This is a genomic window from Streptomyces sp. NBC_00572, assembly GCF_026341815.1.
Lineage (GTDB): Bacteria > Actinomycetota > Actinomycetes > Streptomycetales > Streptomycetaceae > Streptomyces.
Map to the genome: position 1 here is coordinate 281,894 of NZ_JAPENX010000003.1, position 54,832 is coordinate 336,725.

A 54,832-nucleotide genomic window follows, 5' to 3' on the forward strand; every position below is an offset into this window, starting at 1 on the left:
CACCCCCTTCGGTTCCCGCCGACCCGAATGGGCCGGGCGCAACTACGTCCTCCTCACCGCCGCCACCGTCGTGACCAACCTCGGCACGCACGGCGCGCTGATCGCCACGACCTGGGCGGTGTTCGAGGCCAAGGGCGACGCGGGCGACGTGGGACTCGTGGCGATGGCACGCTTCCTGCCGCTGGTCCTCTTCCTGCTGATCGGCGGCGCGGTCGCCGACCGGGTGCCCCGGCACCGGGTCATGGTCGCCGCCAACACCCTCAACTGCCTCTCACAGGCAGTCTTCGCCGCCCTCGTGCTCTCCGGTGAGGCCCAGATCTGGCAGATGATGGTCCTCACGGGCCTCTGCGGAACCGGCCAGGCCTTCTTCAACCCGGCGGCCGAGGGCATGCTGATGTCCAGCGTCACCGGGGAGCAGGCGAGCCGCGCCTTCGCCGTCTACCGGATGGCCATGCACGGCGCGTCCATCGGCGGCGCGGCGCTCGGCGGTGCGCTCGTCGCCTTCGTCGGACCCGGCTGGGTCCTCCTGATCGACGCGATCGCCTTCGCCGTCGCGGGCGGACTGCGCGCGTTCCTGGACGTGAGCGGCATCCCCGAGCGCGCTCCCAGCGGCGGTCTCTTCGCCGATCTGCGGGAGGGTTGGCACGAGTTCGTCGGCCGGCCGTGGCTCTGGTCGATCGTCGCCCAGTTCTCCGTGGTGGTGGGACTGATCGGGGCGGTCGAGTCGGTGTACGGACCGCTGGTCGCCAAGGCCGAACTGGGCGGCGCGCGCCCCTGGGGCATCGCGCTCGCCGCGTACGGCGTGGGGACGCTCGCGGGCGCCGTCCTGATGGCCCGGTGGAAGCCGCGCCGACTGCTGTTCATCGGAACGCTCGGCGTCTTCCCCATCGCGCTGCCCTCGGCGGCGCTGGCGGTGCCGCTCGACGCGGTGGGGCTCACGGCCGCGATGTTCGTGAGCGGCGTGGCCATCGAGGTCTTCGGCGTCTCGTGGATGACAGCCCTGCACCAGGAGATCCCGGAGGAGAAGCTGTCCCGGGTCTCGGCCTACGACTGGTTCGGCTCGACGGCCCTGCTGCCGCTGACGACGGCGCTCGCGGGCCCGGCGGAGACCGCGTTCGGGCGGAGTGCGGCGCTGTGGGGCGCGGCGGGGCTGATGGTGCTGGTCACTGCCATCGTCCTGCTCGTACCGGACGTACGGAATCTGACCCGGCGTCCGCACACGAAGGAGATCAAGGGGCCTGAGCCGTCGGCCGCGCCCGAGTCGGCCGCGTCCGCCTCAGCCGATGCCGAAGGCGCCCTCCGGCGGAACGGGTGAGGGTACGGCCCCGGCGTCGAGGACCGGTTCCGCGGCGCCGGTGAACCGGTCGAGCGTGTCCCCGTGCTCCACGCGCGCGGGGAAGGCGTCCGCCGCGGCCCGCCGCACGAGGTGGGCGGTGTCGATCTCGCGGCCGGAGGCGACCAGGACCGCGTTCCCGAAGCGCCGACCGCGCAGGACGGCCGGTTCGGCGACCAGCGCGAGCTCGGGGAAGACGGCGGCGAAGGTGGCGAGCTGGGAGCGGAGGAAGGCGAACGGCGCACCGTCCGCGAGGTTGGCGGCGTAGACGCCGTCGGGTCGCAGGACGCGCCTGACCTCGCGCGCGTACTCCACGGAAGTGAGGTGGGCGGGCACGCGCGAGCCGCCGAAGACGTCACCGACGACGAGATCGGCCGAAGCGTCGGGGGCCGCCTCCAGCCAGCGCCGGGCGTCGGCGCCGTGCACGGTGATCCCGGAGTCCTCGGGCAGCGGCAGGTGTTCGGCGACGAGCGCGAGCAGCCCCCGGTCCGCCTCGACCACGTCCTGGCGCGAGCCGGGGCGGGTGACGGCGACGTACCGGGGCAGGGAGAGCGCGCCGCCGCCCAGGTGCAGGACGTCCAGCGGTTCGCCGTCGTCGGCGGCGCCGTCGACGACATGGGCGAGCCGGCGCGCGTACTCGAACTCCAGGTACGCCGGGTCGTCGAGGTCGACGTACGACTGGGGTGCACCGTCGACCGTCAGGAGCCATGCCCGCTCCCGGTCCACATCGGGCATGAGGCGCGCGGTGCCCTGGTCGACCTCGCGGAGGACGGGAATGTGCTCGTTCACGCTCTCATTGTGCCGGGGGCGGTGCGACGGAAGGTCGGCCGGTCCCGGGCAGGGCTACGGAAGGCCGGTCGGCCGGTCAGAGGTGCTTGAGGGCCTCGCGGACCGAGAGCGGGGAGAGGCGGGCGGTGTTCGCGGTGACGAAGGCGCGGACCTCGGCCGGGGCCGTCTTGGCGTACTCGCGCAGGCTCCAGCCGATGGCCTTGCGGAGGAAGAAGTCGGTGTCGGCGGCGCGGCGCAGGCAGTGGGCGAAGAGCCGGTCCGCGTCGGTGGACTCCTTGAAGCGCAGCTGGTGGAGGATCGCCGTACGGGCCACCCACAGGTCCTCGTCCTCGATCCACTCGTCCATGCGGTCACCGAGGGAGGGGTCGGCCGCGACCAGACCGCCGACGACATGGGCGGCGAGGTGGTCGACCGTGTCCCACCAGGAGACGGTGGTGACGAGCCGGCGGGCGACGGGCAGGAACCCGGACGAGCAGCGCTTCACATGGCGGCGCAGGTAGTCCACGGCGAAGTAGTGGTACTCGCGCTCGGGCAGGGCGAAGCAGCGCAGGGCGACGGCGGCGCAGTCCCGTTCGTCGGGGCGCGGAGTGCCGTCGAGGACGGTACGGGACAGGGTCCGGCGCTCGGGGGTGCGAAGCCCGAGGAAGGGGGCGACACCCTTCATGTACGCGACCATCTCCTGCGCCCGGAAGGGGTTCCCTGCAGCCGGGTAGACGGTGGTGAGCCGCTCCAGGACGGTGTCGGCGAGGGCGCTGTCGGGGATGTCGACGAGGGTGTCGGCAGCGAGGCCGGCGGGGCCGCCGGCCGGTCGTGCGGTGTCGGTCATGGGACCCTCCCTGTCGTGCCCTGTCATGGGTGCTCCGGGATCCGGCCCCGACGGACATGACGCACATTACGGCGATCATACGGACGCGTCCGTTACTCTCCCCGAATGCTCGCTCCCGTGCCCCGGCCGCCGGGCTCCGTCGCCCTCCGCTGCTCCCGGGCCCTGCTCGCGCCCCGCGCACGGCTCTCGGTGCTCGCGCTGCTGCTGCTCTCGGCGGCGGCCCTCGTCGTGCTGTACGAGCCACAGCGGCTGCTCTCCTCGGGCTGGCCGCAGCAGACGAGCGGCGCCGACGCGGTGATGCTGTTCGGGCTGGCGTACGGGGTGTGCACGGCGGCGTTCGTACCGCGCCCGGTGCTCAATCTGGCGGCGGGCGCGCTCTTCGGCTCGGCCTTCGGTCTGACGGCCGCGATCGCGGGGACGGTGCTGGGCGCCGGGATCTCCTTCACCCTCGGCCGCTACCTGGGGCAGGACGCGCTGCGGCCGATGCTGCGGGGCCGCTGGCTGATGGCGGCCGACGGGCAACTCAGCCGGCACGGGTTCCGTTCGATGCTGGCGATCCGGCTGTTCCCCGGGGTGCCGTTCGCGGCGGCCAACTACTGTGCCGCCGTCTCCAGGATGGGGTACGTACCGTTCCTGGTGGCGACGGCACTCGGCTCGGTGCCCAACACGGCGGCGTACGTCGTGGCGGGCGCGCAGGCGGGCGAACCGGGCTCCCCGGCCTTCCTCTTCTCGGCGGGCTTCATCGCACTGTCCGGCCTGGCGGCCGCCGTGGTCGCCTGGCGCAAGCGGCACCACCTGCGGGCCCCGGCTCCGGCCGTGGCGCCGGATCCGGAGCCCGAGACCGTGGGCAGCCCCCGCTAGCGGCCGGGGTCAGAGTGCCTCGACGATCATCGCGTTGGCCAGGCCGCCCGCCTCGCACATCGCCTGGAGTCCGTAGCGCGTTCCCCTGGCCCGTAGCGCGTGGACCAGTGTCGTGGTGAGGCGGGTGCCGCTGGCGCCGAGGGGGTGCCCGAGGGCGATCGCGCCGCCGTGGACGTTGACCTTGGCCGGGTCCGCGCCGGTCTCCTGCTGCCAGGCGAGGACGACGCTCGCGAAGGCCTCGTTGATCTCGAAGAGGTCGATGTCGGCGAGGGAGAGGCCCGACCTCCGCAGCACCTTCTCCGTGGCGGGGAGGACGCCGGTGAGCATGAGCAGCGGGTCGGAGCCGGTGACGGCGAAGCTGTGCAGTCGGGCGAGGGGACGCAGGCCGAGGCTGCGGGCCGTGTCGGCGGCCATGACGAGGACGGCGGAGGCACCGTCGTTGATCGGGCTGCTGTTCCCGGCGGTGACGGACCAGTCGATCTGCGGGAAGCGGTCGGCGAAGCCGGGGTCCTCGAAGGAGGGCCGCAGTCCGGCGAGGATCTCGGGGGTGGTCGTGGGGCGCACCGACTCGTCGCGGCGGACGTCCTCGTAAGGCGCGACCTCGGCGTCGAAGAGGCCGGCCGCCCAGGCGCGGGCCGCCTTGGTGTGCGACGCGGTGGCGAACGCGTCCATGGCCTCGCGGCCGATCGACCACTTCGCGGCGATGAGTTCGGCGCTGATGCCCTGCGGGACGAGGCCCTCGGGGTAGCGCTCGGCGACCCCGGGGCCGAAGGGGTCGGCGCCGGGCGGCACGTTGGACCACATGGGGACCCGGCTCATGGACTCGACTCCGCAGGCGACGGCGATGTCGTACGCCCCAGAGAGCACGCCCTGGGCGGCGAAGTGGACGGCCTGCTGGGAGGAGCCGCACTGCCGGTCGACGGTGGTGGCGGGCACGGACTCGGGGAATCCGGCACCCAGCCAGGCGTAGCGGGTGGTGTTCATGGCCTGCTCGCCGACCTGGTCGACGGTGCCGCCGATCACGTCGTCGACGAGGGCCGGATCGATGCCGCTGCGTTCGATCAGGGCGCGCAGGGTGTGGGAGAGCAGGGCGACGGGGTGGACGTGGGCCAGGGCTCCGCCCGGCTTGCCCTTTCCTATCGGGGTCCGGACGGCTTCGACGATGACGGCGTCGCGCATGACAGGCTCCTGAGTTGGATAAGTGGACCAACACTCATCGGTAACATAACCCAGTGAGTTGGCTTTTCAAACCTACAAGAAGGAGTGAGTCGGGTTTCCAAACTCACCACGCTCGCGCTGCCCTACTCTTGACCCCATGAAGGCCGCCCCCCGCCCCTGCTCGATCGCCGACACCCTGGCGCTCGTCGGGGAGAAGTACTCGCTGCTCGTGCTCCGCGAGGTCTCCCTCGGTGTGCGCCGCTTCGACCGGATCGCGCGCAACACCGGCGCCCCCCGCGACATCCTCACCACCCGCCTCAAGCGGCTCGTGGAGGCGGGAATCCTGGAGAAGGTGCAGTACAGCGAACGCCCGCAGCGCTTCGAGTACCGGGCCACGGCCGCCGGCGAGGAGCTCCAGCCGGTCCTGGTGACCCTGATGGCCTGGGGCGACCGCCACCTCAACGCCGACGACCGGCCGATCGTCCTGGAGCACCGGTGCGGCGAGATCCTCAGCCCCCGCGTCGTGTGCGCCCACTGCGGGGAAGAGGCCGACCGCAAGAGCCTCAGCGCCCATGTCAGGGCGCCCGGCTGGACGACGGCGGGCCCGGCGGGCCCTCAGGAGGCCTGACCACAGGCCCGTCACTTTGGGACGGTACGCTGCGCACGACCTTCTGACCGCACACGTACATAACGGGACGGCCCTAGCCCCATGAGTTGGTTCGAATCGTTCATCCTCGGACTCGTCCAGGGGCTGACGGAGTTCCTTCCCATCTCCTCCAGCGCACACCTCCGTCTCACCGCGGCATTCGCCGGCTGGGAGGATCCGGGCGCGGCCTTCACCGCGATCACCCAGATCGGCACGGAGACCGCGGTCCTGATCTACTTCCGCAAGGACATCGCGCGGATCGTCACGGCCTGGTTCCGCTCCCTCACCGACAAGGCGATGCGCTCCGACCACGACGCCCAGATGGGCTGGCTGGTGATCGTCGGCTCCATCCCGATCGGTGTCCTCGGCATCACGCTCAAGGACCAGATCGAGGGCCCCTTCCGCGACCTGCGGCTCATCGCCACCACCCTGATCGTCATGGGCATCGTCCTCGGCGTCGCGGACCGGCTCGCCGCCCGCGACGAGATCGGCGGCCGCCACCGGGCGATCCGCGAGCGCAAGTCGCTCAAGGACCTCAGCGTGAAGGACGGCCTGATCTTCGGCATCTGCCAGGCGATGGCCCTGATCCCGGGCGTCTCACGCTCGGGCGCGACGATCTCCGGCGGTCTCCTCATGGGCTACACCCGCGAGGCGGCCGCGCGCTACTCCTTCCTCCTCGCGATCCCGGCGGTGCTCGCCTCGGGCGCGTACGAGCTGAAGGACGCGGGCGAGGGGCACGTCTCCTGGGGCCCGACGATCTTCGCCACGATCATCGCCTTCGCCGTCGGTTACGCGGTGATCGCCTGGTTCATGAAGTTCATCACCACCAAGAGCTTCATGCCGTTCGTGATCTACCGGATCCTGCTCGGCATCCTGCTGTTCATCCTGGTCGGCACCGACGCCCTGAGCCCGCACGCGGGCGAATCCGCCAACTAGCGAAGTGCACATATGTAGCGCCATCTAGCACTTCCTAGTGCCCAACTACATCGGTGCGCCATGATCATCTCCCACCCCTCTCCCACCAATCTCCCACTTGGGAGACGGGAGACGCCCAACTGAGGGGTGTGCTTCCGCAAACTGAGGGGTGACGCAGAAGGGCCCGCACGGCACCAGCCGTGCGGGCCCTTCTGTACGGAGGGCGGTGCGGGTCAGCTCAGGTCGAGGCGGTCCAGCAGGCCCTGGACCCGGGCGTCGAGGACCTTCTCCGCCTCCGGGGTGATCGTGGCGAGGGCCACCATGGCGGTCACGATGACGTCGCTCAACTCCTTCTCGACGTCCTGCCAGGTGTGGCTGTTGCCCTTGCGCGGGTTGGCTCCGAGCACCCCGGTGATGGCCTCGGCGGCCTCCCCGAGCTCCTCCCCGATCTTGAGCACCCGCAGCAGCTTCACGTCACCGGCCGCGGCCTGGTTCTCCTTGTCCAGCCAGCCGCGCAGCTTCTGCACGCCGTCCCACGTCGTGTCCATGTGGCTCGTCTCCTCGTCGTCAGTGGTCAGAACAGCGCCGGTACCGGGTCCTTCACCGGTACCGGGTCCTTCACGTCGAGCGGCTCCGGGGCGTGGACGGCCAGGGCCACCGTCAGCGCGGAGTGGTCCGTCAGCCGCTCCTCGCCGGTGCGCGTCTCGTGCACGTACCGGCAGGCCGTCACGTCGCCGGCGAGCGGCGCCGAGACGTGAGCGTGGTCGTAGCGGTAGCCGTCCCCGGTGCGCCCCACCCAGGAGTACGCGCGCTCGTCCGGGGCGAGGAGGCGGAAGGCGTCCCGGTACCCGGCTGCGGCAAGCCCGGTGTAGAACCCGTACTCCCACATCTGGAACGTGCGGTACCGGGGCACGTGGGTGGGCTCCAGGATGTTGAAGTCCCCGAGCACCAGCCGACGCCCCGTCGCCCCGGAGGGCAGGACCTGAGCCAGGCCCTCCAGGAACGACCGCTTACGGAGGACCTTGGTCTCTGTGGCGTCCCGAGAGGGCACGTACACCCCCACCACGTCGAGCGGCCCCGTGTCCGTCTGGACGGTCACCCCGGCCACCCGGTGCGGCAGGTAGACCACGGACAGCGGCAGAGGGCGCGTGGCGAGGCGGGACACGATCATCACGCCCCGCTCCCTGGTCCCGAGCAGCGGCCGGGGGAAGGTCACGGAGTACCCGGCCCCCTCGAACTGCTCGGCCAGGAACTCACACCCCGCGCTGCGCGCCGTCTCCGTCAGCACCAGCACCGACTCCGGCCGGGCTGCCAGATACCGGAGCTGCCTCTCTGCGCGCTCCCGGGACGGGTTGTTGAGGTTGTACGTCAACACGTCCACCATCGGCATTGTCAGGGCGGTCCTTCCACACTCGGATGATCGCGGCCACGATCGACAGGGCGACTTCTTCGGCCGGCACATGGGAGGCGTCCACGTTGAGCACGCGGTGCCCCATCCTGCGAAGGAACTTAGCGGCCTCGGCGAAGTACGCACATTCCACGTGGCTGGAGCCGTCCGCGCGTTCGTATCGGGAGTGCGCGCCGCGCGCGGCGAGCCGGGCCTCGATCACGTCAGGCTGCCCGCTCACCATCACAGTCAGGTCCGGCTGGACCACCCGCTCGTTGAGCAGCCACACGAACTCTCGGTCGACGCCGTCCATGCACTGGAGCGCGAGGCTACTGGCGATGTACCGGTCACAGACCACGATCTCACCGCGCCCCAGCGCGGGCCGGATCTCCTCGCCGTGCTTGAAGCGGTCGGCCGCGATGAGGCAGGCCATGGCCTCGCCCTGGTACTCGTCCGTACCGTGCCGTGCGAGGTTGCCCAGGTCAGTGTCGGTCGGCTCCCTCGTGGCGAGGGCGGGCATACCGCGCTCGGTCAGGAGCCGCGCAACCAGGCCCGTGGCGGTCGACTTCCCCACGCCGCCCGGCCCCTCGATCGCGACCAGCAGGCCGCGCCCGGTGGTCACGAGACACCGACCACGGGCAGGACTCGGGACTGCCGGGGCACCACGGGGCACTGCTCGCTGTCCACGGCCCCGATCCGCTCGCCGGCAGCCACCACGGCGGCCGGACAGCCCTTCCCGCACGAGGCGGACAGGGAGCAGCTCCGGCACGTCGAGTTGCCCCCGAGGTCCCAACGGTCGGAGAACTTCCCATAGGCGTCCAGGCGGGCGGCGACGTCGTCGTCCGTCCATACGTTGCCGACGAGGAAGTCGGTGTCAGGGTGCTGGGACGCCCTCGTCCGGGCCGCGAACACGAGGTACGGGCAGATGGCCACCCCACCGTCGGTGAAGACGTAGATGATGGTTCCGGCCTCGCAGTTCGAGAGCGGCTTGTCCGCGTTGGGGAAGCGGATGTTCACCATCTCCACGTCCCCCTCGAACGGGGCCGTCATGGCGGCGATCTCCGTCATCTGCTCGTCCGGGGTGCGCAGCTTGCCCTGGGCACTCTTGGACGCGCCGCGGCCCATGCTGCCGAGCGGGTTCATCAGGACATACTTCGCACCCTGCTCGCGCGCGAACTCCACGAGCTTCCTGTACTCCTCGTCCTCGGCGAGGTTGTTGGGCGTGCACAGCAGGCCCTGGAGGATGCCGGCGGTCGCGAACCGCTTGATGGTGCCGATGGTCTCGCCGAAGCAACCGGGCAGGCCTCGGAATACGCTGTGCGACTCCTCCGCGAACCCGTCCAGCGACACGTTCATGTGGGCGTCCAGCTCCACGAGGGCGCGGATCTGCTCGTCACTGCACATGGTGCCGTTGGTGCACACGCCCACGGCCATGCCCGCATCCCGGAAAGAGCGGATAATCGCGATCAGGTCCTCGTGCATGAAGGGCTCGCCGCCGGTCAGCGTGACCCTCGTGACCCGGGCCTCGGCGAGCTGGGGAATCAGCCGCTCCCGGATCTGCTCCAGGGGCATGTAGTTGCCCCGTTTCGTCGCGGTCACGAAGCAGTGCGCACACAGGGCGTTGCACGGCTCGCAGATCTGGACGAGCGCCTTGCGGTTGGGGTGGTCGACGGTCGTACGGAAGTAGCAGGACGCGGCCTGTTCGCCGCTCAGGATGGGACGCGCAGTCAAAGGGGTCTCCCTATCCGGTGGTTGATCCCGACCCGCCTCGGGCCGGGTGGGTGCCGTCCTGCCCGTCACAGCAGGGCGGGCGCCCGTCCTCGTCGCGCCCGGCGTGAGCCGGTACCGGGCGCCCGGGAGAGTCCCCCGACGAGAACGGAAAGGCAGGGGCGAGGGTCAGCCGAACGACGACGAGGGACCGCGCCAGACGAGGAGGCCGGCGTCGTCGGAGGGCGCGGGCAGCGCGCCGCCGGAGAACACCTCCGGCGCGTCGTTCATGAGCGCAAGGAGCCGAATGACCGGGGGCGGGGGCAGCAAGTCCACCGCTCCCCGCCGCTCGGGGTCGCCCAGGATCTGGCCGCCGAGAGCGACCATGCTGTCCGCGAGACGCCGCATGCGGCCGGGCGGGAGCGGGGCGTACCGCTCCCGCACCTCGTCCATGAGCAGACCCAAGTGCCCATGGAGCAACGCCCGCAGGTGCTCAATCCGCTCGGGCTGCGGCTCCACGCCGCCGGCGAGGCAGTCCGCTGCCACGGCCTCGGCCTCGGCACACGTCCGGCGGATCGTCACGAGGTCTATGGGCAGCTCAGCCACGGCCCACCTGCCGGTACCGGCCCAGCATCACGAGCTGGGAGACCGCGTTCGGGGAGCACAGGAAGGCTGCCGAGTCCATGGGGACCGCCCAGTACACCCGCTCGTTGTCGGCCCGGCACAGGCCCGGCCTGGGGACGCCGAGGGACGATCCGACACCCAGGCACACGGTGTCCGGCGCGTCCCACCGCCGGGCGGTGCCAGCCGGAACGAGGGCGTAGTACCAGAGGGCGTAGCGGTCGAAGATGACCGGGCCGCCCACCACGACGCCGACAAGGTAGGCGTCGATGACCGCCTCGTCAGTGGACTGGGCCGCGGCCTGGACGACGGCGGCCGGGATGCGCACGGCCGCGAACAGGCTGCCGCAGGACAGCATCGCGACGGGGTGCTCCACCCAGTCCCGGCGCGTCTGCCCGGGATCGGAGGAGGCCGAGGAGAGCCAGTGCTCGACGGCGAGGCGCCGCTCCTCGCCCGTGGTGATCTGTTGGATCGTCACCGGACCACCCCCGCGCCGGTGGATCCCTTGGCCTCCCACAGGTGCCGGCCGACGTCCCCGCCGTGGAGCAGGGTCAGCGGGGTCGCGGTCTGCTCGACCCAGGGGGCGGTGTCCCAGCGCACGTCATGCGTCGGCGGGACCGCGATCCACTGGTCCGACCCGGACCGCACCTCGCCGGGCACGTTCTCGACGGCGTACCGGCCGGTGGCGGGGAGCACCAGGAGCACGGCGTGGTCAGCGGCGACGAGGCACGGCACCGGGGCCACACGGTCCAGGGACACCATGGCGGCCATGCCCAGGTCGCGCGGGACGACCAGCGCGTCGAACACGGTCGTCCAGGCGATGAGGCCGGCGCCCGGCGAGGAGTCCAGCTCCCGCAGGGTCTCCTTCATGCCCCGGAAGGTCGGATTGCCGGGGACCGGGTGGGCGCCAGGCGTCCGGCACTCCTCGGCCTGGCAGGTGCACCCCTGCCGCGGCCGGTTGCGGTATCCCACGGTCAAGGGCCAGCCCAGTAGGCCGGCGTACGCGCGTACTGCGGCGCCCGGTTGTCGGGTATCGATCGGCTCCATCGCCGCTACTCCCAGGGGTGATCACGCGTGCACGGGCAGTGACCTTCCGAGAGTGGCGGGCAGACAGCAATGCGCCCCCTAGAAAATCTAGGGGGCGTCAACTGTTCGGAGTAGGAGCGGAGTTACCTCGCGAGTTCCATGTTCCGGATGAGGCCGGACAGGGATCCGGCCTGGGACGGGACGCCCACACGCGCGAGGTCGGACACGAGAGCCCGGCTCATCGGGTCGGCGTACACGTAGTACGGCGCGGCGGCCGCAGCCTCCCGGAGCTTGACCACGGCCGACGAGCTCTGCCCCATCCGGTGCAGCGCGCGCCTCGTCGATCCGGAAGTGCGTGCGCCGCTCCTTGCTCGGGATCTCACTGATGTCCACCCTCGGCACCTTCTTGAGCCCGGCGTCGGGCTGGTCGACCTCCACGCCGGCCTCCGCCGCGTGGACCGCGACCGTGCCCCGGCCGAACACCGTGTGCCGCTCCAGGTCGTACCATTCCGGGCCGAGCTGGTCGGCGTCCTGCAGCGCTGCGTCGATCCTCGCCCACGCATCGTCCCCCTGCCCGCCTCGGGCGTGGGCGATCGAGCACCGCAGGTGCAGCGCGCCGCGCAGGGACACCGCAGCCTGGTCCCGGCCGCGCCCGGTGGCGTGGGGCTCCAGGTCCCGCAGCGCGGCGTCCGCGACCGCGATGGTCTCCCGCAGGGACGCCTGGTGCAGCAGAGCACCGCAGCGGTCCCAGGCGACAGCGGCCTTCACGACCGGGTCGTCCAGGGCCGTGGCGGCGCCGGCGGCCACCTCTGCGGCCGACCACGCCAAGTCTGGGTAGCCGAGCTGGTTGAGGCACATCCGGGCCGTACGGGCGGCGTCCGCCAGCAGGTGCAGCGCCTCCTCCCGCTCCACGCCATCGGTCGTGAGGACAGCCGTGTTCAGGTCCTCCACGAGCGGCGGGAGAAGGGTGGCCACCTTCGGCAGGTTCGCGGCCTGCCGGGCGACGCTGGCCTGCCGGGTCTTCTCCCGCATCGCCGCCAGGTCCACCGGTCCGCCCTGGGGGCTGAGCCCGGGGTGACCGGAAAGGATCAGTCCGGCGCGGCGGAGTCCAGTCCGCAACGCGGGAATGTGGGCGTGAGCGAGGTTGCCGCCGCTGCGCTGGAGCCGGTAGGGCTGACCCAGCAGCCACACCACATCCACGTCGCAGCGATCCGCGATCGCCGTGATGACGCTGTACCGGTCGAGCGGCTGCCGACCGCTCTCGACGTTGGCGACCCAGGACTCGGAGCGGGCGAGGAAGTCCGCCAGCTCAACTTGCGTCAACCCAGCGGCGTTTCGGGCGATCTGTACGCGCGTGCCGATGTGCTCGTCGGTGGAAAGGGGCATACTGAACTCCGTTCTGACCTAGACAATCAGGACGGTACTCCGGAACGCGCCCCCGCACAGCCCAGAGCGGCGGGGGCGCAGGCCCTCACCCGCACGCCACCGACGGCGATTTGACGCTGCGTCTACGCCCAGCCGCTCCCGTGCGGCGATGAAGACAGCGGGTTGACTTCACTTCCCGGCAGTCGACAGACCTCGATTCGGGCGTCCCCTCACCGTTCGAAAGTGACGTTCAACGTCATGATCATGGTCTGCACCAGGCCGCCGGGGCCAAGGTTCAGAATACTGGCGGGGCTGACGTCAATGTCTGGGAGTCCGATGGCAGGGGCAGCAGCGGGCGCTGCGGATGCGGGAACGATCGGCACGAGAAGAGCGGCGAGAGTCAGGCCAAGAACACCTGCGCACCGCTTGAACGATGTAGTCACGCGATAGACGTACCGTGGCCGACCTGCGAGGTGCAGATACTCCCGGGTAAGCCACCCGATGGAGTACGCCACCCTTCAGCGAGTCACTCAGCATTCAATGACATCCGCTCAAGGTGCACTGTCACGGGACAACCTGCTGTCCTGTGCCATTGAACTTCGATCACGTGCCATTGAAGTTTGAGTGCTGGGATCATCTGGCACTGCGAGTCGGACGCTTGAGTGACGGCCCGTCGCGATCCGGCTGCTGGCGGCGTAACCAAGATCAGGCCGAAGGCGTTCTCATACGCATCACCCTCCTGCGGGTGCGACACGAACGAACGGAGCAACCTTGATGCGTGTGACAACGCTGGCAGCCGTCGCGGCACTGGCCGGCGTCGCGATTCTCGGCAGCAGTACGGCGGCCTCGGCGGCCCCCGAGCCGATCGACACCACGCCCGTGGTCGGCACGCTTGACGGTCTCGTGGGCGCCGTGAGTGCCCCTCTGGCCACTGCCAACATCGTGTGCCCGGCTCCCTGGAAGCAGTCGGGCTTCGGCCTGCAGGACTACTACGTGGCGTGTATCGCCACACCAGTTGCCAGCCGCTGATCCCGCCTGTGCGCAGCCGTGCGGAGCCTTCGCTCTGAGTGAAGGCTCCGCACCGCTGCACGGCCGTGAGTAGCGATCCCGCCGATCAAACTTCGCTGGCACGCGCTCAAAGTTCAGTGTCACAGGCCACCTGCGACCGCCGCCATCCCCGCGCGCCTCGCAGCACTATAATCGAACTTGTGCCCGATTCCTTGCCTCCCGACCTCCCTCGCCTCCGCGTGCTGGAGACGTGGCACGCGGCCGTGCTCGGCGAGATCCGCGCGAAGATCGCCAAGGTCGAGACACACGAATCCCAGATGCGGCCCGTACGAGAAGTCCCCGCCGGGCCGACGTGGGTCCTCTCCTACCTACGAAAGGGCAGCCAGCCCATCGCGGACAGCGTCCACCTCGGGGACTGCCGCATGGCCAGCAAGCACACCCGGGCACTCACCCGCGAGCAGGCCCTCCAAGCCATCACCGCCGGAGGCATCACGGCATGTGCCATCTGCCGGCCAGACACAGACCTCGGCATCCTGGACTGACTCGATGCACCCTGGAGGCATGGACGGCGCCCCGATAGTGGTCCACCCGCCCTCCCCCACCGGAGGCCGCCGAGTCACCGTGCACGGCGGAAGCATCCTCGGCCTCGCGCACAGCGACAGGGATGTCGTTGAGTTCCTCCGGCGCGCTGGACTCCCAGACGCCGACGACCTGCTCGACGACCCCACTTGGGTGAAATGGAGGGGCGGCCGTGCGCACGAGTACGAGGCGGCTTGAGCTGATCACCGCCGCATGCCAGACCCGCCCTCTACCGTGATGGGCATGCCTCCGCGCTCCCGGCCCCGCAGCCCTCTACGGCCTGCCGCCGACGAGATCAACCAGGCCATCCGCTGGCTGATGGACGAGGAGCCCGACGGGGAGCTGCACTCCGAGAAGTACCAGCGCCTCCTGGTCCAGTGGGCCGCGGCCACACGCAGCCCTCAGGTCACCCGGACGCCCCGGCGGACACCCTGTCCGGTCAGTGTCCGCGCAGGCCAGAAGCGGCAGGCGGGGACGCCAGGCACACCGTGTCCGGACAGCCTGACAACCGGCGCGGACAACCTGTTCGGACACAGCAGCGCGCCCCGCCCGGGTTCCACCGCCGGACGGGGCGCACAAGGGTCCAAGTAGCACCAACGGACGAGATCGACGCTAACCTCGCGCTTTCATGAGCGTGCTCGTCCATGCCTTGATCAAATAAGCGGAGAGTGCTTCTGACCTGCAACGATGGGACTTGTTTAGGGTCCTGTTGGCTGCACGGAAAGAAGCACTCTCCAGGTGAGCAAGCGTATCGGGTTGTACCCGCGTGTCCGCGTCGAGGGGGGTGGCAGCGGGGCGGTCTCGCAGGCCGGGGCGGTGCTGCTGGTCGAGACGGTTCGCAAGTCCGGTCTGGACACCGCGATATCGGCGGCAATGGCGCCGTGGCGCAAGCCGCGGGCAGTGCACGACCCGGGCAAGGTTCTGCTGGATGTCGCGCTCGCAACGGCTCTGGGCGGGGACTGCCTGGCCGATTGGGGTGCACAGGGCTTTGCGGAAGACCGGAGCCGTCCGATCAGCCAGGCGATGGCGCGTCCGACGGAAGTCGCCATACCGTTCCCGTGAAGGGGGGGTCCGTATTGGGCGCCAAGTTCACGGCTCCCCCTTGGGGCCGGGTATCCCCATTCAGGAAAATGAGGTGACTTTCTGGGTGGGTACCCATGCATCTCAATACTGTTCCCCCATTTCTGACCTCAGGACGCCATTTGGTGCCGGAGAGCCCTGCTTGAGGCTCCAAGACCACAAATCCCTTGTCGGGTGCGGTTATGCCGTTCAAGAAACGCCCTTTCCCCTGAAGGTCGCCAAGGCACTTGAAAGTGAAGATACCGCTTTCGATCTCTCGGCGTTCCCACCTGGTGCCGCTAAAATCGAAGGGCTTCTCCACCAGGGATACTGTCCCAGCTACGGTGTCGCCATTGAGCCAACGCTTTCCTTCAACAGGCCCTCGACACTCGATGAAGACTAGGTCAACCATGCTCTCCTCCTCATAACTAATACATGAGCCTTTGTTGGAAGATGCTGTTCCTTCATACTGTGTCGATAAGTGGGCCTACGCAACTCATTGAGTCGAAACTCTTGGGGTTCCGCTCCGCAGAGCTGTGGCCTGTGGTGATGGCCGGGTGTCCCTCGCAGAGCAAGAGTTTCTGATCAATAGCTAGCTAGCTAGCTAGCTAGCTACTGTAACGCCCGGGTCGGACACCGGCCCAGACCAGCCTGGCCGGTGAGACGCCGCCTAGGTCCTGCCGTCAAAGTGATCTCGGATTGCGGATCACGGAGTCGTGATGCGCAGCCATGAACTGTCCGATGCCGAATGGGACCTCATTAGGCCGCTGCTTCCTCGGCCCGTGCTGGGGCGACCCCGGATGGACGACGGAACCGCCCTGAACGGCATTGTGTGGAAGTTCCGCACCGGGGTCGCCTGGCGTGCCGTGCCCGAACGGTACGGATCGTGGACCACGCTCCACCCCCGATTCCGCCGAGTCCTGCAAAGCGTCCGTCACCCTCGCATCACTCTTGATGTGGGCCTGACACTTTGACGACAAACTCCTAGGGTCATCAGGTCATCCGCATCTGCGGCATCAATCAGCGTCCCCTAGCAGAATCTTTCCCCTTCGCCGAGGCGAAGCAAATCGGGCAATCTGGAAGATGATGCTTCTTGCATTGCCTCCCCTCCGGCAGCCCTGTTTTTACCTCCGCCTTCGGCTGCGTACCATCGCCGCTGCGCCCACTATCACTGCGAGACATTGAATTACACCTCTACCATTACAAGTTAAGGAACGTTTTGGCTGCGGTTCCGCCACCAGTCGATGGAGACCCACACAATTTGCGCAACCCCAGATGCGCAGAGCACTCCGAGTGCCGCCCATCTCAGACTGCAATCTACAGATGGGACTGATCTACCCAGGTCATAGGCGGTTGGCGGCACGACAGTCAATCCCAGCCCAACAGCCAGAAGGACGAGGCCGATGTGGTAGCAGACGTGCGCTCTGCTATGCCATCCGCGCCACCGCCCAAGGTCACGTTCCTGCACCTTTCTGAGATGCTCCTCCTCCCAACCTTGCCATGGCTCTGGTCGCCACTGGGCAATGTCGGCGCGCGAGTAGGCGTAGCCGCACGCCTGAACGCCACATTGCACACATGTAACCAGCATTGCAGCAGCGAGACTCAGAAGCAGGAGCGACCATCCCGGCCAACGTATTCCCTGAGGGGCCTGTGCGATTACTCCCAACACGGCGATAGAGAAACCAGCCAAAAGCGCAGCGGCAATGCCGGTCATCGACTCGCTCGACCGATGGAAGTTAATTGGGGTCGGCTGTGCCCAGTATTTTCTCGGGATGTACGGAGGCATTCCTTCCTCCTCGATACCTAGCGGCTGACGCCCTTCCATCGTCACGCCTACCAGCGAGGTCGGCAAACGTACATTCGGCCTGCAATATGGTTGAGATTAGGAGAACATACTCGGGCCATGGGCGACGGAGCTGACCAGCGCCCGGGCCTACCGGGCGGGCTCACGGCCCTCGGGTCCCCGCCTCTCCACCATGAACCAAACTCCCCGATTGCGGGCTACGCCCGTGTCGAGCGCGGCGGTGAGCTCTCCTTGCGCGCCTGTGTGTTCACCCCGGATGGCAAGACCGTGCTGAACGCCCACGAGTGGGCCGGGCGACTCGACCCGTCCACGCTGGGCACGTCCGTGGCCGTCGCGCTCCTCCGGCAGGGTGCGCGCGAGTTGATCGACAGCATCCCCCACTGACCAGCACGTAACGATCCCGCCCACCCTGCTCCTGCCGTCCCGCCGACGTTGCACACTTCCTCTGTGAACTGGCTCCTGGGGAACGAGTGGCTTGGCCCACTGGGCGACATAGGCAAGATCATGGGTGGGGTGGTTGCCGGGATGGCGATTCTCAAGGGCCTCTCGGCCTGGTGGAAGAAGGGTCCGGGCCGACGGCGCATCTGGGCCAAAAACTTCCGGCTACTCGGGCCGGGAGTTCGGCCGGCCTACGTGGAGTCGCTGTTCGGTGAGCCGGCGTTCGAGTCGCTGGCGGATTTCGAGCCGTACGGCGGGGTCTACCGTGCGCCGCCGACGGAGCGGGTGTGGAAGCTCGGCGAGGACGGTTACCTCGTCACCTGGAGCAACGAGCTGCGGGTGCGGGCCTACTCCATCACGACCCGCTCCAAGAAGTTCAAGCCGAAGATCCGGATCGGCGCGGAGTGGGGCAGCAACGGCGCCTCCGCGTACGTGCAGCTCGGACGAACCCGGCTCAAGGACATCGGCGCCGCGGCCGGGTGGGAGCCCGAGGAGGTCGCCTCCTGGGTGGGCGCGCGCCGCGCGGAGTACTACGAGACGTACTACGCCGGGAACCCCGGGCACTACTCCCGCTGGGCCTGCGGGGTCTCCCAGGCAGGCAGCGGGCGGGCCGTGGGTGCCGTGGAGCGGCTGGGGCCGGAAGGCTCCGCCTTCCTCGACTGGGGGAAGCGCGAGGAGCTGACCGCCGAACAGTCGGACTCCCTCAACCACTTCCGCGCCCAGGCCACGGTCAACAGCCTTATGGTCCTCGCAGGGGACGCGCCTCGACTCCTGCCCGACATGCCGCGCACCGGCCCGGACCTCGACGTCGTACGGACACTGATCAAGCCTCCCGGCCTGCTCGGGAAGTGGCAGCACCGCCGCGACCTCAAGAAGATCGAACAAGGCGACCGGCCCCGGCGGTTCGCTCTGTGGCCTCTCGGCCGGGGGCAGTAGCGGCCGCCCCCTCTCGGTAGACGGCCGCTCCGTTCACGAGGTCAGGGGCGGGGCCGGTGGGCCGTCTTCCTCGTCAGGATGGTCCGGGCACAGCCAGGCCAGCCGCTGGTTCGCGAGGTCGACGGCATCCCGCAGCGACCCGCCGCTGTTGGGGTAGAGCTCGTGCTCGACACGGCTCAACCGCTCCTCGATGCCGCTGACGCGCTCCATGACGCCAGGCCGAGCCGGCACTCCCGGGCGCTCCGGCTCGCCGGCCCAGTCGTCCATGAACTCGTTGACCCGGCCGCCGAGGTGGAGCAGCCCCCGCAGGACCCGCCAGACGCCAGCGACAACGGCCAGGACGACGGAGGCGACGCCGCCCCACAGGAGCACCGTGTCCAGGGCCGGGATGCCCGGTCTCCATGCTCACCCTCCGGAGGTCGCCGCGTCGCCGCGCGGGGTGTGCTTGGCCTGCCAGCCGGCGGCGAAGGTAATGAGGGTGGGCACGAGGGCGAGGACGAACGGGCTCAGGGCGTCGGGCAGCGGGTCCAGGAGGCGGGCGTGGTCCTGGACGGCGGCGAGGACGGCCAGAACGCCGGTCGAACCGAGGTAGGCCGCGGCGGAGGCGGCGGTGACCTTCTTCTCTACGGGAACGTTCGCCATGTTCGTGTCCTTTCTCAGGCGATGATGGTGAAGGAGTGCTTCGCGGCGAGCCGCGTGAGGGAGGCCCGGCCGGGGATGCCGTCCGCCGGCTGTCCGGGCTCACGGCCACGGAAGCCGCATTCCTCCTGCCAGTCGCTCATCGCGGTGACCGTGGTGGTGCCGTAGTGGCCGTCCTGGTGGCGCTTGGCCAGCAGGCCCTCGTCCACGAGGGCGGCCTCCACGGTGATGACCCCGGTGTAGGTGACCGGCGTGCCGACCAAGCGGGGGTTGCTACGCGCGGCGGCGACCAGCTTGGACAGGGAGACGACCGGCCGGGACGGGATGGGCAGGGGCTTGGTCGGCAGGGGGTGGCCGAGGCGGGCCGCGATCCGGTCCCGCATGGATGGCATCGTGAAGCCTCGCGGGTCCGGCTTCCCCGGCTGCCACTCCAGGTGACCGAGGACGGACCCGGCGCCCCAGTTGTGGAACCGGCACAGCGCGGCGGACGCCCGCTCGATCGCGTCCAGTTGGACCGCCGGCCACGGGTCCTCGCCGTCGCCGAAGTTCTCGCACTCGAACCCGTAGAACGCCCGGTTGCCGTCGACCGTGGCCTCGTCGTCCTTCGGGAGGCGGGTCTCCGCGATGATGGCGCGCAGCACGTCGGGGTCCCCCAACCCGGCGTGATTCGCCCGGCCGTGACCCACCAGGTGGACCGTGCCATCCTTCGCAATGACCCCGTGGCACAGCGGCCCCGGCAAGCCCGAGTAGCCGTCCCGGCACATGGCGACCGTGTGCGCCGTGCCCCGGGTGACGGTGTGGTGGATCATCACGCCGTGGACGGCGCCCCACGGCCCCATGTGGTTCCGGGACCTGGTGCGCCACGCCCCGACCTCCACGACCTTGAGGCCCTCGCCCCGGAGCGCGGCGAGGAGCTGGTCGGCTCCGATCGGCGCGGCCATCAGACGCGCTCCGGCCAGTGCCAGGACCCGGCGAGCATCCCGGCCGCGTCCGCGTGCACGGAGCCTCCGGCGGCGAGCGGGTGGAAGAACTGACCGGTGGGGTTGAGCACGACCAGGCCGACGCGGCCGGGGTCGTCCTGGTCGACCTCGGTGACGATCGCGGCCCGGCACGCGGGCGGGAAGGCCTGGGAGCCGTCGCTGCGCACGGGAGTGCCGTGGGACACGTAGTGGACGGTCCGTCCGACGGACGCGGGTGGTTGAGACATGGGCACCTCCAGGGCGCGGACAGGGGTGCCCGGACAGGGTCCGGACACCGGGCAAGGGGAGGGAGGACAGGTGTCCGCCCTCGTGTCCTCGGACACAGGCAGAGGGGCGGTGACCTGCGCGGACACCGTGCGGACACCGTCCGGGCAGGGGTGTCCGCACACGATCGGCAGCGCCCGCCGGACAGGGGGCGCGGACACCTCGGCGGACACGTCGAGGACACCGCCCGGACAGGGGTGTCCGGAGGTGTCCGTGGGCGCGGTCGGCCGGCTCATCCGTACAGCTCCACGATCACGATTCCGCGCTCCCCGGCGCGGCCGGCCTGGGCCGCACCGTTCGCGGAGATCGACCCTCCGCCCCCGGCCCCGTAGCCGCGCGGCACGTTGCCGACGCCGGCCGTCGCCCGGGAGGCGCCGCCGCGGCCCATCTTCTGGTGGCGTTCCGGCAGGTCGGGTTCAGCCCGTCGCTGAGCAAGGTCGCGGCGATGTGGAGTGGGAAGCCGGTCACGGTGCGCCTGGATGACCTGGATCGGATGTGCGCCGCGCTGGGCTGCCAGGTCTCAGACCTCCTGGAGGCCGAGCCGCACGAGGCGCAACTGCCGGCCGACGTCGAGCAGACGCAGAAGGCGGTTGGCGCGGAGGGCTCCGGTGCGGCGCGTCCGGTGCCTCGCGCCGGGCGTTCGCCGCGATCACTGCCGCCGAACTGAGGATGGGGGCACGGCCGAAGCGTCCGAAGCGGCCGGGACGCGTAGGGAACTGCTCCGGCTGTCTGGGGTGGGGCTGGCTGGTGCAGCCGCCGTACTGCTCGCCGTGCCACCAGACCAGGTCGAAGCCGGATCGTCGCGAATGCGCCTGTCGACGCTGTGACCGGGTGTGGTTCGTCAATCCGGAAGACATGTGCCGGCCCTGCGTCGAGGAAGTCGTCGCCACCGACGCCGACTGGTACTACAGTCCGACCTCAAGCCCCCGTCCGGTGCAGCTCACTCTGATCTTCCAGGGGCTGCCCAAGCGTCGGGCGAAGCCGTTCGGCCCCTACCGGAAGCACGCCGACGGCCGTTACCAACGCCCGAAGTGGGCACGGGCACAGCGGCCCGATCCGGTGGCCGACGATCCACGTGTGCTGCCGCCGGCCGTTCCCGGGCAGATAGCCCTGTTCGAGTGCCGCAGCCGTATCAGCATCGACTTCGCGAGCCGGATCCGTGACCGTCCGATCCTTGACCTGGACGCCGTCGAGCCGGCGCTGGCCGAGTTCATCGCAGAGCGCAGCTACACCCAGTGGTGGCTCCCGGTCGCCCGCGACGTCGTGCGGCTTGCCCTTGCGTTGGCCGCGGCGGAGGGAAAGACGCTGGTCGACGACGCCGTCCTCGCCTGCATGCCGCGGTTCGCCGGCGCCGCCGCCGAGGCCCTGCGTCGCTCAGGACTGCTCGACCCGGATTGCGAGCTGCGTCCCGCTCCACGCGGGCCAGCCGTCGTCGCGGGGCGCGAACCGCGAAGCTGCGCGCTCTGCGGCGCCTTCGGCGGCACCGCAGAGATGTGTGCGGCCTGCCGGGCTTGGGCACTGAGCCGCCCTGACTCCACCGGCGTCTGTGCGCGCTGTCAGCATCCTGCACTGGCCATACGCGACGGCTGGTGCCGCGTCTGCCTGCTGCACGTCCAGGAGCAGGGCATCGATGCTCACGACTATGACTGGTGCCAGCTATGGCTCGCCGACAGCGTCGTCGGGCTGTCCGAACGTCCCTTCCCTCTGAGCTGGCGGCGCACCGAGCCCTCGGCTCCCGCCGACAGGGAGCTGATTGCCGCGCGCACGTCCGTCGGCCTCTCGCCCCACCTGCTCGTACCGGGACAAGGCGAACTGTTCAGCGTTCGGCGGGAGTGGGCAAACGCGCGAGCGACGCTGGAGAGCTACTCCTTGTCGTCGGGGGCAGCCAACATGCTGGATCAGTTCAAGCACCACGGCCAGGAGCAGGGTTGGAGCAGCGAGAACCTTTCCACAGCAGCCAAGACCCTGCGCATCTTGTTCGGATGGCTCGGCAACGCGGCCCCGATCCCCGAGCAGGACATCAGGCTCCTCAACGAAGGGGGGCTGCGGACCCGCAGGGTGCTGCGATTCTTGGCCGACAACGGCCTGGTCATCCCCGACACCGCGCGCCAGAGCGAGCCACGTGAACATGCCTCGCACCGCATCATCGCCAGCCTGCCGTCCAGCATCGTCCCGGAGATCGAAGAGTGGGTCGTGCTGCTGCGAAGGGAAGGCCGCAACGGCCGGCCCCACGCCCGCTACGCCACGATCCGGAACTCCCTCACCTACGCCCACCCGGCCCTGGTCGAGTGGGGGCGACGCTACCGAACACTGCGCGAGGTGACCCCGGCCGACGTCGACGCCGCAATCGAAGCCCAAGTGGGCGAGGCGGCACGCCACATGGGGATCGCGCTACGCAGCATCTTCCGCACGCTCAAGCGCAACAAGACCATCTTTCGCGACCCCACCCGCGGCATCGTCGTCCCTCACGGCCCCACACGGCCGCCGCGCACGATCCCCAGCGACATGGTCGCCGGGCTCATCGACCGCGCGAACGGAGCCGCTGATCGCCTGGCCGTGGCTCTCGTCGCGATCCATGCGGTCGGCCAACGCGAACTCACCCGCATCCTCGACGAAGCCCGCGTCACCGTCGATCCAGTCCACCTCATGCGCGTCTTCAGCATCACCGCCGACACCGCGCTGACCTACATCTACGCCGCCCATCCGGACAAACGCCCCGACCGGCTGCCGTGACGGCAAGCTAAGTGGTCGGCTCCGGACGTCCTTCGGGAGTTGACGCTGAAGAAGCTCCCGTGCCTGTGCCAGGTGGCGTTGAGGACGCGCCCTCGTAGCCGAGGGCTTCGGGGGCAACCGGAGGTGCACCTCACTGAATCGCTACCGGAGTGGTGTTTCTGTGTCGCTTGCCAGCCTTGCGTGGAGTTCGACGTCATAGCGCACGTCGTCATACTTGAGCTTCTGCCGTTGGAGCCCTTCTACCGCGAAGCCGGAGGCGGTAGCGACCCGGCAGGACGCAGGGTTGTTGACCCGGTGCCCCAGCTCGAGTCGGAACAGCTCAGCGTCATCGAACGCCCACCGCGCCAGAGCACGGCACGCCTGTGAAGCGACACCCCGCCCGCGGGCTGCGGCCGTCGTCCAGTATGAGACCCACCCAATGTCATGGCGTCGATCGATGGCACCAACAGCGACATTTCCGAGTACGACCCCATGGCCGTCAACCACGGCGAAGCCGAAGGCCGAGCCTGTGTCCCATCGCTCTGCCCATCGCGAAATCCACTGGTCCGCAGCGTCCTCCGAGTCGATGGCCTCTTCAGACTGCCCGCGCATCAAAGGATCTGCGAACGCACTCATCACGGGGCGGGCATCCAGCCCGGCCCATCGACGCAGCAGCAGGCCGGACGATGTCTCTAGGTGATCACGCACGGCCGGAGTCTCGCCCATCACGGAGGCCCTGTCACCCCGTTTTTGCCAGCGCACAGTTTCGAGCCCGAAAGATGAAAGAACAAGCGCTCCGTTAACAACAAGAAGAATCCTCCGTCACCCCGGTGGCTTGATCAACCCCCGAAGGACTTCCGGAGTCGACCACCAAGGAACCCACCGCCCACCCGACTACCCTGCGGAGGCTGACGCGCGTGTTCCCCACTCACACCATCCGAGATTCCGCGAACCCGCGCGGGGGGCCCGGTGGGCGGGTGGAACCGGGCGAGACTCCTCGGGAGGCCGCAGGGCGCGAGCTTCTTGAAGAGACCGGCCTTCGGGCGGAACTGCTTCGGGAGCCCGCTCTGGCGACCGTCCGTTCCTATCGGCCTGGCGCTCCGGTGACGTTCGGACTGTCATACGCCGCAGTCGTCGATGTCGAAGTGCCGCTCGTCCCGGAGGACGGGCAGCCGGTGACATGGGTGAGCCTGGAGGAGGAGTGGGACAGCTGGTTCCCCGGCGACCCGGCCTGGATGCGCCGGCATGCGGCGTGGGTCGCGTCGCGGCCCTTCCGATCCTACGGAATGTGACCAGACCACAGAACTTGCGCTAGCCCCCAAAACATACCGTCGAAGACAGCCCCGCTGGTTATCCAGCGGGGCGAAGTGCTGCCAGGTGGGAGGTTCGGGTGCGGGCTCGGGGTGTCGAGGTGAGCCAGGCGTCGATGCGGGTCAGGTTGATGGCCGCGCCGGTCAGCTGGTGCTGGAGGCTGGTCTTTGCCACGCCGCGATAGCGGGACCTGCGCAGGCCGAAGGCGAGGACGCCCTGGGAGAAGGTTCCCTCGATCCCGGCGCGGACCTGGTAGCGCTTCTTCCACTCGTCTGTCTGTTGTCGAGCTCTGGCCTCGCGGGCTGCTTCGTACTCGTCCCGGTGACGCAGGCTGATCTCGCGTCGCTCGGCTTTCGGCGAGCTCACGCAGTTCCGCAGGACGGGACAGACGCGGCAGTCGGCCGGGGAGAACCGGACCCGGATGACGGACAGTCCCTCTTGTGACTGCCCGTTGCGCCACTGGGTGCTGGTGACCCCGTTGGGGCAGGTGACCTGCTTGTTCTCCCAGTCGATGGTGAAGGCGTCCTGTCCGTAGGCGCCGGATGCCTGGGCGGTGGTGTTCCCGGCCAGCGGGCCGTGGAGGTCGACGCCGTGGTCACGGCGGGCCGCCGCCAGCGCGCCGGCGCTGACGTATCCGGCGTCCACCCAGTGCTCGGCGGGCAGCCGTCCGGTCTCGGCGAGACGCGCGTGGATGACCTTGGCCATTCGGTTGTCGGGCACCGGGGCGACCGTCGTGATCACCTGAGTGAGCAGGTTCGGGGCATCGGGTTCGCAGGTCTCGGTGAAGTGGACCTTGTATCCGTTCCAGACGATGTCGCGTTTGACGCTGCCCCGGGCCTGCGGGTCATGCGGGGTGACTATCCGCATCGCCCCCGGCGGAATGTCTTTTGGGCCCCGGCGCCGCACCGCCTCCTCGACGACCTCGAAGTGCTGCACCCACACCCGCCGCAGAAGCTCCACGGCTTCGAGTGATCGCACCTCCAGCGGCGCCTGGTCCGACCATGCGGCCTGGAGCAGGAGCATGCCGTCCGCGCCGATCCGTTCCCCAACCTCGGCGCGTTTCGTGCGGCTCTTGGGGAAACGGGACTCCTGCAATGGGGTTCCGTAGTGCTCGAACCATTCGGGGAGTGCGACAGAGCCGAGCCATGAGGGCGCGGTCGCGGCGGCCGCGTTCAGAGCCGACCGCAGCGTCTCGCCGACCAGCTCCGGCCAGCTCAGATCACGGGCCGCCGACTGCGCATGCGTGGAGTCGGTGCGGGCCCGCCTGCCGCTCTTGAGCAGCCCGCGGTCCTGGGCCGCCGCCAGGACCGCGTCCAGCAGGCCCCGGCCCGCGTCGCAGGCCACCAGCCGGTCCCGGAACTCCGACAGGACCGAGTAGTCGAACCCCGGGTCCTCCAGTTCGAGGCCGAGGTCGTACTTCCAGTCGATCCGGGCCCTGACCGCCTCGGCCGCCTGGCGGTCGGTCAGCCCCTCCACGAACTGAAGCACCACCACCAACGCCAGCCGGCCTGGCGACCACGCGGGCTTCCCTCTGCGCGGAAACGCCATGGCGAAGTCCTCGTCCCGGAACAACACCCCCAGCTCGTCCCGGACCCGGATCGCCAGACTCCCTCCGGGAAACGCCCTTCGGGCCACCCGAACCGTCCCGGCGGGAATCTCCCCCGGCTCCTCCACGCGCAACGACACGGACGCCCTCCCCAAGAAACGTCGGCCTTCACGACCACAACCAGGTCATGAAGGCCGACGTCACGCGCAGGGCTCGGATTCGCCAACAGCGTCAGCATCAGCTGTGCGGGCCCTTCTGCGCGGGCGGCCGGGTCCGGATCGGTCCGGACCCGGCCGACACCCCGTAACCGGTCAGGGCCGCTCGACCCGGAAGTCGCCGGTGGCCGGGTGGGGTTCCGCCAGGACGTCACCCGAGGAGCCGAGTCTCGCCCGGAGGTGGAGGGTCGCCCCGAGCACCACGTCCTGGAGCAGCTCGCGCCGGATGCCGAGACTCAGCCGGGAGCCCGTGAGGTTGGGGGAGATCAGGTCGGCCATGCCCGGTACGGGGAGAGAGGCGAGTACCTGGCAGGTGGCGAGGTCCCACTCGTCGAGTCGTGGGTGGGCCGTCCGGGCGAGGAGCCGGAGGGTGAGTGCGGTGAGGTTCTCGACGGCCTGGACCACGTGTTCACACCCCCACGGGGGCTGCGGCCCTCCGGCCGTCGAGGTACGCGACGAGCGCCGAGGAGATGGGCAGGCCGGTGTGCGCCTCGTAGTAGCTGTAGGCCGGCATGGGATTGACCTCGAAGCACACCCACGCGCCGTCGGGTGTGCGGCGCAGGTCGATGCCGGCGAGCGGCAGGCCGAGCGAGGCCGCGAGCTGCACGCAGCGCCGGGCCGTGTCCGGGGGCAGGTCGTGCGGGGCGAGCAGGGCGGACTCCCCGCTCTGATCGGCGTAGCGGTAGTCGATCGCGTCGCTGTCGACAGCCGCGGCATGGGTTTCCTCGCCGACGACGTGGACGCGTACGTCCTGCCCCGGCACGTAGGCCTGGAACTGCGTCGGGAGTCCGCGGACGAGGGCGAGGCGGCTCTCGTCGGCGTCGGTGAACTCCCTGACGATGGAGCGGATGCCGCTGACCGACTTGTAGACGATCCGGCCGTGCAGGGCGCGGAACGCGAGGATCTCGTCGGGGTCGTCGCTGACCAGGGTCTCCGGTACGGCGAAGCCGGAGCGCCCGATGAGCTGGGCCTGGTACGGCTTGGAGGAGTTGGACTCCATCGCGCGGGGCCGACTGACCACGACGGCCGGGGTCGTGTCGAGCCAGCCGACGAACCACTCCTGGAACGCCGCCGCCCTCGCCCGGGCCGCCGGGTCCCCGTCGGCGGGCGGCTCCAGCGGGCGGGCGTACACGGCCGACACGTCGCCGAGCGGGACCCTCATCCCCTCCACGGTCAACCGGGCGTCCAGCTCGTCCGTTCCGACGACGAGGTCGTACCGGGCGGTGCGGGCCTGGTCGATCACCAGGTGCCGCAGGTCGGCGTCGCGGGCGGCGTTGATCGCGCGGGTGAGGGGCGGGTCGTCCGTACGGCCGAAGAACAGGATCACTCGGGCCTCCTCGTGGGCTGTTCGGCGACGGCCACCATGAAGGAGGCGGTGGCCTCGACGTGCAGCGGGTCGTCCAGGCGCGGGCAGAGGTGCACGTCCGTCACGACGGCGCCGGTCGCGCCGGGCGCAAACCGGAGCTCGAAGTGCCGTGTGCCGAGCGCGTCGGCGAGGCGTCGGCAGCGCTCGCCGTAGTCACCGGCCCGGGGACCGATCACGCGGTCCCCGGCGACGAGCAGACTGTCGTGGTACGCCGTCGGCGCATCCGGCAGCACGTCGACCGGGACCGGCGATCCGGGGCCGCCCGGCCACGCGAGGCGCGGCACGTGCCGTTCCCCGGGAGCGGGCCGGCCCACCAGGCCGCCGCGCGTCGCCCCGCCCCGCCGGGCCACCGGCAGACCGCACTGTTCGGCGTGGACGAGGGCCGTCGTCCGTGAGACAGCCCCGTGGGCGGTTCCGTACGCGCTGATCAGGCCGATCACCCGGGGCGCGAGGGAGAGCAGCCAGCTGGCGACCAGGGCCTGCCGCTCGCTGTGTGCGTACAGGGCGTCCTTGGCGCGGGGGCCGTTCTCGGCACCCGCGGCGAGCGGCAGGCCCGGCAGGCGGAGCAGCGCCGCGCCGATGGTCCCGTCGTCGAGCACCTGCCCGGTGGGCAGGGTGATCCGGGTGGACGCCTCTCCGGCACCGTTCACCCGGTGGCTCCACCGGGCGCGGGCGAGGTCGGCGGGTGTGAGGGTCAGGACGCCTCCGGGGCCGGCCCGGGGCGACAGCGCGCGGGCGACTGCCGCCGCGCCGCCGTCACCGGGTGCGGCCAGGAGCAGGAGGGTTCCGCTCACTGCTGGGGGAGGCTGTCGTACGACCGCTTGGCCTGCGCGTCGCCGGCCTCGACGGCTTCCCGCAGCGTGTCGGCGCCCGGTCCGTACTGCGGTCCGCCGATCAGGTCGGGCCGCAGTTCGGTGCCGATGAACGGCTCGGCGGGGTCGCCCGCGCCGCCGGCCCCGCCCAGGGTCTGCTCCAGCGCGGCGAGCCGGGTCTGCAGGTCCACGATGGCGGCGGCGGTGGGGTCGCCCTCCCCGCCGGTCAGTCGCGTCGTCACGTCCGGAGGGTTGTCCCAGTCGTCCTTGATCTCCTTGTGCGGCGTCTTGTGCTCCCTCCGGTCCTTCAGGTCCTTGTGCTCCTTGAACGGCTCCTTGGTCTTCACCTCCACGTCCTCCTTGTGGTCCTTGAGGTCCTTCAGCTCCTTGGACCGTTCCTTCGCCTCCTTGAACGGTTCCTTGATCTCCTTGCGATCCTTGATCTCCTTGATCGGGGACTTTCCGCAGGAGACCGACACCTCGGCCGTCATGGTGACCGCCGACGGTGAGATCCGGGTGACGGAGACACAGGAACTGGCGCCCGCGTGAGATTTGGAGTGAGGTGCGCTGGAGGAGGTGAACGTGGTGTTGCCGCTGCTCCCGGGGTACGGATCGCCGTCGTCGCCACGGTTCTGGTTCAGTTCGAGGTTGCGCTTGTTGTCGGCCTGCACCAGGCCGACCTTGTAGCGGTTCTCGTCCCGGTTGTTCGGCTGGTTCTCGTCGATGTGCCAGATCAGCAGCCCGTCTCCCGGAAGCGAGACGTCGTACCCGGTCCGCTGGCGGTTCTCCAGGAGGAAGTACTCGCTGCCGCCCGCACCGTTCTTCCAGAGCCGGTGGACGGTCTGGCTGGATTTGACGTCCGGGAAGGACTCACTGCCGCCGGCGGTGACGACCTTGGTCGTGGCCCAGCCTTGGTTGACCTTGCACCAGGCGGACGGGTGCGTGGGGATGTCTCCGCCTCCGCCCCAGGAGCCGGCTCCCATCAGGCACCACGATCCGACGCCCTCCGAGCTGTCGTCCGTGTCGTAGAGGTCGGGGAAGCCGAAGAGCAGATGTCCGAGTTCGTGCGCGCAGACGCCGATCTTCGCGTCCTCGGAGATGGTCAGATAGCCGAAGACCTTGGTGCCGTCGGTCGGGTGCACGGTGGGCAGGGTCGACTTGTGCGACCAGATGTGGTTCGGGTTTCCGGTCTCGTCGGCGGCGGGCCCGGCGTGCACCACGATGAAGGCGTCGACGTAGCCGTTCCCGTCGTTGTCGAACGGCGCGAAGTTCACGCTCGGGTCCGCGGCCTCCACGGCGGACTTCGCCATGAACGGTGACCGGAACGGCCCGCTGGGCCTGGCGATGCCGTAGTTGCCGGCCGCGTACCAGTCCATGGTCTCGGGCATGCGGTACGGGCCGTGGACCTCGCCCACGAGGTCCACCAGGCCGTTCGTGACCTCGCGGTAGTACTCGCGCACGCTGCCGTGCGGCATCGCGCCGAGCGAGAAGAACAGCTTGTCGAGGTCTCCCGCCGTCTTCGTCATCGGCTTGTCCGAGAAGTCGACCAGGACGACGACCGCCCTGATGGTGCCGCGCAGCGGCGCCCGGTCGGCCGCCGCCGCGCTGATGGTGGCTCGGGAGGTGCCCGGCGGAAACTCCTCCGGCGGGAAGATCGTTCCGTCGTCGAAGCCCAGGGGTGTGGGCGTGCCCGTGAAACCGAGCAGGTTCGTGAGCTCGCCCGGAGCACCGCGTACTTGGTCGAGTTCGTCCAGCATGCGTCGGCGCAGTTCCGGGCTGGGGGCGACGGCGCAGAACGAGGAAGAGACGGCGGCACGGTCGGCCATGTCGACTCCATGGAGTGATGACGTGTTGCTTACCGTAGCCAAGGTAGGCCTGGCCGGCTTCGGGTGCGCGCTGGACGAACGAGCCATCGACATATGCGCTCTCCTGGGCGGCGCACGCCGCGCACGAGAACGCGCCAATGTGCGCCCTGGCGCCCCCACGCGCCGAGCGAGATCGTCGAGGGCTACCGCTCAGAACGCGCCCGCATGCCAGGCCGTACGGTGCCCGAGACGCAGGCCGAGCTCCGCCATGAACGCGTCCGCGAGCCGCGGCCAGTCGCAGAACTCGAACGGCAGCGCCCCGCGAGCGCTCTCGCCGAAGCCCTCGCGGCCGTCAAACCTGCTGCCCGGGCCCGGCCGGCGCAGGCCCGCTTCGCCGGCCGAGGTCGGCCCCGGCTTCGGCCCCTCAGCCCTGGTAGGGCACGCGGGCGATCTCCTTGATGCCGCCCAGGGTGCCCCACTCGTTCTTGCCGAGCCTGGTCAGGGGGCGCATCAGCGCCATCTCGGGGTGGCCGTCGAGCATGACCGACTCGTCGACCGCCGCGTGCACGACCCGGCCGAAGACGACCGTCGAGTCGCCGATCCGCAGCGTGCTGTGCAGCTCGCACTCGAGCGCCACCGGCGACCCGGCCACGCGCGGCGGCTTCACCCGCAGGCTCGGCTCGCGCTCGACGCCACAGGCGTCGAACTCGCTGACCCCGCGCGGGAAGTCCGTCGCCGTCGCGTTGATCTGCTCGAAGAGCCCCTCGGGAGCGAGGTTGACCACGAACTCCCCCGTCTCCTCCACGTTCCGCAGCGAGTCCTTGCGGCCGACCGACGTGAACTGCACGACCGGCGGCGTGACCGAGGCGATGGTGAAGAAGGAGTGCGGGGCCAGGTTGTCCGTCCCGTCGGCCGAGGACGTGGAGACCCAGGCGATCGGCCGGGGCACGACGGTGGCGGTGAGCAGCCGGTAGAAGGAGGTGCGGTCGCTCAGTTCGGGATCGATGTTCACGCGCATGCCCGACAGTATGACCGGGTACGGGAAGTCACCGCGCGCACGCCCCTTGGCCCCTGGCGCGGCCTGCCCGACACTGATCCGATGACGCAGCGCGTGGACCTCGCGACCGTGATGGACCGACTCGCCGTCGACGACCTGATCACCGGGTACGCGGCGGCCGTGGACGACGCCGACTGGACCGCCTACCGGGAGCTGTTCGCCCCGGAGGGCCGGGCCGACTACCGGGGCTCGGGCGGCGTCGAGGGCCCGGCGGCCGAGGTGGCCGACTGGCTCGCCGAGGCGATGACGCTGTTTCCCGTACGCCAGCACCTCATCGTGAACCGGCGGGTCCTCTTCCGTGACCCCGCCGGCTACCCGCAGACCGGCGACGCGGCGGACATCCGCGCCGACTACGTCAACCCGATGCGGTTCACGTCCGGCGAGGACTTCGTCTGCGGGGGACGCTACGCGTTCGGGGCGCTGCGGACCGCCGACGGCTGGCGGCTGAGCTCGGTGGTCGTCGACGAACGGTGGCGCCGACACAACTGAGCGGCGCTCCGCCCGAGCCGCGCCGAACCCGGTCACACCCGACACTGAAGGCAAGGGCGGAGGCATGTCATGCGAATTCCGTTCGTGCACCGGGAGCGGGACCAGGACGGGGACCGGTCCCCGGACGATGAAAGGGACCAGCACCCGGACCAGGGCGGGGGCCGGACCCCGGACCAGGAGGGGGAGAACCGGCCCCCGGAACACGGCCCCGGCCGGACGGCCCGTGGGCCCGCCCGTCGGCGTGCCTTCGGCCGCTCCCTCCTCGCCCTCGCCTGCGGCGCGCTGCCCGCGCTCGCCTTTCCCGCCCCCGGACTCTGGTGGTGGGCGTACCTGGCGCTCGTCCCCTGGCTTCTCCTCATCCGTACGGCTCCGGGCGCGCGCCGTGCCGCCCTGGACGGCTGGCTGGGCGGGATCGGTTTCGTGCTCGCCGTCCATCACTGGCTGCTGCCCAGCCTGCACGTCTTCCTCCTGCCGATCGCGGCGCTGCTCGGCCTGCTGTGGCTGCCGTGGGGGTGGCTCGTACGGTTCCTGCTCGGTGGTGCGCCGTCGGCGCTGCGGGCCGGCGTCGCCCTGCTCGCGGTGCCGTCCGGCTGGCTGCTGATCGAGCTGGTCCGTTCCTGGGAGGGTCTGGGCGGCCCGTGGGGGCTGCTCGGGGCCAGCCAGTGGGAGGTTCCGGCGGCGCTGCGGCTCGCCTCGGTGGGCGGGGTCTGGCTGGTGACGCTGCTCGTGGTGGCGGCGAACACGGCGGTGACGCTGCTCGTGGCCGCGCCGGGGGCGCGTACGGTCGGGGTCGCGGGGATCGCGGCCTGCGCGCTCGTGGCGGGCACGGTCGCTTGGGGGGTCGGGGCGCCGGGCGTGACCGGAACGGTGCGGGTGGCCCTCGTACAGCCGGGGGTCTTCGACGGTCCCGACGGGGCGGAGCAGCGGTTCGACCGTGCCGAGGAACTGACCCGCTCGCTCGTCGGGCAGCACGTCGACCTGGTGGTCTGGGGAGAGAGCGGGGTGGGGGCCGATCCGGCGGGCCGTCCCGACCTCGCCGCCCGGCTCACCGCCCTGTCGCGGGCGGTCGACGCGCCGCTCCTGGTCAATGTGGACGCCCGCCGGGCCGACCGCCCGGGCATCTTCAAGAGCGCCGTCCTGGTCGGTCCCGAGGGGCTCACGGGCGAGCGTTACGACAAGATGCGGCTCGTGCCGTTCGGCGAGTACGTGCCGGCACGCGGCGTCCTGGGCTGGGTGGCGTCGTTCGGCAAGGCCGCCGACGAGGACCGTCGGCGGGGCACCGCACCGGTCGTGATGACACTGCCCGGCACGGGCGACGCCACCACCCCGGCCCTGCGGATCGGCCCGCTGATCTGCTTCGAGTCCGCCTTCCCCGACATGAGCCGGCACCTTGTCCGGGGCGGTGCCGGGCTCCTGGTCGTCCAGTCGTCGACCAGCACCTTCCAGGAGAGCTGGGCGCCCGCCCAGCACGCGTCCCTCGCGGCGCTGCGGGCGGCGGAGACCGGGCGCCCCGTCGTCCACGCGACGCTGACCGGGGTCAGCGCGGCGTACGGCCCCGACGGGCGCCGGATCGGGCCCGTGCTCGGCACGGACGCGAGCGCCGTCGCCGTCCGGGACCTGCCGCTCTCCTCTTCGACGACCGGCTACGTCCGGTGGGGCGACTGGCCGTTGTACGGGGCGCTCGCCGTGGTGGGCGCGGTGTGCGCCGCCGAGGGCGCGGGCGCGCTCAGGAGGCCTGGGTCAGCGCCTCGCGCACGACGCGCTCGCACAGCTCGTGGGTCAGCAGGGCGTCGCGCGCGCTGAGCATCCGCCCGTCGCGTACGGCGTCGAGGAAGGCCAGTACGGCCTGCTCGATCCCGCGCTGGCGGGCCACCGGCACCCAGTCGCCGCGCTTCCGCAGGGTCGGCTGGCCCTTGTGGTCGACGACGTCGGAGAGGTTGAGGACCTGGCGCTTGGTGTCCTGCCCCGAGACTTCGAGGATCTCCTCGGTGGAACCGTTCATCCGGTTCATCATGCCGATGGCGGTGAAGCCGTCGCCCGAGAGCTGGAGCACGACGTGGTGCATGAGCCCTTCGCGGATCCGGGCGCGCACGTCGACGTGCTCGATGTCGCCGGGGAGCAGGAACCGCAGGGTGTCGACGACGTGGATGAAGTCGTCGAACACGAGGGTGCGCGGGTCTTCGGGCAGGCCGACGCGGTTCTTCTGCAGGAGGATCAGCTCGCGCGGGTGCTCGACGCACTGGGCGTAGCTGGGGGCGAGGCGCCGGTTGAAGCCGACGGCGAGGCTGACCGAGCGCTTCTCTGCCAGTTCCACGATCCGCTCGCAGTCGGCGTACTCGTACGCGAGGGGCTTGTCGACGTACGTGGGGACGCCCGCGTCGATGAGGCGGCCGGCGATCTCGGCGTGGGCGGCGGTCGGCGCGTGGACGAAGGCCGCGTCGAGTCCGGCGGAGAGCAGCGAGTCGAGGTCGCCGTGGCGCTGCGCGGCGGGCAGGTGGAGGCTGTCGGCGACTCGGTCGAGGGTCGCCCGGGTGCGGGTCTGGAGGTGTACTTCGACCCCGGGGAGGGTGGCGAGGACCGGAAGGTAGGCCTTCTGCGCGATGTCGCCGAGTCCGATGCAGCCAACCTTCACGGGGTCTCCCTTGTCGTGTTCACCGGCCCTGTACGGGTGGGCCGTTCGCGCTGGTCAGCTTACGCGGGCCGGGCCGGGGCCACCGGCGGCCGCCAGTCCGCGATGCCGTCGAAGCCGCGCAGGACGAGGCCCGGGCCGAAGCGGGAGACGGCGCTGACGAGCGTGGAGCGCAGGGCGACGGCGGGGCGGGCCGAGAGCAGGGTGACGGCTCCGGTGCGGGCGGCCTTGCGGACGATGGCGGTGGTACGGGGAAGGCGGTCGGCGGTGTACGCGGCGAGCGCGCGGCCCGGGTCGACGTCGTGTGCGGGGCCGGCGTGGTGGGCGAGGACGACGGCGTCCTCGATGGCCTGGTTCCCGCCCTGGCCGAGGCTCGGCATCATCGCGTGCGCGGCGTCGCCGAGGAGGGCGACCCGGCCCCGGTGGAAGGCCGGCAGCGGGTCGGGCAGGTGGTGGACGTCGTGGCGGAGGATCTGGCCGGGGTCGACGGCGGCGAGGATCTCGGGGACGGGGTGGTGCCAGTCGCCGAAGAGGCGCAGGAGTTCGGCCTTCTCGTCGTCGGGCGCCCTGCCGCCGGCGGGTGCGGCGGCCATCGCGTACGCGTAGATCCGGCCGTCCTTGAGGGGCTGGCTGCCCCACAGGCGTCCGGCGCCCCAGGTCTCGTGCGGTGCGAACGGCCGCTCGGGGGCGGGGACGACGACCCGCCAGGTGGTGCAGCCGGCGTACCGCGGGCCGGGGTGCCCGGGGAAGAGGGCGTGCCGCGTCGCGGAACGGATGCCGTCGGCGGCGACGACGAGTTCCGCTTCGATCTCGCCCGCGGGGGTGGCGAGGCGGGCGGGGCGGTGGTGGTCGCCGGGGTCGACGAGCGTGGCGGCCGCTCCGGTGCGGACGGTCCCGTCGGGGAGGGCCGAGGTGAGGATCTCGACGAGGGTGGCCCGGTGGAGGAGGACCAGCGGCCCGCCGAAGCGCGCGGCGGCGGCCTTGGCGTTCGTACGGGCGAGCCAGCGGCCGTCGGGGGCGCGCATGCCGCCGTCGCCCTGCCAGGCGGCGAGGGCGCGGACGCGGTCGCCGAGGCCGATGACGTCCAGGGCGCGCTGGGCGTTGGGGGCGAGGCCGATCCCGGCGCCGACGGGGGCGAGGTCGGCGGCGCGCTCCAGGACGGTGACCTGCCGGCCGCTGCGGTGGAGGGCTACGGCGGCGGTGAGGCCGCCGATGCCGGCTCCGACGATGACGGCACGGTGCTGTTCCATGACTGCTCCTCGGATCCCTCGGATCAGGAAACTACAGGTGTAGTGCGTCTGGTGGAACGACCGTACTACAGGTGTAGTCGCCTCGGTAGTAGGTTGTCCCCATGACCGCATCCACCGCCGCCTCCCCCTCCCCCCAGGAAGGCCCCGCGTCGCGCGCCGAGCGGATCGGGGACGCCGCCCTCGACCTCCTCGTGGAGCGCGGCATGCGGGGCCTGACCCACCGCGCGGTGGACGAGCGGGCGGGACTGCCCCAGGGGTCGACGTCGAACCACGCCCGCACCCGCCAGGCCCTCCTGGAGACGGCCGTACGCCGCCAGGTGGAGCTGGAGTCACGGGTCCTGACCCCGGACGAGATGCCGGGCGCCGGCGACGCGCCGCCGGACGCCCTCGTGGACGCGCTCTCCCGCGCCCTGCACCGGTACCTCACCGACCACCGCGCGCTGCTCGTCTCCCGCTACGAACTGGCCCTGGAGGCCACCCGCCGCCCCGAACTCCGCGCCTTCTTCGACTCCGCCGGCTCCGTCTTCCACGGCCCACTGGTCGCGATGATGTCGGCCGCCGGCTCACCGGAGCCCGAGCGGCACGCGCTCTCCCTCATCGCCTGGAGCGAAGGGCTGATGTTCTCCTGCGCCGCCGGCTCCTTCCATGCGGCGGTGCCGAGCAGAGCGGAACTGCGCACCGGCTTCGACGAGTTGCTGAGGGGCATGCTCGGGGGCTGAACCGCCCGGGATGCGCGACGGGAAAGCGGTGGCGTGGCCGATGGCCGTGGGGGACGATGCCGCGCATGACCACCGAACGCATCGAATCCGTCCCTCGCGTCGACCCTTCCACCACCTCGGGCGAGCGCGAAGCGCTGGAGCAGTGGCTCGACTTCCATCGCGCGACCCTCGCGATGAAGTGCGAGGGGCTCGACGACGCCCAGCTGCGCACCCCTTCCGCCCCGCCCTCGGACCTCACCCTGCTGGGCCTCGTCCGCCACATGGCGGAGGTCGAGAACGGCTGGTTCCGCAACGTCCTGGCCGGCGAGAAGGCGGGCTGGGTCTACTCGACCGAGGAGGACCTCGACCGGGACCTCCACATCACCGACGAGGACACCTACGAGGAGGCGTACGCCACCTGGCAGGCGCAGATCGCCCACGCGCGCGTCCTGGCCGCCGGGCACGGTCTCGACGACCTGGCCACGGGCAGGCATCGCAGCGGGGAGCCCTTCAACCTCCGCTGGATCTACCTCCACATGATCGAGGAGTACGCACGCCACAACGGGCACGCGGACCTCATCCGGGAGCGGATCGACGGCGCGACCGGCGACTGAGCGGGCGGGCCGCTCGGACCGACGACGGACCGCCCGCTGACCGTCCGTTGAACGCCCGCCGACCGTCCGCTGATCGACCGGTGGCAGACCAGGGGCCGACCGATGACCCGCCACCGGGCCCGCCACCGGGTCAAGGCCGGTCCCGCCGCGCCTCACCCGTGTGGGGCATTCCCCGCCGGTAGGGGCGCGAAGATCACCGTCGGACCAGCAGAGTTGCGCGGGTGCATGGAACCCGAACCACAGCGAAGATCCTGGTCGGGGCGGCCGTGGCCGCCCTCGCGGGCTGCGTCTCGGTGGACGCCCCGCCGACGGCACCCGCCCCCGCGCCCGCCGCGGAGACGGTACGCCCCGCCCAGGACGTGGCCCCGCAGATCGTCGAGGGACCGGCCCGCGAGGCTCTCGAAGCGGCGCTCCCCGCTCCCCCGCCGTCCGCCAGGCCCCGCGCGGCGCCCACGTCCGAGGTGCACCGGCGCACAGTGGCCCCGCCCCGCACGGAGGCGCCGCGCAAGGAGGCCGTGCCGCGGCAGCGCGAGCGTCCGCACCCGGCGGCCCGCCAGGCGCTCCCCGGACTGCACGGGCTCTCCGATCTGCCGAAGACCCCGCCGGTCTCCCGGGCGGACGTCTGCGACCTCGGCGAGCGGTACGGCGGCTGGGCGCCGGGCAGCGACCAGTCGAGAATCTGCCACGGCACGTACGGCCGCTGAGGCCCAGGCCGCCGAGGCCGGCAGCCGAGCCAGGCGGCCGCACCGCCCGCCGCGCCCCCCGCCGCCCGTCCCTGCCGCCTCACAGCCCCCGAAGACGCAGCTCAAGGCGCTCGATCGCGGCCCGGACCCCGTTTCCGTAGCCGTCGTCGTCGAGGTGGTCCGACGCGGCGCGGGCCCGGTCCAGATGGACCCGGGCGGCGTCGGGCCGCTGGAGCTTGACGTAGTCGGCGGCCAGGTTGAGGTGGAGCGAGGGGTACAGCGCGCGGAGGGCGACCGCCGAGCCGTGCTCGGCGAGCCGCTCCTCCGCCAGGCCCTCGGCCGCGCTCAGGGCCCGCAGGTCCCAGGCCAGCTCGGTGTCGGGGTCGTCCTGGGCGTCCGCCATGTAGTGCGCGAGGGTGCACCGGTGCAGCGGATCCCCGTCGGGGCCGATCTGCTGCCAGATGAGCCCGAAACGATTGCGGGCCTCCTCGCGGTCGCCGCCGTGGAGCAGCATCATGGCCTGCCCGATCCTGGTCATGACCCCGTCGTCCGACACCTGCTGCTGCTCGGTCACCGCGACCTCCACCCGCTCACCCACTGGGAGAGCCGACGCTAGCCGCACACGGCCCCGATCGGGCCGAGGCTCAGCCGAGGTCCGGGATGCGCCAGTCGATCGGCTCGTGTCCCTGGGCCGCGACGGCCGCGTCGATCTGGGTGAAGGGCTGCGATCCGAAGAACTTCTTCGCCGACAGCGGCGACGGGTGGGCGCCCTTCACCACCACGTGCCGCTCCTCGTCGATGAGCGGCAGCTTCTTCTGCGCGTAGTTGCCCCAGAGGACGAAGACGGCGGGGTCGGGCCGCGAGGCGACCGCGGTGATGACCGCGTCGGTGAACTTCTCCCAGCCCTTGCCCTTGTGCGAGTTCGCCTCGCCGGAGCGGACGGTCAGCACGGCGTTGAGCAGCAGGACGCCCTGCTCGGCCCACGGCATCAGATAGCCGTTGTCCGGGATCGGGTGGCCGAGCTCTGCCTGCATCTCCTTGTAGATGTTCCGCAGGGAGGGCGGGGTCTTCACCCCGGGCCGGACGGAGAAGCAGAGGCCGTGGCCCTGCCCCTCGCCGTGGTAGGGGTCCTGACCGAGGATCAGGACCTTCACCTTGTCGTACGGGGTGGCGTCGAGGGCGGCGAACACCTCGTCCTTCGGGGGGAAGACCGGTCCCTTGGCGCGCTCCTCCTCGACGAACTCGGTGAGCTGCGCGAAGTACGGCTTCTGGAGCTCCTCGCCGAGAACACCCCGCCAGGACTCGGGCAGCATGCTGGTGTCGGTCACGGTCAACAACCTCCGGTGGACGTTCCTGATCTACGTCCAAGAACCTACCGGGGGCCACTGACAGTGGCCCCCGCGGTCCTGCGTCGGCCGACTCCACGAGTCCGGCGAGTCCTGCCGGTCCTGCGTGTCGTGCCCGTCCTGCGTGTACTGCCTGTCCTGCGGGTCCTGCGGGTCCTGCGGGTCCTGCTACCAGCTGGCCCTGCGGTACAGCTCCCAGACCTGCATGACCGTCTGCGGGTCGAGCGCGCGCTCGCCGCCGCCGATGTCGTCACGGGCCGCGATGTACAGCTTGCCCTGCCACAGCGGCAGCAGCCGGACGTCCTGGACCATGATCTCCTGGGCCTCCACGAACTCGTCCGTGACCGTCCCGCGGTCGCTCTCGCGACGGGACTTCGGAAGCAGCTCGCCGGTGATCCTGGGGCTCACGTAGGGCGTACCGAGGACGTTCTCCTTGCCGATGAACGGCGCCACGAAGTTGTCCGGGTCCGGGAAGTCGGGGAACCAGCCGCGGCCGAAGACCGGGTACTCGCCCTTGTGGTAGCCCTCCTGGAACTCCTTCCAGGGCTTGCCCTGGATGGTGACGTCGAAGAGGCCGGACTCCTCCAGCTGACGCTTGAGCTCCTTGAACTCGGCGGCCGTCGAGGAGCCGTACCGGTCCGTCGTGTACCAGAAGGTCAGCTCGACGGGCTCGGTGATGCCGGCGTCGCGGAGGATCTTCTTCGCCTTCTTGGCGCTCGGGTCGCCGTAGCGGTCGAAGAACTTGGTGGTGTGAGCCGCGATGCCCTTGGGCACCATCGAGTACAGGGGCTCGGCCGTGCCCTGGTAGACCTTGTTGACCAGTTCGTCGCGGTCGACGACCTGGGCGATGGCCTGGCGGACGGGGAGCTTGGAGACCGAGGGGTCCTGGGTGTTGAAGACCAGGTAGCGGATGTCGGCGCCGGTCGACTCGACGATCTGAAGGCCCTTGTTCTCGGGCTTGTCGTCCTGGAGCTCGATGACCTCCTCGGCGGTGAGGCCGCGGTAGGTGGCGTCGATCTCCTTCTCCTTGAGCGCGGCGACCATCGCGTCGGACTCGTCGAAGTACCGGATGGTGACGCCGCCGTTCTTACGGTCGGCGAAGCCCTTGTACGTGGGGTTCTTGGTCAGCTCGGCCTTGTCGCGCTCGGTGTACGAGTCGAGGACGTACGGCCCCGAGCCGGTGAGCTTGCCGTCCTTGCGGAGCTGGTCGGCCGGGTACTCGGCCGGGTCCACGAGCGACATCGCCGGCGTGGCGAGGACGAACGGGAAGGTGGCGTCCGACTTGTTGAGCCGGAAGACGACGGTCCGGTCGCCTACGGTCTCGATCTTGTCGAGCGAGCCGAGCATGCCGTTGGGGCCGCCCTTGTGGTTGATCGTGCGGATGCGCTCGATCGAGTACTGCACGGCCTTGGCGTCCAGCTTGTGCCCGTTGGAGAAGGTCAGGCCCTCCACGAGCTTGCACTCGAAGACACGGCTCGACGTGTCCGAGAACTTGCAGTCCGCGGCATCCGAATCCGGGATCGTGCTGCCCGTAGGGAAACTCACCAGGGTCTGGAAGACATTCCGGAAGAGCTCCCAGGAATTGTCCCAGGCGGCAGCCGGGTCAAGCGTGGTGGGAGAACTCGTCGTACCGACGACGATTCTCTGATCCCCGGCGGAATCACTGTCCGAGAAGACACTGCATCCGGTTACCAGGGATATGGACACAAGGGCTGCAGCGGCCTGCAGACTGGTCCGGTTGAACACGTGCACGCTCCTCGTTCAGCCACGGGTCGGCCGACGATACCGCAGCACCCCGTCAGGTCAATCTTCGAGCCTGACGGGGCACTTAAGGCATTCGACGTATAACCGGGGTCAATCCGGACATGAAATCCGGAAAGTGTCCGATTATCGGTCACCCGACTCCGGCGTTCAGGAAAATCCCGCCGTCGACGACGAGCGTCTGGCCGGTGATCCACTCCGACTGGGAGGAGGTGAGGAAGGCGGCCGCGCCGCCGATGTCCTCGGGCTCGCCGAGTCGCCCGAGCGGGTAGGCGGCGGCTGCCTCCGCCTCCCGGCCCTCGTACAACGCCTGCGCGAATTTCGTCTTCACGACCGCCGGGGCAATCGCGTTGACCCGCACGAGCGGGGCGAATTCATGGGCCAGCTGAATGGTCAGGTTGATCATCGCGGCCTTGCTGATCCCGTAAGCGCCGATGAACGGCGAGGCGGAGACGCCGGCGACCGAGGCGATGTTCACGATCGCCCCGCCGTGCTCCTTCTGCCAGGCGTGCCAGGTCCGCTGGGCGAAGCCGAGCGCGGAGACCACGTTGGTCTCGAAGACCTTGCGGGCCACCCCGAGGTCCAGGTCGGCGATGGGGCCGAAGACCGGGTTCGTACCGGCGTTGTTGATCAGGAAGTCCACCCGGCCGAAGCCGTCCATCGCCGCCTCCACGGCGGTGGCCTGGTGGGCCTCGTCGTGGGCCTTGCCGGGGACGCCGATCGCCCGGTCGGCGCCGAGGCGCTCGACGGCCTCCTTGAGGGCCTCCTCGCCGCGTCCGGTGATGACGACCCGGTCGCCGCGGGCGACGAGCGCCTCGGCGATGCCGTAGCCGATGCCCCGGCTCGCGCCGGTGACGAGGGCGACCTTGCCGGACAGTTCCGGCCGTGCCTGTGTGGTCATGTGTGCCTTGCTCCTCTCGGTGCCGGTCGTCAGTTGAGCGGGCCGCCGGCCACGTACATGACCTGGCCGGAGACGAAGCCGGCGTCGTCGCCCGCGAAGAAGGCGATGGCGTTGGCGACGTCCTCGGGGCGGCCGACGCGCTGCACCGGGATCATGGACGCGGCGGCGGCCTGGAACTCCTCGAAGCCCATGCCGACGCGCTCGGCGGTCTGCGCGGTCATCTCGGTGACGATGAAGCCCGGGGCGACGGCGTTGGCGGTGATGCCGAACTTGCCGAGCTCCTTGGCGAGGGTCTTGGTGAGGCCCTGGAGACCGGCCTTCACGGCCGAGTAGTTGGCCTGGCCGCGGTTGCCGAGCGCCGAGGAGGAGGAGAGCGAGACGATCCGGCCGAAGCCCGCGTCCACCATGTGCTTCTGGCAGGCCTTCGCCATCAGGAAGGCACCCTTGAGGTGCACGTTCATGACGAGGTCCCAGTCGGACTCGGACATCTTGAAGAGCAGGTTGTCGCGGAGCACACCCGCGTTGTTGACGAGGATCGTCGGCGCGCCGAGCTCGGCGGCGACCCGCGCGACGGCGGCCTCCACCTGGGCGCTGTCGGAGACGTCGCAGCCGACCGCGAGGGCGGTGCCGCCCGCGGCAGTGATCTTCTCGACGGTGTCCTTGCAGGCCGCCTCGTCGAGGTCGAGTACGGCGACGGCGCGGCCCTCGGCCGCGAGGCGGAGCGCCGTGGCGGCCCCGATACCCCGTGCGGCACCCGTGACGACGGCTACGCGCTGCTCGGTGGTGGACATGCTTGGTTCTCCTCGCCCTTGGATCGTCCCTGGTCGCGGTCGAACCGGCCACCCGCTCCTGCGTCCCGCACATGAGCGACCGCTTAGTATCGTCCGCAGAACGAGACGCTAGAAGCCCTGGCACCCGGTGTCAACGGCCCACCGGGTGCACCCGGTCACTCCCCGTCGCCGGACACGGAGACGGGCAGCAGGCGGGCAGGCCCGCTCAGCGCACGAGGAGGTCCAGCAGCCGCTCCACCTCGGCCTCCGGGTCGGCGGTGAGTCCCGTGTGAACCGGCCCCGGCTGGACGACCGTGGAACGCGGCGCGATCAGCCAGCGGAAGCGCCGCCCGGCGTCGTCACCCGCGGCCTGACCGGCCGCGTCACCCCCCAGACAGACCCCCTCGACCGCACGCAGCGCGGCCCGGACACCGGTCACGTCGGCCGCCGGATCGAGCACCGACAGCTTCGCCTCGTCCAGGTGCGTACGGGCGGCCACGTAGGACCGGGCGCGGCAGTAGACGACCACGCCTGCGTTGAAGAACTCGCCGCGCTCGACCCGCGGCACCACGCGCAGCAGCGCGTACTCGAAGACATCGCGGTCGGTCACGGGGTGCTGTCCTTCTCGGTGGAGTGCGTCCGGGGCGCGAGGCGCTCGGCGAGCCAGCCGGGCGGCTGCTGCGGCCGGCTCTCGGTTCGCGGGCCGAGCGTGATCCGCTCGTGGATGGTGGCGGCGCGCGGCAGCAGCGCCGCGACGTAGGCGGCGCGCACCTCGTCCGTGCTGCCGAAGCCGGGCTCGTCGACGAGCCACTCGTCGGGCACGTCGGCGGCGACCTCGTCGAGCAGCTCGCGGGTGACGAGCGGCGCCAGCTCGGCTGCCGCGGCGGCGACGTCCGGCGCGTAGGGGGCGAGCGCGTGGTCGGAGGCGTCGTACGGCTTGGCCGCGGAGGCCTGGGCACCCGGCCAGTTGTGGTGCCAGATCATGGTGGCGCCGTGGTCGATGAGCCACAGGTCGCCGTGCCAGACGAGCATGTTCGGGTTCCGCCAGGAACGGTCGACGTTGTTGATGACCGCGTCGAACCAGACGACCTTGCCGGCCTCCGCCGGGTCCACCTCGTAGGCCAGCGGGTCGAAGCCCAGCGAGCCGGGCAGGAAGTCCATGCCCAGGTTGAGCCCGCCGCTCGCCTTGAGCAGCTCCTGCACCTCCTGGTCGGGCTCGGAGAGCCCGATCACCGGGTCGAGCTGGATGGAGACGAGCTCCGGCACCCGCAGACCGAGCCTGCGGGCGAGCTGCCCGCAGATGACCTCGGCGACGAGGGTCTTGCGGCCCTGTCCGGCGCCGGTGAACTTCATGACGTAGGTACCGAGGTCGTCGGCCTCGACGATCCCGGGGAGCGAGCCGCCCTCACGCAAGGGGGTGACATAGCGGGTCGCTGTCACTTCTGTAAGCATTTTCCCAGGCTATCGGCCCGACTGAGCGGAGCACAGGCACTCAACCGGCCCCTCCCCCTCGCCGGGGAATGCTCCGTCATCCTCGGGGGAGTACGCGGGGAGTTCGGTCGGTCGCTCGGGTGCAGGACCCCCGGCCTCAGTCGAAGCGCAGGTCGGCGAGTTGCCGTTCGAGGGCGGTGACGTCTTCCTCGGGCTCGGCCCGGGGCGGGCGAGCCGCCATGAGCGCGGCCAGTTCGCCGCCCGCCCGCCGGACGCGCGCGGGCAGGCCGTCGGCGTACTCGTCTCCCCCTGATCCCCAGTCCTCGGACGCCGCGTACACCGCGGTGGGAACGACGGTGGCGCGCAGATAGGCGAAGAGCGGGCGCAGGGCGTGCTCCAGGACAAGGGAGTGGCGAGCGGTACCGCCCGTCGCCGCGACCAGGACCGGCTGCCCTGTGAGAGCGTCCGGGGCGATCACGTCGAAGAAGGACTTGAACAGCCCGCTGTAGGAGGCCGTGAACACCGGAGTCACGGCGATCAGGCCGTCGGCTCCCGTCACCGCTTCGATCGCGGCGGCCAGTCGCGGCGGCGCGAAACCGGTCACGAAGTGGTTGGCGATGTCCCCGGCGAGTGCGCGCAGCTCGACGACCTCGATCGACACGGTGTGGCCCCGGTCGACGAGTTCGTCGCGGGCCGCCTCGGCCAGCCGGTCGGCGAGCAGGCGGGTGGAGGAGGGCGTGCTCAGCCCCGCGGAAACGACGGTCAGCTTCATGCGGCGGTCGCTCCCCGCTGCGTCGCGGCGGCGGTGACCCGTGCCGCGTGCGTCGGTGCGTCCGGAACGTCGGCGGGACGCCCGTTCGCGAACTCCTTGCGCAGCACGGGCACGACCTCCTCGCCGAGGATGTCGAGCTGCTCCAGGACGGTCTTCAGGGGCAGGCCGGCGTGGTCCATCAGGAAGAGCTGGCGCTGGTAGTCGCCGACGCTCTCCCGGAAGGTCAGGGTCCGCTCGATGACCTGCTGAGGAGAGCCCACCGTCAGCGGGGTCTGCTCGGTGAAGTCCTCCAGCGACGGGCCGTGACCGTACACGGGTGCGTTGTCGAAGTAGGGGCGGAACTCCCGTCCTGCGTCCTGGGAGTTCTTCCGCATGAAGACCTGGCCGCCGAGGCCCACGACGGCGTCCTCCGGGCGGCCGTGGCCGTGGTGGGCGTACCGCCGCCGGTACAGCTGGACCATGCGCCGGGTGTGGTCGGCCGGCCAGAAGATGTTGTTGTGGAAGAAGCCGTCGCCGTAGAACGCGGCCTGCTCCGCGATCTCCGGGGACCTGATGGAGCCGTGCCAGACGAACGGCGGGACGCCGTCCAGCGGCCGGGGTGTCGACGTGAAAGCCTGCAGGGGCGTACGGAACGTGCCCTCCCAGTCCACGACGTCCTCGCGCCACAGCCTGCGCAGCAGCGCGTAGTTCTCCTTGGCGAGGTTGATGCCCTGACGGATGTCCTGTCCGAACCACGGGTACACCGGGCCGGTGTTGCCGCGCCCCAGCATGAGGTCGACCCGGCCGTCGGCCAGGTGCTGGAGTGTCGCGTAGTCCTCCGCGATCTTCACCGGGTCGTTGGTGGTGATCAGCGTCGTGGCGGTGGACAGGATCAGCTTCTCGGTGCGGGCGGCGATGTAGCCGAGCAGGGTGGTCGGGGACGAGGGGACGAACGGCGGGTTGTGGTGCTCGCCGGTCGCGAAGACGTCCAGGCCGACCTCTTCGGCCTTGAGGGCGATGGCGATCATCGCCTTGATGCGCTCGTGTTCCGACGGAGTACGGCCGTCGGTGGGGTCGGGGGTCACGTCCCCAACGGTGAATATGCCGAACTGCATGAAGTCTCTGCTCTCCTGGTCATGTCTGGATCCTGCGGCGGTGGCGGCGGCCATGGCCGTGGCCGTGGAAGGCGGGGTGACGCCAGGGTTCCGGCATCACCCACCGCGGCAGCCGGGCCGGTTCCCCCGGCTGCCGCGCGGCGATGCGCTCACCCCGTGTGAACCGGCGGGTGGGGCGTCACTTCGCCAGGAAGGCGAGGAGGGCGGTGTTGACCTCCTCCGCGTGGGTCCACAGCAGGCCGTGCGGGGCGCCCTCGATCTCGACGTAGTCGGCGGAGGGGAGCGCCTTGTGGAAGGGGCGCGAGGTGCCCTCCGCGGGCAGGATGCGGTCGGCCGTGCCGTGCAGGATCAGGGCGGGCACGTCGACGGCCGGGATGTCGGCGCGGAAGTCGGTGTACCAGGTCGACGGGGCGGCGGACGCGGCGAAGAAGCCGCCGCCTGCCGCGGTGTTCCAGCTGTTGCGGACCGCTTCCTCGCTGATCCGCGTGCCCAGGTTCTCGTCGAGGTTGTAGAAGTCGTTGAAGAAGGCCGTGTAGTAGGCGTAGCGGTCGGCCTTGACGGCGGCGACGATTCCGTCGAAGAACTCCTTCGGGGCGACGCCGGCCGGGTTGTCCTCGGTCTTGAGCAGGCAGGGCTCCAGGGAGGCCAGGAAGGCGACCTTGGAGACGCGGGCGGAGCCGTACGTGGACACGTAGCGGGCGACCTCTCCGGTGCCCATGGAGAAGCCGACGAGGACGGCGTCGTTCAGGTCGAGGGTCTCCATCACGGTGTTCAGGTCGGCCGCGAAGGTGTCGTAGTCGTAGCCGGTCGTCGGCTGCGAGGACTGCCCGAAGCCGCGGCGGTCGTACGTGATCACGCGGTGGCCGGCTTCGAGGAGCGCGGCGCTCTGGCGCTCCCAGGAGTGGCCGTCGAGCGGGAACCCGTGGATGAGGACGACCGGCTGCCCGGCGCCGTGGTCCTCGTAGTAGAGGTCGATGGGGGTGGTGTTCTCCTGGCCCACGGTGATGTACGGCATGGCTTGTCTCCTCGATGCGAAGTGGCTGGTCCGTGCGTCGGTGCGGTACGGAACGCCGCCACGCTACGGTCGGGGAAGCACCGCCTGTTGTCTCGCCACGCACTGCGTCTTGCCCATGAGTGCAGCGTTCTGCCTGCTCCCGCGATTCCTGCCTGTGGTTGTGCCTGGAGGCAGAAACGACCCGCTGCTTGGCTGGTCGGGGCGGGCGGGAACGCGGGCCCGACTGTGGCAGCACAAACCGCCTTGCCGCCCACCCCGAAGGGTGGGCCGGCACGGCCCCCGAGCCTGGCCATACGTCAGTGGGCGGTGGACCGGACCACGTCCTGGATCAGTTCGGCCACGGCCTTGGGCTGGGCGAGCATGACCAGGTGCGAGGAGTCGACCTCGACGGTGGTCATGCCGGCACGCTTGTAGCCGTAGCGCTCCACATCGGGGTTGATGGTCCGGTCGGAGGTGGCGACCAGGCCCCACGAGGGCTTGCTCTTCCACGCCGCGACCGGCGCCGCCTCCGCGAAGGCCCTTGCGGCCAGGGGGCGCTGGGAGACAGCGAGCACCGCCGCGAGCTCGGGGGCGACGTCCGCGGCGAAGACCTCGGGGAACTTCTCAACCTCCACCGAGACGTCGGTGCCGGTCTCGTCGGACCCCGCCACGGGAAACGGCGTGTAGACGAGCGCGTCCGCGAGGCCGGAGTCGGGGAAGCGCCCCTGCAGCTCGCCGAGGCTCTCGCCCTCCTCCAAGGCGTATCCGGCCAGGTAGACCAGCGCGCGGACGTTGTCCTCCGCGCCGGCGAGGGTGATGACGGCGCCGCCGTAGGAGTGCCCCACGAGGATCACGGGGCCTTCGACGGCACGGACGACCGAGGCGATGTACGCGGCGTCGTCGACGAGGCTGCGGTTGGGCACCGCCGGGGCCACCACCTTCAGACCGGCGGCGGTCAGTTCGGGGATGACGCGGGCGTAGCTGGAGGCGTCGGCGAAGGCGCCGTGGACCAGGACGACGGTGGGGCGGGCGTGTCGGGACATGAGTGAACTCCTCGGGGCGTGGTCGGGGTGTGGAAGGCGGAAGCGTCGTGTCTCACAGGCCGAAGCGTGGGCGGCGCGTCTCGGGCACCAGGTCGGCGTACTCGGGGTGTTTGCGGATCCACCCCCGGATGAAGGGGCAGTACGGCAGGACGTGCAGTCCGCGTGCGCGGGCGTCGTCGAGGGCTCCCTGGGCGAGCAGACCGCCCAGGCCCCGGCCGGCGAAGCGCGGATCGATCTCGGTGTGGATGAACGCGATCTCGCCCTCCGACTCGTCCTCCGAGAGGAAGTACTCGGCGAAGCCTGCGGTCTCGGTGCCGTCGTCACCGGCGAGGACCTCGTACCGGGACTTCTCGGGGCGGTCCACTACCTGCGGTTCCATGGGTGCTCCTGTGCGCTTGCGGTGTACAGGGTGTAGGTGGTGTTCAGAGCGTGCGGCGCACGCCTGCCTGACGTTCCAGGTTCCGGAGCTGGACCGCGAGGTCGCCCTCCACTGCGGCGTGGGCGGGGCCACTGCGGCCGATGGGCAGGACCTCCTCGCTGCGCATGTCCTCCAACATCAGGGCGAACGCGGCGTACATCGCGACGAGCGCCACCAGGAGTCCGAGAACCCCGGACGTGCGCGTGAGCCATTCGGCGCCGGTGAGACCCGACAGACCGGTGGCGGCCCAGCGGGGCAGGGAGACCGCCAGGACGAGCCACAGTGCGCGCTTGGGCCGGGTCACAGCGGTCATCAGCGCCCCGAAGCAGAGGAGCGCCAGATTGAAGACGCCAAGCACGCGCGGACCGTCGGCCGCGCTGCTGAACATGACGAGTGCGTAGGCCAGCCAGCTGCCGGCGAAGACGGCCATGAGCGTCGCCGCGATCACGTCACGGGCGCCGAAGGCCAGGATGCTCACGAGGAACTGCAGGGCGAAGGCGGGCAGTACGCAGAGGGCGACGGCGCCGCGTGCCTCGGCCTCGAAGAGCCCGAGCTGCATGCATCCCGTCATCACGGAGGCGATCGCCACCGTGAAGAAGCCCAGCGGCATGGGTGAGGCGATGGGTCGCAGGTTGATCCGGGTCATCGACCGGAGGTCCGGCTCGAAGCGGCGCCCCGGGTCGGCGTCCGGCCCGCCGGCGGGCCCGTCGTCGGCGGGGGCGGAGTCAGTACTCATCGTGGGATCTCTCGTTCAGTGCTCGAAGCAGGGGTCGAGGAACGGCGGAGGCGTCTCGGGAGTGGAGCCTCGGGCGACGCGCCACCGGCGGTGCTGCTCGGACTCGGCGACGGCCTCGGCCACGAGCGACGCCTGGCGGGCACCGCTCTGGTAGCCACCGAAGTGGGCCACCGGGCTCCACTCCGGGCTGACCGGCGGGACGGCCTCGTCGAGTCCCTCGTACTCCGCGGTCGCGTAGACGATGCGGCCGCCGACGACGGTCAGCACGGACTCGATCTCGGGGATGACGTCCTCGGGCACGGTCAGGAAGTCGTCGGACAGGATCGTGAGGTCGCCGTACCAACCGTCCCGCAGGCTTCCCTTGACGTCCTGCTCGCCGGTGAGCCGGGCTCCGCCGCGCGTGTAGAGGTCGAGGGCGGTCTCGCGGTCGATCCGGTTGCCGGCCGGGTGGAGCGCTGTGCCGCCGACAGTGCGCCCGGTCACCAGCCAGTGGAGTGCGACCCACGGGTTGTACGAGGAGACGCGGGTGGCGTCGGTTCCTGCGGCGACGGTCAGGCCCCGGTCGAGCATGGCCCGGACCGGCGGGGCGTGGGCGGCGGCCTCGGCGCCGTAGCGGTCACGGAAAGCGGTGCCCTGGAAGGACATGCGGTTCTGGACGGATACGGCGCCGCCGAGGGCGGCGATCCGGTCCAGGCTGTCGGCCGAGACGGTCTCGGCGTGGTCGAAGAGCCAGCGGTTGCCGCCAGGGAAGAGTCCTTCCTCCGCGAGCTTGTCGAAGACGGCCAGGTCGCGGCGGATCGTCTCGTCGTAGGTCGCGTGGAGCCGGAAGCCCCAGCCGTTCTCAAGGAGGAGCCGGACGGCCTTCTCGAACTCCAGCTCATATCCCCCCAGTTCGGGGCGGGGTTCGGAGAAGTTCTCGAAGTCCGCGGCGGCCCAGGTGAGGTTCTCGCCCGCGCCGTTCAGCCGGAGCCACGCGTCCCCGTCCCCGGGCTTGACCATCTCGGTCCAGCGCTTCAGGTCGGCGAGCTCCTGACCGGCCGTCTGCGGGAACAGGTGGTACGCGATCCGCAGGGACAACTCCCCCGACCTGGCGAGGTCGACGACCGTGGCGTAGTTGTCGGGGAAGTTCTGGAACCCGCCGGCGGCGTCGACCGCGGAGGTCAGCCCGAAGCGGTTCAGCTCGCGCAGGAAGTGACGGGTCGACGTGCGCTTGTCGGCCTCGTCGAGGGCCGGCGCCTTCGCCAGGGTCGAGTAGAGGATGAGGGCGCTGGGCGCCGCGAGGAGGACGCCGTTGGGTTCGCCGTCCCTTCCGCGTACGATGTGGCCGCCGCGCGGGTCTGGCGTGTCACGGGTGAATCCGGCGGCCCGCACCGCGGCCCGGTTCATCAGGGCGGACTGGTACACGTGCAGGACGAACACCGGGGTGTCGGGGGCGGCGGCGTTCAGCTCGGCGACGGTCGGCATCCTGCGTTCGGCGAACTGTTCCGCGGTCCAACCGCCGACGACCCGGATCCACTGCCCCTTGGGCGTACGGCCGGCCTGCTCGCGCAGCATGGCGAGGGCGTGGCGGAGGCTGCGTACCCCGTCCCAGCGCAGCTCCAGGACGTAGTTGAGGCCGCCCCTGATGACGTGCAGGTGCGAGTCGTTCAGGCCGGGGATCACCCGGCGGCCGAGGGCGTCGACGACCTTGGTCCCCGGGCCGACGAGGTGGGCGAGGTCGTGGTCGTCGCCGAGGGCCGCGACCCGGCCGTCGCGGATCGCGACGGCGCGGGCCTCGGGACGGTCGGGGTCGCCGGTGAACACCTTCGCGTTGCGGACGAGGAGGTCGACCTGCGCGTGTTCCTGGCGCAGGGCGGGCACGAGGCCCGCGACGGGCATGCTCGGCGACGGCCCGGTCATGCGAGTCGACGGCCCGGTCACGCCAGGGCCTTGCGCAGGGTGTCGACGGCGAGACCGATGGCGAGCTCCGCGCCCTGCGTCTCGCGCAGCGCGTTCAGCATGACGAAGTCGTGAATGACCCCTTGGACGCGAAGGGCGGTGACGGGGACTCCGGCGGCGCGGAGCTTCGCCGCGTACGCCTCGCCCTCGTCGCGCAGGACGTCGGCCTCGGCGGTGATGACCAGGGCGGGCGGCAGGCCGGTGAGCTGCTCGGTGGTGGCGCGCAGCGGCGAGGCGGTGATCTGCGCGCGCTCGGCCTCTTCGGTCGTGTACTGGTCCCAGAACCACTTCATGGCGTCGCGGCGCAGGAAGTAGCCCTCGGCGAAGGCGTGGTACGAGTCGGTGTCGAAGCTCGCGTCGGTGACCGGGTAGAAGAGGACCTGGTGGGTGAGGCGGACATCGCCGCGCTGCTTGGCCATGAGGGTGAGGGCGGCGGTCATGTTGCCGCCGACCGAGTCGCCCGCGACGGCGATCCGGGTGCCGTCGAGGTCCTTGTGGTGTCCCTCGCGGGCGATCCACTGGGCGACGCTGTAGTTCTGCTCGATGGCGACGGGGTAGCGGGCCTCGGGCGAGAGGTCGTACTCGGGGAAGACGACGGCCGCACGGGTGCCGACGGCGAGTTCGCGGACGAGCCGGTCGTGGGTATGGGCGTTGCCGAAGACCCAGCCGGCGCCGTGGATGTAGAGGATGACGGGGAGCGGGCCGGTGGCGCCGCGCGGGCGGACGATGCGGGCGCGGACGTCACCGGTCGGGCCGCCGTGGACGGTGACCCATTCCTCGTCGACGGCGGGCAGGGGGACGCCTTCACCGCTCTGAACGCCGTCCACGGCCTTGCGGCCGTCCGCGACGGGGATCTGGTAGAGGTACGGCGGCTGGGCGGTGGCGTCGGCGAAGGCCTGGGCGGCGGGTTCGAGAGTCGGTGTGTTCGGCATGAGGGTTCTCCTTCGTAGGACGTACGGGTGGGTGCTCAGCGGATGGCGCGCGCGGCGTCGAAAATCACGTCGGTGACCACCGCCGGGCGGGAGACGGCCACGGCGTGCGACGCGTCCACCTCGGTGGTGCGGGAGCCGGCGCGCCGGGCCATCCATCGCTCGGCTGCCGGCGGGATGTTCTTGTCGGCGGTGGCGATGAGCGCCCAGGACGGGATCGTCTTCCACGCCGCTTCCCCGGCCTTCTCCTCCAGCGCGGAGGTGGCGACCGGGCGCTGGGTGGCAGCCATGACCGCCGCGTCGGCGGCGGGGACGTCGGCGGCGAACTGACGGTGGTACTTGGCCTGGTCGATGACGAGTTCGGTGCCGGTGCCACCGCCGGGCAGCGGGTACGACTGCGGGTTCACCGTCTCGCCGAGGGTGGAGCCGGGGAACTTGGCGGCCAGCTGGGCCGCGCTCTCGCCCTTGTCGGGGGTGAACGCGGCGATGTAGACGAGGGCCTTCACGCGGCTGTCGCCCACGGCGGCACCGCTGATGACAGCGCCACCGTAGGAGTGGCCGACCAGGACGACGGAGCCGTCGACGCCGGCCAGCACGCCGCGGAGGTAGGCCGTGTCGTCGGCGAGACCGCGCAGCGGGTTGGCGGTGGCGACGACGGGGTAGCCCGCACGGCGCAGACGCTTGATCGTGCCGCTCCAGCTGGATGCGTCGGCGAACGCCCCGTGGACCAGGACGATGGTGGGCTTGGGCGCGTGCCGGTCGGTGCCTGCGGCAGGCGAGCTGGCCGTGGGTGCGGCGCCGATCAGGGTGGCCAGTGTCGCGGGCAGGGCGAGGGCGAGCGTGAGGGTGCGCTTCGTGGGAAGCATGTGCGGTTCCTTGTCGGGTGCTTGGGTGGGCGCGGAGGGACGGGCGGCGGTCGCCTCAGAGGCCGTACGCCTCAAGGAGGCGCAGCCAGACCTCGCTGACCGTCGGGAAGGCGGGAACGGCGTGCCACAGACGCTTGAGCGGGACTTCTCCCACGATGGCGACGGTGGCCGTGTGGATGAGTTCGGTCGCCATCGGGCCGGTGAGCGTGCAGCCGACGACGACTCCCCGCGTCTCGTCGACGACGAGCTTGGCGTGACCGCGGTAGTCGTCGGCGTACAGCGCGGCTCCCGCGACGTCGTCGATGCGGTACTCCACCGCGCGTACCGCGATACCCGCTTCGCGTGCGGCGCGTTCGGTGAGACCGACGCTCGCGATCTCGGGATGGGTGAACACGGCCTGCGGGACGGCGACGTGGTCGGCCTCCGCGTTCCAGGCCATCCGACCGCCGGTGCCGGCCGGATGACCCACGGCCCGCTCGGCGATCGCCGCGGCACAGGCGCGGGCCTGATACTTGGCCATGTGGGTCAGCGGCGCCCGGTGGTTCACGTCGCCGACGGCGTAGAGCCAGTCCCCGTCGAGGACGGTGACGCGGCAGGTGTCGTCGACCGGGAGCCAGCCACCGGCCGGCAGGCCGACGGTCTCCAGACCGAGGTCCGCAGTACGCGGGCGACGGCCGACCGCGGCAAGCACCTCGTCGCACACGAGGGTGGCGCCGTCGTCGGTCTCCACGGTCACGGCGAGGGTGGTCTCGTCACGAGCGACCCGGGTCGCCGAAACCCCGAAACGGATCGTGACGCCCAAACCAATCAGACCGCGGGTCACCTCTTCGCCGGCGCACGGCTCCCAGCCGGTCAGCAGGGCCTGGTCGCGGACGAGCAGGGTGACGGAGGAGCCGAGCGAGCGCCACGCGGTGGCCATCTCGCAGGCCACCACTCCCCCGCCGATCACGACGAGTCGCTCGGGCACCACATCGGCCGTGGTCGCCTGCCGGTTGGTCCACACACCGATCCGGTCGACCCCTTCGACCGGCGGCAGCACGGGTGCCGTGCCGGGGCTGAGGACGACCGCGAGCCGCGCCCGCAAGGTACGGACCGCGCCGTCGGCCCCGGTCACCTCCACGCGGCGTTCCCCGGCGAGCCGCCCGTGCCCTCGTACGAGAGGTATGCCGGCGCCGCTCAGCCAGTCGGCCTGACCGGTGTCGTCACCGCGGCCGGTGAACCGGTCGCGGCGGGCCAGGACGTGCGCCGGATCGAGCGCCCCGGTCACCGCCTGCCGTGCCCCGTCGACCGACTGTGCGGCCTCCCTGGCCGCACCGGGACGCAGCAGGGCCTTGCTCGGCACGCATGCCCGGTAGGAACACTCGCCGCCGACCATCTCGGCCTCGACGACGACGGCGGTCAGCCCCGACCGGACGACCCGGTCGGCGGCGACTTCTCCGCCCGGCCCGCCGCCGACCACGACGACGTCGTACGTGTCCTCCATCAGCCGCGCACCAAGGGTGTGTCCACGAGGTGTTCGGCCAGGAACCACACCTGCGCCTCGCCGGTGCGGATGACGTCGGAGATGAGCAGGTCGGTGCTGCCCTCGTCGCCCTCTGCCGAGATCCGGGCGGCGGCGTCCCGCGCGTCGATCAGGATCCGCTCGTGCGCGTCGAGGAGCCGCGACAGCATGACGGGGACCGGCTCCACGCCGTCTGGCGGTCGGGGAATCGCGGTCAGTTCCGCGACGTGGCGCGGGTCTCCTACCGCGACGCCGCCGAGGCTCTGAATCCGCTCGGCCAGCGCATCCACGATGGCCAGTTGGGCCTCCGCGTGCTTGTCCAGCATGAGGTGGAGCGAGTAGAAGGTCGCCCCGCGCATGAGCCAGTGGTGCTTCTTGTAGAGGGAGTACAGGATCTGCGTGTCGGCGAGTACGCGGTTCAGCCGCTGGCACGCGTACATGCGGGTGTCGTGGCCGAGGCCGATCGGCAGCTGCTTGAGCGTGCCGAACGTCTGGGTCTCGGCGCCCTTCTGGTGCAGCAGCGGCTGGCCGCCGCCGCGCGGGGGTGCGGTGGTCGTGGTTTCCATCGAGTTCTCCTGGAAGGTGGGAGGGCCCGGCCGTCCGGTCGGGGGGCGCGGAGCGGCCGGACCCGGTCTGTGTGGCTCGCGGTCAGCGCTCGCCGCGGGCGGCGCTCTGCGGCGCCGCCGGGGCTGCCCGGTGCAGTACGAGCCGGGTGAGGAGCCCGCTGCCGACACCGGCCACGAGCGCGAGGGCCGCCCACCACAGCGGGTACGGCGTGAGGCCGAGGGTCGCGTCGAGGGACCA

General features: G+C 70.7%; 62 protein-coding genes and 2 pseudogenes (2 of these 64 cut by a window edge). 20 read left to right on the top strand and 44 right to left on the bottom strand.

Annotation, left to right across the window (positions count from 1 at the left end; genetic code table 11):
- Nucleotides 1-1,315, top strand: partial view of an MFS transporter gene (locus tag OG514_RS37970; RefSeq protein WP_266902822.1) — the 3' portion only. Its footprint begins 29 nt before the window's first position; 1,315 of the gene's 1,344 nt are visible here — the last part of the coding sequence; its start codon lies off the left edge, out of view; the stop codon is at nt 1,313-1,315.
- Here the strand turns inward: OG514_RS37970 and OG514_RS37975 are convergent.
- Nucleotides 1,277-2,122 (bottom strand): spermidine synthase, encoded by an 846-nt coding sequence (locus OG514_RS37975; protein WP_266902824.1) that lies wholly within the window; start codon nt 2,120-2,122, stop codon nt 1,277-1,279. The genes OG514_RS37970 and OG514_RS37975 overlap by 39 nt on opposite strands.
- 76 nt (nt 2,123-2,198) lie before the next feature.
- The gene (locus tag OG514_RS37980) at nt 2,199-2,948 is read right to left on the bottom strand and encodes a DNA alkylation repair protein (RefSeq protein ID WP_266902826.1); all 750 of its coding nucleotides are present in this window, start codon (nt 2,946-2,948) and stop codon (nt 2,199-2,201) included.
- Between the two features lie 105 nt (nt 2,949-3,053).
- Between OG514_RS37980 and OG514_RS37985 the strand changes: the two genes are divergently transcribed.
- A complete protein-coding gene (locus OG514_RS37985; protein WP_266902828.1) occupies nt 3,054-3,809 on the top strand; it encodes a TVP38/TMEM64 family protein in 756 nt (251 codons plus the stop codon).
- A 9-nt stretch (nt 3,810-3,818) separates the two neighbouring features.
- Here the strand turns inward: OG514_RS37985 and OG514_RS37990 are convergent, their stop codons facing one another.
- On the bottom strand, nt 3,819-4,988 hold the full coding sequence (locus tag OG514_RS37990; RefSeq protein WP_266902830.1) for a thiolase family protein: 1,170 nt from the start codon (nt 4,986-4,988) through the stop codon (nt 3,819-3,821).
- A 136-nt stretch (nt 4,989-5,124) separates the two neighbouring features.
- On the opposite strand from OG514_RS37990, the gene OG514_RS37995 reads away from it, so the two are divergent.
- Nucleotides 5,125-5,595, top strand: a complete 471-nt coding sequence (locus OG514_RS37995) for a helix-turn-helix domain-containing protein (RefSeq protein WP_266902832.1) — start codon at nt 5,125-5,127, stop codon at nt 5,593-5,595.
- A gap of 81 nt (nt 5,596-5,676) precedes the next feature.
- Nucleotides 5,677-6,549, top strand: a complete 873-nt coding sequence (locus OG514_RS38000) for an undecaprenyl-diphosphate phosphatase (protein WP_266902834.1) — start codon at nt 5,677-5,679, stop codon at nt 6,547-6,549.
- 212 nt (nt 6,550-6,761) lie between these two features.
- On the opposite strand, the gene OG514_RS38005 is transcribed toward OG514_RS38000, so the two are convergent.
- The 8 genes from OG514_RS38005 to OG514_RS38040 form a co-directional block, all read right to left on the bottom strand.
- The gene (locus OG514_RS38005; RefSeq protein WP_266902836.1) at nt 6,762-7,076 is read right to left on the bottom strand and encodes a MazG-like family protein; all 315 of its coding nucleotides are present in this window, start codon (nt 7,074-7,076) and stop codon (nt 6,762-6,764) included.
- A 26-nt stretch (nt 7,077-7,102) separates the two neighbouring features.
- Entirely contained in the window at nt 7,103-7,900 is a 798-nt protein-coding gene (locus OG514_RS38010; RefSeq protein ID WP_323181694.1) for an endonuclease/exonuclease/phosphatase family protein, read from the bottom strand.
- Nucleotides 7,782-8,537: a dTMP kinase gene (gene tmk / locus OG514_RS38015; protein ID WP_266902840.1), complete on the bottom strand. Its 756-nt coding sequence runs from the start codon at nt 8,535-8,537 to the stop codon at nt 7,782-7,784. The genes OG514_RS38010 and tmk overlap by 119 nt, the downstream gene beginning before the upstream one ends.
- Nucleotides 8,534-9,646: a radical SAM protein gene (locus OG514_RS38020; RefSeq protein ID WP_266902842.1), complete on the bottom strand. Its 1,113-nt coding sequence runs from the start codon at nt 9,644-9,646 to the stop codon at nt 8,534-8,536. Before OG514_RS38020 ends, tmk begins: the two co-directional genes overlap by 4 nt.
- Before the next feature lie 165 nt (nt 9,647-9,811).
- Complete coding sequence (locus OG514_RS38025) at nt 9,812-10,228, bottom strand: DUF6415 family natural product biosynthesis protein (RefSeq protein WP_266902844.1); 417 nt, start codon at nt 10,226-10,228, stop codon at nt 9,812-9,814.
- A complete protein-coding gene (locus tag OG514_RS38030) occupies nt 10,221-10,721 on the bottom strand; it encodes a hypothetical protein (protein WP_266902846.1) in 501 nt (166 codons plus the stop codon). Before OG514_RS38030 ends, OG514_RS38025 begins: the two co-directional genes overlap by 8 nt.
- Complete coding sequence (locus tag OG514_RS38035; protein ID WP_266902848.1) at nt 10,718-11,113, bottom strand: hypothetical protein; 396 nt, start codon at nt 11,111-11,113, stop codon at nt 10,718-10,720. Before OG514_RS38035 ends, OG514_RS38030 begins: the two co-directional genes overlap by 4 nt.
- A 264-nt stretch (nt 11,114-11,377) precedes the next feature.
- Nucleotides 11,378-12,655: a helix-turn-helix domain-containing protein gene (locus OG514_RS38040; RefSeq protein WP_266902850.1), complete on the bottom strand. Its 1,278-nt coding sequence runs from the start codon at nt 12,653-12,655 to the stop codon at nt 11,378-11,380.
- 753 nt (nt 12,656-13,408) lie between these two features.
- Here OG514_RS38040 and OG514_RS38045 point away from each other — a divergent pair.
- The 8 genes and pseudogenes from OG514_RS38045 (at nt 13,409) to OG514_RS38075 (ending at nt 18,458) form a co-directional block, all read left to right on the top strand.
- Entirely contained in the window at nt 13,409-13,663 is a 255-nt protein-coding gene (locus tag OG514_RS38045; RefSeq protein ID WP_266902852.1) for a hypothetical protein, read from the top strand.
- Between the two features lie 179 nt (nt 13,664-13,842).
- Entirely contained in the window at nt 13,843-14,184 is a 342-nt protein-coding gene (locus tag OG514_RS38050; RefSeq protein ID WP_266902854.1) for a DUF6233 domain-containing protein, read from the top strand.
- Between the two features lie 19 nt (nt 14,185-14,203).
- Nucleotides 14,204-14,419: a hypothetical protein gene (locus OG514_RS38055; protein ID WP_266902856.1), complete on the top strand. Its 216-nt coding sequence runs from the start codon at nt 14,204-14,206 to the stop codon at nt 14,417-14,419.
- Between the two features lie 45 nt (nt 14,420-14,464).
- A complete protein-coding gene (locus OG514_RS38060) occupies nt 14,465-14,812 on the top strand; it encodes a hypothetical protein (RefSeq protein ID WP_266902858.1) in 348 nt (115 codons plus the stop codon).
- Nucleotides 14,813-14,959: 147 nt separating this feature from the next.
- Nucleotides 14,960-15,193 (top strand): annotated as a pseudogene (locus tag OG514_RS38065) (transposase); the annotation flags it as partial.
- Between the two features lie 806 nt (nt 15,194-15,999).
- Entirely contained in the window at nt 16,000-16,254 is a 255-nt protein-coding gene (locus OG514_RS39560) for a transposase (RefSeq protein ID WP_353962718.1), read from the top strand.
- A 1,010-nt stretch (nt 16,255-17,264) separates the two neighbouring features.
- A pseudogene (locus OG514_RS38070) lies at nt 17,265-17,468 on the top strand (hydroxymethylbilane synthase); the annotation flags it as partial.
- A gap of 141 nt (nt 17,469-17,609) precedes the next feature.
- Nucleotides 17,610-18,458 carry an ETEC_3214 domain-containing protein gene (locus OG514_RS38075; protein WP_266902860.1) on the top strand — a complete coding sequence of 283 codons (849 nt, stop codon included), beginning with the start codon at nt 17,610-17,612 and terminating at the stop codon, nt 18,456-18,458.
- A gap of 33 nt (nt 18,459-18,491) precedes the next feature.
- Here OG514_RS38075 and OG514_RS38080 read toward each other — a convergent pair whose 3' ends face one another.
- The 5 genes from OG514_RS38080 to OG514_RS38100 form a co-directional block, all read right to left on the bottom strand.
- Nucleotides 18,492-18,830: a hypothetical protein gene (locus tag OG514_RS38080; protein ID WP_266902862.1), complete on the bottom strand. Its 339-nt coding sequence runs from the start codon at nt 18,828-18,830 to the stop codon at nt 18,492-18,494.
- Between the two features lie 33 nt (nt 18,831-18,863).
- Nucleotides 18,864-19,100: a holin gene (locus OG514_RS38085; protein ID WP_266902864.1), complete on the bottom strand. Its 237-nt coding sequence runs from the start codon at nt 19,098-19,100 to the stop codon at nt 18,864-18,866.
- Nucleotides 19,101-19,114: 14 nt separating this feature from the next.
- Nucleotides 19,115-20,038: an N-acetylmuramoyl-L-alanine amidase gene (locus tag OG514_RS38090; protein ID WP_266902866.1), complete on the bottom strand. Its 924-nt coding sequence runs from the start codon at nt 20,036-20,038 to the stop codon at nt 19,115-19,117.
- Nucleotides 20,038-20,304 (bottom strand): hypothetical protein, encoded by a 267-nt coding sequence (locus tag OG514_RS38095; RefSeq protein ID WP_266902868.1) that lies wholly within the window; start codon nt 20,302-20,304, stop codon nt 20,038-20,040. The genes OG514_RS38090 and OG514_RS38095 overlap by 1 nt, the downstream gene beginning before the upstream one ends.
- Nucleotides 20,305-20,573: 269 nt before the next feature.
- Nucleotides 20,574-20,729, bottom strand: coding sequence for a hypothetical protein (locus tag OG514_RS38100; RefSeq protein WP_266902870.1), 156 nt, complete (start codon nt 20,727-20,729; stop codon nt 20,574-20,576).
- Nucleotides 20,730-20,735: 6 nt separating this feature from the next.
- Here OG514_RS38100 and OG514_RS38105 point away from each other — a divergent pair, with 6 nt between their 5' ends.
- Together OG514_RS38105 and OG514_RS38110 are read left to right on the top strand one after the other, a co-directional pair.
- Nucleotides 20,736-21,008: a helix-turn-helix transcriptional regulator gene (locus tag OG514_RS38105; protein WP_266902872.1), complete on the top strand. Its 273-nt coding sequence runs from the start codon at nt 20,736-20,738 to the stop codon at nt 21,006-21,008.
- Between the two features lie 164 nt (nt 21,009-21,172).
- The gene (locus OG514_RS38110; RefSeq protein WP_266902874.1) at nt 21,173-23,074 is read left to right on the top strand and encodes a hypothetical protein; all 1,902 of its coding nucleotides are present in this window, start codon (nt 21,173-21,175) and stop codon (nt 23,072-23,074) included.
- Between the two features lie 141 nt (nt 23,075-23,215).
- Here OG514_RS38110 and OG514_RS38115 read toward each other — a convergent pair whose 3' ends face one another.
- Entirely contained in the window at nt 23,216-23,779 is a 564-nt protein-coding gene (locus OG514_RS38115; protein WP_125743822.1) for a GNAT family N-acetyltransferase, read from the bottom strand.
- A gap of 191 nt (nt 23,780-23,970) precedes the next feature.
- Here OG514_RS38115 and OG514_RS38120 point away from each other — a divergent pair, with 191 nt between their 5' ends.
- Nucleotides 23,971-24,345 carry an NUDIX hydrolase gene (locus OG514_RS38120; protein WP_266902880.1) on the top strand — a complete coding sequence of 125 codons (375 nt, stop codon included), beginning with the start codon at nt 23,971-23,973 and terminating at the stop codon, nt 24,343-24,345.
- A 58-nt stretch (nt 24,346-24,403) separates the two neighbouring features.
- Here OG514_RS38120 and OG514_RS38125 read toward each other — a convergent pair whose 3' ends face one another.
- The 6 genes from OG514_RS38125 to OG514_RS38150 form a co-directional block, all read right to left on the bottom strand.
- On the bottom strand, nt 24,404-26,050 hold the full coding sequence (locus OG514_RS38125) for an IS1182 family transposase (RefSeq protein WP_266902882.1): 1,647 nt from the start codon (nt 26,048-26,050) through the stop codon (nt 24,404-24,406).
- 171 nt (nt 26,051-26,221) lie between these two features.
- The gene (locus OG514_RS38130) at nt 26,222-26,530 is read right to left on the bottom strand and encodes a hypothetical protein (RefSeq protein ID WP_266902884.1); all 309 of its coding nucleotides are present in this window, start codon (nt 26,528-26,530) and stop codon (nt 26,222-26,224) included.
- A gap of 4 nt (nt 26,531-26,534) precedes the next feature.
- A complete protein-coding gene (locus tag OG514_RS38135) occupies nt 26,535-27,452 on the bottom strand; it encodes a RimK family alpha-L-glutamate ligase (RefSeq protein WP_266902886.1) in 918 nt (305 codons plus the stop codon).
- Nucleotides 27,449-28,285 (bottom strand): hypothetical protein, encoded by an 837-nt coding sequence (locus OG514_RS38140; protein WP_266902888.1) that lies wholly within the window; start codon nt 28,283-28,285, stop codon nt 27,449-27,451. Before OG514_RS38140 ends, OG514_RS38135 begins: the two co-directional genes overlap by 4 nt.
- Nucleotides 28,282-30,129, bottom strand: coding sequence for a M6 family metalloprotease domain-containing protein (locus tag OG514_RS38145; RefSeq protein WP_266902890.1), 1,848 nt, complete (start codon nt 30,127-30,129; stop codon nt 28,282-28,284). The genes OG514_RS38140 and OG514_RS38145 overlap by 4 nt, the downstream gene beginning before the upstream one ends.
- A gap of 403 nt (nt 30,130-30,532) precedes the next feature.
- Nucleotides 30,533-31,126, bottom strand: coding sequence for a flavin reductase family protein (locus OG514_RS38150; protein WP_266902892.1), 594 nt, complete (start codon nt 31,124-31,126; stop codon nt 30,533-30,535).
- Nucleotides 31,127-31,207: 81 nt separating this feature from the next.
- On the opposite strand from OG514_RS38150, the gene OG514_RS38155 reads away from it, so the two are divergent.
- Nucleotides 31,208-31,654 carry a nuclear transport factor 2 family protein gene (locus OG514_RS38155; protein WP_266902894.1) on the top strand — a complete coding sequence of 149 codons (447 nt, stop codon included), beginning with the start codon at nt 31,208-31,210 and terminating at the stop codon, nt 31,652-31,654.
- 69 nt (nt 31,655-31,723) lie between these two features.
- Nucleotides 31,724-33,457, top strand: coding sequence for an apolipoprotein N-acyltransferase (gene lnt, locus OG514_RS38160; RefSeq protein WP_266902896.1), 1,734 nt, complete (start codon nt 31,724-31,726; stop codon nt 33,455-33,457).
- On the opposite strand, the gene OG514_RS38165 is transcribed toward lnt, so the two are convergent.
- Both OG514_RS38165 and OG514_RS38170 read right to left on the bottom strand, forming a co-directional pair.
- Entirely contained in the window at nt 33,381-34,286 is a 906-nt protein-coding gene (locus tag OG514_RS38165; RefSeq protein ID WP_266902898.1) for a Gfo/Idh/MocA family protein, read from the bottom strand. The two genes, lnt and OG514_RS38165, sit on opposite strands and share 77 nt — an antisense overlap.
- A 59-nt stretch (nt 34,287-34,345) precedes the next feature.
- The gene (locus OG514_RS38170) at nt 34,346-35,533 is read right to left on the bottom strand and encodes an FAD-dependent monooxygenase (RefSeq protein WP_266902900.1); all 1,188 of its coding nucleotides are present in this window, start codon (nt 35,531-35,533) and stop codon (nt 34,346-34,348) included.
- A gap of 101 nt (nt 35,534-35,634) precedes the next feature.
- On the opposite strand from OG514_RS38170, the gene OG514_RS38175 reads away from it, so the two are divergent.
- The 3 genes from OG514_RS38175 to OG514_RS38185 all read left to right on the top strand — a co-directional run bounded on the left by OG514_RS38175 (nt 35,635) and on the right by OG514_RS38185 (nt 37,549).
- A complete protein-coding gene (locus OG514_RS38175) occupies nt 35,635-36,252 on the top strand; it encodes a TetR/AcrR family transcriptional regulator (protein WP_266902902.1) in 618 nt (205 codons plus the stop codon).
- 65 nt (nt 36,253-36,317) lie between these two features.
- Nucleotides 36,318-36,845: a DinB family protein gene (locus tag OG514_RS38180; RefSeq protein ID WP_266902904.1), complete on the top strand. Its 528-nt coding sequence runs from the start codon at nt 36,318-36,320 to the stop codon at nt 36,843-36,845.
- Between the two features lie 221 nt (nt 36,846-37,066).
- Nucleotides 37,067-37,549, top strand: a complete 483-nt coding sequence (locus OG514_RS38185) for a hypothetical protein (RefSeq protein ID WP_266902906.1) — start codon at nt 37,067-37,069, stop codon at nt 37,547-37,549.
- Nucleotides 37,550-37,628: 79 nt separating this feature from the next.
- On the opposite strand, the gene OG514_RS38190 is transcribed toward OG514_RS38185, so the two are convergent.
- The 19 genes from OG514_RS38190 to OG514_RS38280 form a co-directional block, all read right to left on the bottom strand.
- A complete protein-coding gene (locus OG514_RS38190) occupies nt 37,629-38,102 on the bottom strand; it encodes a hypothetical protein (protein ID WP_266902908.1) in 474 nt (157 codons plus the stop codon).
- Between the two features lie 70 nt (nt 38,103-38,172).
- On the bottom strand, nt 38,173-38,856 hold the full coding sequence (gene ung, locus OG514_RS38195; protein ID WP_266902910.1) for a uracil-DNA glycosylase: 684 nt from the start codon (nt 38,854-38,856) through the stop codon (nt 38,173-38,175).
- A gap of 186 nt (nt 38,857-39,042) precedes the next feature.
- On the bottom strand, nt 39,043-40,620 hold the full coding sequence (locus OG514_RS38200) for an ABC transporter substrate-binding protein (protein WP_266902912.1): 1,578 nt from the start codon (nt 40,618-40,620) through the stop codon (nt 39,043-39,045).
- A 148-nt stretch (nt 40,621-40,768) separates the two neighbouring features.
- Entirely contained in the window at nt 40,769-41,536 is a 768-nt protein-coding gene (locus tag OG514_RS38205) for an SDR family oxidoreductase (protein ID WP_266902914.1), read from the bottom strand.
- A gap of 29 nt (nt 41,537-41,565) precedes the next feature.
- Nucleotides 41,566-42,327: a 3-oxoacyl-ACP reductase FabG gene (gene fabG, locus OG514_RS38210; RefSeq protein ID WP_056555413.1), complete on the bottom strand. Its 762-nt coding sequence runs from the start codon at nt 42,325-42,327 to the stop codon at nt 41,566-41,568.
- Between the two features lie 205 nt (nt 42,328-42,532).
- On the bottom strand, nt 42,533-42,916 hold the full coding sequence (locus OG514_RS38215) for a DUF3037 domain-containing protein (RefSeq protein WP_266902921.1): 384 nt from the start codon (nt 42,914-42,916) through the stop codon (nt 42,533-42,535).
- Nucleotides 42,913-43,758, bottom strand: coding sequence for a HipA family kinase (locus tag OG514_RS38220; protein ID WP_266902923.1), 846 nt, complete (start codon nt 43,756-43,758; stop codon nt 42,913-42,915). The genes OG514_RS38215 and OG514_RS38220 overlap by 4 nt, the downstream gene beginning before the upstream one ends.
- Before the next feature lie 136 nt (nt 43,759-43,894).
- A complete protein-coding gene (locus OG514_RS38225) occupies nt 43,895-44,509 on the bottom strand; it encodes an FMN reductase (RefSeq protein ID WP_266902925.1) in 615 nt (204 codons plus the stop codon).
- Nucleotides 44,506-45,603 (bottom strand): LLM class flavin-dependent oxidoreductase, encoded by a 1,098-nt coding sequence (locus tag OG514_RS38230; protein WP_266902927.1) that lies wholly within the window; start codon nt 45,601-45,603, stop codon nt 44,506-44,508. The genes OG514_RS38225 and OG514_RS38230 overlap by 4 nt, the downstream gene beginning before the upstream one ends.
- A gap of 178 nt (nt 45,604-45,781) precedes the next feature.
- Nucleotides 45,782-46,618 (bottom strand): alpha/beta fold hydrolase, encoded by an 837-nt coding sequence (locus OG514_RS38235; RefSeq protein ID WP_266902929.1) that lies wholly within the window; start codon nt 46,616-46,618, stop codon nt 45,782-45,784.
- Nucleotides 46,619-46,914: 296 nt separating this feature from the next.
- On the bottom strand, nt 46,915-47,640 hold the full coding sequence (locus tag OG514_RS38240; RefSeq protein WP_266902931.1) for an alpha/beta fold hydrolase: 726 nt from the start codon (nt 47,638-47,640) through the stop codon (nt 46,915-46,917).
- Between the two features lie 52 nt (nt 47,641-47,692).
- On the bottom strand, nt 47,693-48,019 hold the full coding sequence (locus OG514_RS38245) for a GNAT family N-acetyltransferase (RefSeq protein WP_266902933.1): 327 nt from the start codon (nt 48,017-48,019) through the stop codon (nt 47,693-47,695).
- Nucleotides 48,020-48,062: 43 nt separating this feature from the next.
- On the bottom strand, nt 48,063-48,794 hold the full coding sequence (locus OG514_RS38250) for an acetate uptake transporter family protein (protein WP_266902935.1): 732 nt from the start codon (nt 48,792-48,794) through the stop codon (nt 48,063-48,065).
- A gap of 15 nt (nt 48,795-48,809) precedes the next feature.
- Complete coding sequence (locus OG514_RS38255; protein WP_266902937.1) at nt 48,810-50,693, bottom strand: amidohydrolase; 1,884 nt, start codon at nt 50,691-50,693, stop codon at nt 48,810-48,812.
- A 17-nt stretch (nt 50,694-50,710) separates the two neighbouring features.
- Entirely contained in the window at nt 50,711-51,664 is a 954-nt protein-coding gene (locus tag OG514_RS38260; RefSeq protein ID WP_266902939.1) for an alpha/beta hydrolase, read from the bottom strand.
- Between the two features lie 35 nt (nt 51,665-51,699).
- Nucleotides 51,700-52,527, bottom strand: a complete 828-nt coding sequence (locus OG514_RS38265) for an alpha/beta fold hydrolase (RefSeq protein ID WP_266902941.1) — start codon at nt 52,525-52,527, stop codon at nt 51,700-51,702.
- A 55-nt stretch (nt 52,528-52,582) separates the two neighbouring features.
- Nucleotides 52,583-54,010, bottom strand: coding sequence for an NAD(P)/FAD-dependent oxidoreductase (locus OG514_RS38270; protein WP_266902943.1), 1,428 nt, complete (start codon nt 54,008-54,010; stop codon nt 52,583-52,585).
- On the bottom strand, nt 54,010-54,594 hold the full coding sequence (locus OG514_RS38275; RefSeq protein ID WP_266902945.1) for a Dps family protein: 585 nt from the start codon (nt 54,592-54,594) through the stop codon (nt 54,010-54,012). Before OG514_RS38275 ends, OG514_RS38270 begins: the two co-directional genes overlap by 1 nt.
- Before the next feature lie 82 nt (nt 54,595-54,676).
- Nucleotides 54,677-54,832 carry the 3' end of a DoxX family membrane protein gene (locus OG514_RS38280; protein WP_266902947.1) on the bottom strand. It continues 366 nt past the right edge of the window, so only the last 156 of its 522 coding nucleotides appear in the window; the start codon falls outside the window, past its right edge; the stop codon is at nt 54,677-54,679.

What these genes read in the sequence shown, in the direction of transcription:
- OG514_RS37980 (WP_266902826.1), bottom strand. Translation starts at nt 2,948, where the DNA reads ATGACCGACACCGCACGACCGGCCGGCGGCCCCGCCGGCCTCGCTGCC.
- OG514_RS37985 (WP_266902828.1), top strand. Translation starts at nt 3,054, where the DNA reads ATGCTCGCTCCCGTGCCCCGGCCGCCGGGCTCCGTCGCCCTCCGCTGC.
- OG514_RS37990 (WP_266902830.1), bottom strand. Translation starts at nt 4,988, where the DNA reads ATGCGCGACGCCGTCATCGTCGAAGCCGTCCGGACCCCGATAGGAAAG.
- OG514_RS37995 (WP_266902832.1), top strand. Translation starts at nt 5,125, where the DNA reads ATGAAGGCCGCCCCCCGCCCCTGCTCGATCGCCGACACCCTGGCGCTC.
- OG514_RS38000 (WP_266902834.1), top strand. Translation starts at nt 5,677, where the DNA reads ATGAGTTGGTTCGAATCGTTCATCCTCGGACTCGTCCAGGGGCTGACG.
- OG514_RS38005 (WP_266902836.1), bottom strand. Translation starts at nt 7,076, where the DNA reads ATGGACACGACGTGGGACGGCGTGCAGAAGCTGCGCGGCTGGCTGGAC.
- OG514_RS38035 (WP_266902848.1), bottom strand. Translation starts at nt 11,113, where the DNA reads ATGAAGGAGACCCTGCGGGAGCTGGACTCCTCGCCGGGCGCCGGCCTC.
- OG514_RS38040 (WP_266902850.1), bottom strand. Translation starts at nt 12,655, where the DNA reads ATGCCCCTTTCCACCGACGAGCACATCGGCACGCGCGTACAGATCGCC.
- OG514_RS38045 (WP_266902852.1), top strand. Translation starts at nt 13,409, where the DNA reads ATGCGTGTGACAACGCTGGCAGCCGTCGCGGCACTGGCCGGCGTCGCG.
- OG514_RS38055 (WP_266902856.1), top strand. Translation starts at nt 14,204, where the DNA reads ATGGACGGCGCCCCGATAGTGGTCCACCCGCCCTCCCCCACCGGAGGC.
- OG514_RS38060 (WP_266902858.1), top strand. Translation starts at nt 14,465, where the DNA reads ATGCCTCCGCGCTCCCGGCCCCGCAGCCCTCTACGGCCTGCCGCCGAC.
- OG514_RS39560 (WP_353962718.1), top strand. Translation starts at nt 16,000, where the DNA reads ATGCGCAGCCATGAACTGTCCGATGCCGAATGGGACCTCATTAGGCCG.
- OG514_RS38075 (WP_266902860.1), top strand. Translation starts at nt 17,610, where the DNA reads ATGGCGATTCTCAAGGGCCTCTCGGCCTGGTGGAAGAAGGGTCCGGGC.
- OG514_RS38085 (WP_266902864.1), bottom strand. Translation starts at nt 19,100, where the DNA reads ATGGCGAACGTTCCCGTAGAGAAGAAGGTCACCGCCGCCTCCGCCGCG.
- OG514_RS38090 (WP_266902866.1), bottom strand. Translation starts at nt 20,038, where the DNA reads ATGGCCGCGCCGATCGGAGCCGACCAGCTCCTCGCCGCGCTCCGGGGC.
- OG514_RS38095 (WP_266902868.1), bottom strand. Translation starts at nt 20,304, where the DNA reads ATGTCTCAACCACCCGCGTCCGTCGGACGGACCGTCCACTACGTGTCC.
- OG514_RS38100 (WP_266902870.1), bottom strand. Translation starts at nt 20,729, where the DNA reads ATGGGCCGCGGCGGCGCCTCCCGGGCGACGGCCGGCGTCGGCAACGTG.
- OG514_RS38115 (WP_125743822.1), bottom strand. Translation starts at nt 23,779, where the DNA reads ATGGGCGAGACTCCGGCCGTGCGTGATCACCTAGAGACATCGTCCGGC.
- OG514_RS38145 (WP_266902890.1), bottom strand. Translation starts at nt 30,129, where the DNA reads ATGGCCGACCGTGCCGCCGTCTCTTCCTCGTTCTGCGCCGTCGCCCCC.
- OG514_RS38150 (WP_266902892.1), bottom strand. Translation starts at nt 31,126, where the DNA reads ATGCGCGTGAACATCGATCCCGAACTGAGCGACCGCACCTCCTTCTAC.
- OG514_RS38155 (WP_266902894.1), top strand. Translation starts at nt 31,208, where the DNA reads ATGACGCAGCGCGTGGACCTCGCGACCGTGATGGACCGACTCGCCGTC.
- lnt (WP_266902896.1), top strand. Translation starts at nt 31,724, where the DNA reads ATGCGAATTCCGTTCGTGCACCGGGAGCGGGACCAGGACGGGGACCGG.
- OG514_RS38170 (WP_266902900.1), bottom strand. Translation starts at nt 35,533, where the DNA reads ATGGAACAGCACCGTGCCGTCATCGTCGGAGCCGGCATCGGCGGCCTC.
- OG514_RS38175 (WP_266902902.1), top strand. Translation starts at nt 35,635, where the DNA reads ATGACCGCATCCACCGCCGCCTCCCCCTCCCCCCAGGAAGGCCCCGCG.
- OG514_RS38180 (WP_266902904.1), top strand. Translation starts at nt 36,318, where the DNA reads ATGACCACCGAACGCATCGAATCCGTCCCTCGCGTCGACCCTTCCACC.
- OG514_RS38205 (WP_266902914.1), bottom strand. Translation starts at nt 41,536, where the DNA reads ATGACCACACAGGCACGGCCGGAACTGTCCGGCAAGGTCGCCCTCGTC.
- fabG (WP_056555413.1), bottom strand. Translation starts at nt 42,327, where the DNA reads ATGTCCACCACCGAGCAGCGCGTAGCCGTCGTCACGGGTGCCGCACGG.
- OG514_RS38220 (WP_266902923.1), bottom strand. Translation starts at nt 43,758, where the DNA reads ATGCTTACAGAAGTGACAGCGACCCGCTATGTCACCCCCTTGCGTGAG.
- OG514_RS38225 (WP_266902925.1), bottom strand. Translation starts at nt 44,509, where the DNA reads ATGAAGCTGACCGTCGTTTCCGCGGGGCTGAGCACGCCCTCCTCCACC.
- OG514_RS38230 (WP_266902927.1), bottom strand. Translation starts at nt 45,603, where the DNA reads ATGCAGTTCGGCATATTCACCGTTGGGGACGTGACCCCCGACCCCACC.
- OG514_RS38235 (WP_266902929.1), bottom strand. Translation starts at nt 46,618, where the DNA reads ATGCCGTACATCACCGTGGGCCAGGAGAACACCACCCCCATCGACCTC.
- OG514_RS38240 (WP_266902931.1), bottom strand. Translation starts at nt 47,640, where the DNA reads ATGTCCCGACACGCCCGCCCCACCGTCGTCCTGGTCCACGGCGCCTTC.
- OG514_RS38245 (WP_266902933.1), bottom strand. Translation starts at nt 48,019, where the DNA reads ATGGAACCGCAGGTAGTGGACCGCCCCGAGAAGTCCCGGTACGAGGTC.
- OG514_RS38250 (WP_266902935.1), bottom strand. Translation starts at nt 48,794, where the DNA reads ATGAGTACTGACTCCGCCCCCGCCGACGACGGGCCCGCCGGCGGGCCG.
- OG514_RS38255 (WP_266902937.1), bottom strand. Translation starts at nt 50,693, where the DNA reads ATGACCGGGCCGTCGCCGAGCATGCCCGTCGCGGGCCTCGTGCCCGCC.
- OG514_RS38260 (WP_266902939.1), bottom strand. Translation starts at nt 51,664, where the DNA reads ATGCCGAACACACCGACTCTCGAACCCGCCGCCCAGGCCTTCGCCGAC.
- OG514_RS38265 (WP_266902941.1), bottom strand. Translation starts at nt 52,527, where the DNA reads ATGCTTCCCACGAAGCGCACCCTCACGCTCGCCCTCGCCCTGCCCGCG.
- OG514_RS38270 (WP_266902943.1), bottom strand. Translation starts at nt 54,010, where the DNA reads ATGGAGGACACGTACGACGTCGTCGTGGTCGGCGGCGGGCCGGGCGGA.
- OG514_RS38275 (WP_266902945.1), bottom strand. Translation starts at nt 54,594, where the DNA reads ATGGAAACCACGACCACCGCACCCCCGCGCGGCGGCGGCCAGCCGCTG.